The sequence below is a fragment of the Altererythrobacter sp. CAU 1644 genome (genome assembly GCF_029623755.1).
Classification (GTDB): Bacteria; Pseudomonadota; Alphaproteobacteria; order Sphingomonadales; family Sphingomonadaceae; genus Erythrobacter; species Erythrobacter arenosus.
In genome coordinates this window covers 1093735-1151405 of sequence record NZ_CP121106.1, presented here as the reverse complement: position 1 = coordinate 1151405, position 57671 = coordinate 1093735, and the positions used below count along the sequence as shown (strand labels likewise).

The window sequence follows — 57671 nt, the reverse complement described above, 5'->3', positions numbered from 1 at the left end:
GGCATTCGAAATGTCCGAGGGCGCGCATCGCCTGATCGTCAACTGTGGCGGCTCGGCGCTCGCGGGTGGACAGGTTCCGGCGCGAATCGAGCAGGGGCTGCGTGCGACTGCGGCGCATTCGACGCTGGTACTCGACAATGTGAATTCGACCGCCGTGCTGCTCCATGGGCAGCTCGGCAAGGGGGTTGAGCAGGTCGAGGTCGAGCGCCGGGTGATGAAGCAGCAGGGCGGCGAGGCGACGCGGGTCGAAGCGAGCCACGATGGCTATGCGGCGCGCTTTGGCCTCACCCATAACCGCATTCTGATGCTGCGCGCCGATGGCGAGGAGCTTCGCGGCGAGGACCTGCTGGTGCCGAAGAACCAGAAGGGTAAGCGCGGCAAGATCGACTTCGCGATCCGTTTCCATCTCGGCCCGCGCGTCGAGGCGCGGTTGGCGGAAGATCGCCGGGGCGCGAGCCTGTTGCTACCCAATGGCAGCCTGTGGCAGTTCCGCATGGGCGGCGATGACGGCACGGCGCGCGTCGCACTAGAAGAAAGCCTGTGGGTCGATGGTGAAGGGAGGCCGCACCCCATCCAGCAGGTGGTAATCCAGGGCATGGCGCAACGCAGCGGGGGGCAATTCTCCTGGCTGCTCAAGAAAATGGGATAGTTTCCATCGATGACTGACGTGACGATCAAGCGGGCACTGCTGTCGGTGTCCGACAAGAGCGGAATGGTTGAGCTGGGCAAGGCGCTCGCCGCGCGTAATGTCGAACTGGTTTCGACCGGCGGTACCGCCAAGGCGCTGCGCGATGTGGGGCTGGCGGTGAAGGATATCTCCGAGCTTACCGGCTTCCCCGAGATGATGGACGGGCGGGTCAAGACGCTCCACCCCAAGGTGCATGGTGGGCTGCTCGCGGTGCGCGACAATGCCGAGCATGCGCAGGCGATGACAGATCACGCCATCGGCGCGATCGACCTCGTGGTGGTCAATCTCTACCCCTTTGAGGCAACCGTCATGCGCGGAGCCGAGCGCGACGAGATCATCGAGAACATCGACATTGGCGGACCCAGTATGGTCCGTTCATCAGCAAAGAATCACCAATATGTCACCATCGTGACCGATCCTGCCGACTACGAGACGTTGCTCGGCGAGCTCGACAGAGGCAACGGTGCAACCACGCTCGATTTCCGCAAGAAGATGGCCGCCAAGGCGTTTGCGGCGACCGCCGCCTATGACTCGATGATCAGCCAGTGGTTCGCCTTTGCCGACCAGGGCCAGATGTTTCCCGGCATGCTGGCGGTCAACGGCAAGGCCCCGACCGTACTGCGCTATGGCGAAAACCCGCACCAGCAGGCCGCACTCTACACGCCGGTCGGTCCGCACGGACGGGGCATTGCGCAAGCCGAGCAACTCCAGGGCAAGGAGCTCAGCTACAACAATTACAACGATGCCGATGCCGCGCTCGAGCTGTGCGCCGAATTCCGTGTCGGCGATCCGGCGGTCGTTATCGTCAAGCACGCCAATCCGTGCGGTGTGGCGCAGGCCGGCTCGATGCGCGAGGCGTGGGAAGCCGCGCTGCAATGCGACAGCGTTTCGGCCTTTGGCGGGATAGTTGCGGTCAATCGCGAGCTGGACGGTGCGACGGCAGAAGCAATCGCGCAGATCTTCACCGAAGTCGTGATCGCACCTTCGGTGTCTGACGAAGCGCGCGAGGTGTTTGCTGCCAAGAAGAACCTGCGCCTGCTCACAGTCGGCGAACTGCCCGACCCGCGCCGCGGCGGGCTTGCGGTCAAACCAATCACCGGCGGGCTGCTGGTGCAGACGCGCGACAACGGTGCAATCTCCGAAGCCGACCTCAAGGTCGTCACCGAGCGCGCGCCGACCGAACAGGAGCTCAAGGACTGCTTCTTCGCCTGGGCCGTGGCGCGCCATGTCAAATCGAACGCGATCGTCTATGCCAAGGATGGGGCGACGGCAGGGATCGGTGCAGGCCAGATGAACCGGCGCGACTCTTCGCGCATCGCGGCGATGAAGGCGGCAGAGGCGGCGGAGAAATACGAGTGGGCCCAGCCCAAGACGGTCGGCAGTGCGGTCGCCTCCGATGCCTTCTTCCCCTTCGCCGACGGGTTGCTCGCCGCCGCCGAGGCTGGCGCAACCGCGGTGATCCAGCCGGGCGGCTCGATCCGCGATGACGAGGTGATCGAAGCGGCCAACAAGGCCGGGCTTGCCATGGTCTTCACCGGGATGCGCCACTTCAGGCATTGATCGGTGTGTGCGATAGCTCGCTAGCGCGGTCGCCCTTGCGGCGCGATGCGCCGGAATTGCGATCAGACGAATTGAATTGGCTGCGATGTAACCAATCTCTCTCGTCAGCCGAATGAACATCCGACAACCGCCGCGTTCACCAAACGCTAAGTGCTCGTTCCTATAAGGGCCGGCACAGCACAACGAACGCAGAGACAAGAGACATCCGCCATGGGCCTGTTCAAACCCGACCTCTATCGCAATTTCGCCATCGGTTTTCTGGTGGGGGCGCTCGCGGTCGGTGCGACATCGGCACAGGACTGGAGCGCCGAACTCGCCAGCCCTGCGCATGCCACCACGGCGGAGGCTGACCGCGCTGCCGAATGAGGCGCGCGCTCCCCATCATCGCAGCCATCGGGCTGGCTCTCGCCGGATGCCAGCAACCGGCGGTCGCTTCCGAAAAGATCGTTGAAGCTCCCGCAGCCACTCGGGTCGCCAAGGAAGCCCCCGGCCTCAAGGTCGCGGTCTTTGCCGGAGGTTGCTTCTGGGGCGTCGAGGGCGTGTTCAGCCATGTGAAGGGCGTGAAGAGCGCCGTCTCTGGCTATCACGGCGGCAATGCCGCGACCGCCACCTATCGCCAGACGAATACCGGCGTGACCGGCCATGCCGAAGCGGTGCGGATTACCTACGATCCAGAGATTGTCCGCTACGACCAGTTGCTGCAGATCTTCTTTTCGGTGGTCGCCGATCCCACGCTCAGGAACCGCCAGGGCCCGGATGTCGGGCCGCAATATCGCGCGGCGCTGGTGCCGCTCGGGAAAGAGCAGCGCGCCGTCGCCTCGGCCTATCTCAAGCAGATGCAGGCGAGCGGCGCATGGAAAAAGCCGATCGTGACCGAGATCGAAAGTTACCGCAAATTCTACCCGGCCGAGGACTATCACCAGGACTTCATGGCTCGCAATCCGCGCCACGGCTATATCGTGCGCTGGGATAAGCCCAAGGTCGCCGGGCTCAAGTCGCTCTACCCCGAGCACTTCCGGTCCAGCTTCCTGCGCGATCACAAGTAGCGCAATCGCGTCACAGCGCCTATATCGGGGCGCATGGCACAAGCACAAACCAAGGCGCATGACCACGCCCACCACGAGCATTCCGGACGCAAGCTGATCGATGCTGCGCGCGACGCGCTGACCAAGGCGGGCGAGCAATGGACCGGCATGCGCGAATCCGTTTTCGCCGAACTGGCCCAGCACGAGCGGCCGGTGTCCGCCTACGATATCGCCGACAACCTGTCGCGTAGCCGCGGCAAGCGCGTGGCGCCCAACAGCGTCTACCGCATCCTCGACCTGTTCGTGACCAATAATCTCGCACTGAGGGTCGAGAGCGCCAACGCTTTCCTCGCCAACACCCACCCGGGCTGCGAGCACGACTGCATCTTTCTCGTCTGCGACGAATGCGGCGAGGCGACCCACGTCGATGACGACGAGGTCAGCCAGACCGTACGTCGAATTGCAGGCGACCACAGCTTCAAGGCTGAGCGCCCCGTGATCGAAATCCGCGGGCTGTGCAGGGCATGCGCAGAATGATCTTGGCGCCGAACCGTGCATTTTCGTCGATAAGCCGTTCATCGACAGTATGGGTTTTGGAGTGTAAGGCGCTGATCCCATGAGCACTCCCCCAAAGACACCGCTGCTCGATACGGTCGACACACCCGCCGATCTGCGCAAGCTCGACCGGAGCCAGTTGCGGCAATTGGCCGATGAACTGCGCGCCGAGATGATCGATGCCGTCGGCCAGACTGGCGGCCACCTGGGCTCGGGTCTGGGCGTGGTCGAACTGACCACCGCGATCCACTATGTGTTCGATACGCCCGATGACAAGCTGGTCTGGGACGTCGGGCATCAATGCTATCCGCACAAGATACTGACCGGACGACGTGACCGGATTCGTACGCTGCGACAGGGCGGTGGCCTCTCAGGCTTCACCAAGCGGAGCGAAAGCGAGTACGACCCCTTCGGCGCGGCCCACAGTTCGACTTCGATCTCCGCCGCGCTCGGCTTCGCCATGGCGAACAAGATGCAGGGCAAGCCCGGCCGCGGGATCGCGGTGATCGGCGATGGCGCCATGAGCGCCGGCATGGCCTATGAGGCGATGAACAATGCCGAACAGGCCGGCAACAGGCTGGTGGTCATCCTCAATGACAACGACATGTCGATTGCCCCGCCGGTCGGTGGGCTTTCGGCCTATCTCGCGCGTACTGTGTCCTCGAGCGAGTATCTGCACCTGCGCCACCTCGCCTCGCGCATTTCGAAGAAGCTCAGCCGCCGCGTGTGGAGCGGGCTCGAGAAGGCCGAGGAATACGCCCGCGGCATGGTCACGGGCGGTACCTTGTTCGAGGAGTTGGGGTTCTACTACGTCGGCCCGATCGACGGTCACAATCTCGACCATTTGATCCCGGTGCTCGAAAACGTGCGCGACAGCGAGGATGGCCCGGTGCTGATCCATGTTGTGACCAAGAAGGGCAAGGGTTACGCTCCTGCCGAGAACAGCGCGGACAAGTATCACGGCGTCGCGAAGTTCGATGTCATTACCGGCGAACAGAAGAAGTCGAGCGGCGGCCCGCCCGCCTACCAGAACGTGTTCGGCGATACGCTGGCGAAACTCGCCGACACCGACCCGCGCATCTGCGCCATCACCGCAGCCATGCCGAGCGGCACTGGCGTCGACCGGTTTGCCAAGGCGCACCCGGATCGCGCCTTCGATGTTGGCATTGCCGAACAGCATGGTGTCACCTTTGCTGCGGGTCTTGCCGCGCAAGGCATGCGCCCGTTTGCGGCAATCTATTCGACTTTCTTGCAGCGCGCCTACGACCAGGTGGTCCACGACGTGGCGATCCAGAACCTGCCGGTGCGCTTTGCGATCGACCGCGCCGGTCTGGTCGGCGCTGACGGCTGCACCCATGCCGGCAGCTTCGACATCACCTATCTTGCCACGCTGCCCAACATGGTGGTGATGGCGGCAGCGGACGAAGCCGAACTGGTCCATATGACCTATACCGCGGCCGAGTATGACGATGGCCCGATCGCCTTCCGCTATCCGCGTGGAGCGGGGATTGGGTTGGATCTTCCCGAGACTCCGCAGAAGCTCGAGATCGGCAAGGGCCGGATTGTCCGAGAAGGCACCAAGGTAGCGATCCTGTCGCTTGGTGCGCGTCTCGAGGAGGCGCGGAAGGCTGCCGACTTGCTAGAGGCCAAGGGGCTGTCGACAACGGTCGCCGATTTGCGCTTCGCCAAGCCGCTCGACACCGACTTGATCGAGAAGCTCTTGCGCAGTCACGAGGTGGTGGTGACGGTCGAGGAAGGCGCCGTGGGCGGCCTCGGCGCGCATGTGCTTACCTTCGCGAGCGACGAGGGCCTGACCGATGCCGGGCTCAAGATCCGCACCATGCGCTTGCCTGACATCTACCAGGACCATGACGATCCGATGAAGCAATATGACGAGGCCGGTCTCAATGCGCCGCATATCGTCGACACCGTGCTCAAGGCACTGCGGCACAATTCGGCCAGCGAAAACGAACGCGTGGAAGAGGTGCGGGCCTGAGCGACGGGCACGTGCACAGGGCTGGGCGTTTGCTCCAGACAGTTATCGGCACGGTCGCGGTCGCCTATATCGCGATCCTGCTGACGCTTACGGTCTTCCAGCGGTTCTTCATCTATCCCGCCCTCAAGGGCGAGGGGCGCGATGTCCCCGGATTCGAACAGGTGCTCTACCCCACTGCTGACGGGCTTGACCTCATGGCGGGCTACAAGCCTGCTGGCGACGGCAAGCCGACCATTGTCTACTTTCATGGCAACGGTGCCGACTGGCAAAGTTCGGTCGTCGCAACCGACCGATTGACGCCCGCAGGCTATGGTGTGTTCGCGGCTGAGTATCGCGGCTATCGCGGCAATCCAGGGAGCCCCAGCGAAGATGGCCTCTACGCCGATGGCCGGGCAGCGCTGACATGGCTCAAGCAGCGCGGCGTAGCCGGAGGCGACATCGTATTGGTCGGAAACTCGATCGGCAGCGGCGTCGCTTCGCAACTCGCCACGGAATTCGATCCGCGCGCGCTGGTGTTGATCTCTCCCTTTGCCAGCCTGCCGCAGATCGCGGGCGAGAAGCTATGGTGGCTGCCGGTCCGTGCGGTCTTGCGCGACCAGTTCGACAACAAGGCGAAGATCGGCGAGATAGCAGCGCCGATCCTGCTCCTCCATGGCGATGCCGATACGCTGATCCCCGATCATCATTCACGCGAACTCGCCGCGATGAACTCGGCTGCGCGACTGGTCATTTTCCCCAATGCGGGACATGAACTGGCGTGGCATGATGCCGCTGAGCGCGAAATGCTCGCATTCCTGGAGGAACTCGATGCTCAAGATCGAAACCGCTGATCACGTCACCACGCTCACTCTCAATCGTCCCGACACGATGAATCCCCTTGGCGCCAAGGGCGATGGCGATGCCTTTGCCGCGGCCTGCGATGCGATCAACCTTGACCTGGACGTGCGCTGCGTGATCCTCACCGGCGCCGGTCGCGCCTTCAGCGCAGGCGGCGATATCAAGGCAATGAAGGAGCGGAGCGGGACCTTCGGCGGCAACGCGCCCGAGATCTCCGACGGTTATCGCAACAATATCCACAAGGTGTTGCGCTCTCTCTATGGCCTGCGCGTTCCGCTGATCGCGGCGGTCAACGGGCCGGCGATCGGGCTGGGTTGTGACATTGCCTGCCTCGGCGACATTCGCATATCCAGCGACAAGGCGAAGTTCGGCGTCACCTTCCTCAAGCTCGGCATCATCCCGGGCGATGGCGGGACCTGGATCCTGCCGCGCATCATCGGCGAGGCGCGCGCGGCGGAGCTATTCTACACCGGCGATGTGATCGACGCCGCGACCGCGCTGGACTGGGGTCTGGTCAGCCGCGTGGTCGAACACGACCGCCTGATGGATGAGGCGCGCGCGCTTGCAACCAAGGTCGCTGCCATGCCTCCGCACGCGCTCCGCCATGCCAAGAATTTGATGCGACAGGGCCGCTCGGTCACCTATGACACAGCGCTTGAGATGGCCGCCAACACCCAGGCGCTGATGCACCTAACAGGAGACCACATGGAGGGCATCGACGCCCTGCTCGAGAAGCGCGCAGCCGTTTTCAAGGGTGATTGACGAAGCCGGTTCTGTCTCGACGACCGGGGCTTCGGCGGGCGCAGCTGGCTCGACATTCGTGGCAGGCGGGATTTCGAAAACTTGGACAGGCGCGCTTTCTGCGGGGTTGGCCTCTCCATCCGATACGACCGGGGCGTTTTCCTCGACCGGCGCACCGGCCTGGAACGGGGTGGTTGCCGTGGCAGACGGCGCCAGCCCATATTCGTCAGGGAACAGCGCCTCGAGGCTGCAATCGCGCGGCGGCGGGCGGTTCTTGAGCGCGGCAATTTCCGCTTCGCGCTGGCACAGATAGGTTTCGCGCATCGAGGAATAGGGATCGACGCTGTCGTTGATCTTCTGCAGTTTTTCGTCGAACTCGATCCGGAATTCGAGCGAGTTCACCGTGTAAGCCGGAATCCCGTAATATGGCGTGTTGAACGGCGCACCGACCGCGAAAGGGAGGACCGCCTGGTCGATCCCGCTGCCAAGGACATCGCGTAGCGTCGTCGCCCCGACCAGCGGGAGGACGAGGAAGGGGCCAGGACCGACGCCGTAATAACCAAGCGTGTTGGCAAAGCCGTTGCGACGATAGGGCAGGTTGAACGGCTCCTTCTTCGCCACATCGATCAGGCCCGCGACGCCGATGGTCGAGTTGATGGTGAACCGGCCGAGCGTCTCGGCAGCCTTGCCGGGCTTCAGCTGGAGCATGTAATTGAGAAAATTCACCGGCTCGAGCAGATTGCGCAGGAAGTTCCTCAGGCCCCGGCGGAGGGGTTTGGGCAGTTCTTCCTCATAGGCATCGGCAAGCGGCGCGACGAGCGCCTGGTCGACGTTCTGGGTGAGCTCGAAGCTCTTGAGATTGATGTCCTCGAGCGGGTCGCCCGGCGGAGGCGGAGCGTCGCCTGTAACCACGATTGCGCCCTCGACCGGTGCTTCGGCCTGCGTGCCAGCCGGCGGGTCTCCGGTGCCGTACTCTTCGCCTCCCTGGGTATCAGCCGCTGTTTCGTCCGACTGATAGAAGATCGGCTGTTCGACCGGGAATTCCGGCGCTGTCGGGAGGGGGGAAGACAACAAGACAATGGAGGCAAGCGGCAGGCCCATTTCAACTCCTTACACCCCCACTGGCTTCATGCCCTTTCAAACTCCCCTATACAATCAGTTAGTTGGAAATTTACCCAAGCCATCGCCAGATGCCTGCCGGGACCCCTGCAGCATGAATATGTGCGAAGGTAAACAGCAGCCAAACGACGATTCCCGCAGCACACCATTTCATGCCGACCGTAAAAAGCTTGCCCCAGCGTGGCCAGTAACTGGTCTTCGATTCCCATTCGGCCCAGGCTTCGCCCATCAAGGCTTCCTTCTTGCGGTCCTGCAGATGCGCACCGACCAGCGCGAGGATTCTCATCGCCACCGCGGTGATGACGCTCCGCAGGCTCCAGAACAGGATGACATGCGTCAGTGCCCACAGGCCGAAGCCCCACATCATCGGATGGCGGGTGACGAGGAAGACCCCGCGAGGCTCCTTGCGCGCCTGCGCCTCCGCCCCCGGGGCGGGCATGGCGGGATTGCCCGCGAATGATCCTGCGAAGAGGACCATCGCCGGCAACGTCAGGATCGTGGCGGCCATCCATCCCGCCTCGCCCGATCCGCCGAGATCCACTGCGGGCGCAGCCTTGTAGGCGAGATAGACCCACGCCAGCGCGGCAAAGCTGACGAGCGAGTAGAGCGCGGGGAACAACTTCTCGCCCACGACGCCGACAAGCGGAGCGCGCAAGGGATGCGACATCGCGAAATGCAGCCCGACAAACGTGATATTTGCCGCGACGAGTTCGATCAACGCGTTATTCATGGCCCCACCTCCCGTTGCGGCAAGTTGGCCACAAGATCGGGCTTATCGCAAGACCCTACCAGTCGTACGCCTTGGGCAGTTCGCTTTCGTCCAGATCTCGATAGCGCTCGCGCAGCCGCGTCTGATGATTGTCGAGCGGTTGTTCGATCCCCTCGATGAAGACCCGCACCGGCGCGGTCGAGACCTCGAGCGGATCGCCATCCCACACCACCAGGTCCCCTACAGCCCCGGGCTTGAGCACGCCGAACTTGCCGCGCTGGCCGGCGATTTCCGCGGGGATGGAAGTGATCGCAGCCAGTGCCTGCCCCCAGCTCAAACCGCTGGCCCCTGGAACCTTGGTCAAAGCCACGAGATTGCCTGCGAACTGCGCGAGGCTGCGCGGCTGCGAATTGGTCGAGCCGGAGAGGCGCCCGATCGCAACCTTGACGCCGGCCCTTGTCATGCGACCGACATTGCTCTGGGTAGCGGCGAGTTCTTCGAAAGTGACGGGCAGGTCGTCGAGAGCATCGGCGATTACCGGGACGCCGGCGGCCGCAATCTCGTCGGCGGCGAGCCAGCCCTCGCTGGCGCCAACGAGGACCATGTCGAGCTGCGGAAACTCGCGCTTGAAATCGAGCATCGCGCGAATGTCGAGCGCGCTTTCAACTTCGACGAACATCTTCTGCCGCCCGGTGACAAGCGGCCCCAGCGCCTCGGCGTCGGCGGCAGTGAGCAGGTTGTCCTCGCCGCTCCACCTGCCGGCGAGGAAGTCGCGCGCCTCGCGCAGGGCATTACGCAATTCGACATAGGCAGCGGCGCGTCCGCCGCCCGCGCTCTTGGCCCCGCCTTCGCCCATCTCCACCAATTGCAGCACACGCGCCTGCTGGACCGGATCGGGATCGGCGCCGAGATCGATCACCGCACCCTGGCCCGCGAACAGTGACCCGCCATGGCTGGGGACGACGATGGCCCGCGTCAGTCCCGCGGCGCGGCTCACCATGACATGCTGCGAAGCCGAATTGACGGCGGGCGCGATGTCGAGCGCAGCGTTGAAACGCGATTTGCTGGCCGACTTGTCGTTGCTCTCGCTGACCGCCCCAACGTCGTAAAGCCCGAGGTCGGTAGCGGCCGCGACGAGACCCGGCGTGACCCAGGCGCCACTGCCGTCGATCACGATGCCGGACGGGACGGCGGGCATGTCCCGTGCGGGCCCGGCAAAGACCACTTTGCCGGAACGGATGACGACCGCGCCCTGCGCGATCGGCTCGGAGCCGTCTCCCGTCGCCACAGTAACGCCGGTAATGGCAACATCCTGCGCGGCGGCTGGGGCGGCGAATGCCAGCGCCGAGGTTGCGGCGAGAATCAGGGCGCGCTTCATTTCACGTCTCCTTCGCCGGGCTGGCCGAGCTCGAAATCGCTGACCGGCCGCCGCTTTCGATCAAGCGCATCATACATCAAGGCGCCATCGATCCAGACCTTCTCGGGGCGCGAGTAGACCGACAGCGGGTCGCCATTCCACAGCACCACATCGGCCATCTTGCCCTGCTCGAGGCTGCCGGTCATCTCGGCGATACCCATCGCCTTGGCGGCGTTGAGGGTGATCCAGGCGATCACATCGCCGTCAGCGATGTCGATCCCCATCCGCCTGCCTGCAGCCTGTGCCTTTGCGGCCTCCTGGTTGAGGCGCTGGATGCCGTTTTCGTCGTCCGAGTGGATTACGACGCAGGCCCCCTGGTTGTGGATCAGAGCGGCGTTCTCGGGAATGCCGTCGTAACTTTCCATCTTGAAGCCGTACCAGTCGGCCCACACTGCGCTGCAGGCGCCGTGTCCGCGCAGCAGATCGCCGATCTTGTAGCTCTCGATGGCGTGGTGAAAGGCTGAAACCCGGTATCCCATCTCCTTCGCCATATCCATCACGAGCGCCATCTCGTCGGCGCGATAGCAATGGTTGTGGACGAGGATCTCTCCATCGAGGACTCCGGCCAGCGTTTCCTTGCCGAGGTCGCGCTTGCGATCATCGTCTTGGGCATAAGCTTTCGCCTCGAGCCAGGTCTGCCGGTTGACCGCGAAGTTGCCCATGCGGGTCGACGGCTTGCGCCCCTTGCCGCCGTAGACGCGCTTCGGATTCTCGCCGCAGGCCATCTTGAATCCATGCGGCGCGCCGGGAAACTTCATCCCCTGGACAGTACGGCTCGGCACGTTCTTGAGCGTCACCGTGCGGCCGCCCATCAGGTTGGCCGAGCCCGGCAGGATCTGGAGCGAAGTGATGCCGCCATTGGCAAGCGCCCGGCTGAAGCCCGGGTCCTGCGGCCAGACCGAATGCTCTGCCCAGACATCGGGCGTGGTCGGCGCGGTCGCCTCATTGCCATCGGAATGCGCATCGACCGATGGTGTCGGGTAGTCCCCCAGGTGCGAATGGATGTCGATGATGCCGGGGGTGACGAACTTTCCCGTCCCGTCGAAGACTGCGATGTCGGCAGGGATCGGCGTGTCCGGCCCGCCGATCGACTGGATCGTTCCGCCGCTGAAGAACACCACGCCATTGTCGATCCGCCTGCCGGTGCCATCGTAGATCGTCGCACCGACCAGTGCAGTCGGTTGACCCGGATAGGGCTTGTAGGTCGATGGAAACGGCGCCTCGCCTTCTGACGCGGGCTGCGCATTTGCCGAGGCGCTCTTGACCTCGGCGTCAACGCCTTTGCCGGTCGAACATGCCGCGAGCGCGATTGCCAGCGCTGCGATGGGAAGGGATCGGATGGGGAGGGACATGCGTGCTCCGGTCTGTGGTGCTGAAAAGAAAAGGGCGCGGGGATCAACCCGCGCCCTTCGCTAGCCTTGGATCAGCCTTGTGGCTTGGTGGCCGGATGGATCCCCCCGGCCTGTGGTTCGCCCAACTCGGCGTGGCCGAGCAGTTCATGATCGATGTCTTCATCCTTGAGCGTGTCGAGGTGCATCAGCTTCTTGATCAGCGGGCTGATCACGATGACGCCGACGCCGACGCCAACCGCGATCCAGCCGATCTGGTTGTAGACCGCCAAGACGGTTTCCTTCGACGCGCCTTCGCCCGAAGCCGCCTCCGAACCGGTCGCGGCGGCGATCAGGCCGGCAACGAAATTGCCGGTTGCCGAAGCGAAGAACCAGGTACCCATGATGAGCGAGGCCATATGGGCCGGAGCGAGCCGGTTCATCGCCGAAAGGCCGACCGGGCTGAGGCACAGCTCGCCGGTGGTGTGGAGCAGGTAGATCAGAAACACGAAGATGACCGGGGTCATGTTCGCCATCCCGACCGAATTGGCCCCGATCACCAGAACCAGGAAACCTGCGCCGAGCTGGATCATCGCCAGGCCAAACTTGGCGGGCGTGGACGGTTCCAGCCCCTTCTTGCCCAGCCAGGTCCACAGACCGGCAAACAGGGGCGCCAGCGCGATGATGTAGATCGGGTTGATCGACTGGAAGATCGAAGCCGACACGCCCTGGCGGTCGACATAGCGATCGGTGAAGAGGTTGAGCGAGGAGCCCGCCTGTTCGAACAGCGCCCAGAACAGGATTGAACCGATGATCAGGAACATCGCGGCGAAGATCCGGTCGCGGTCGTGCCCGCCGATCTTGATCGCCTCCCAGATCACATAGGCCACCAGCGCAAGGCCGAAGACGCCGAGGATCGATCCGACCACGGCCTGGTTCTGCACCAGCCACCAGGTCACGGCGACTGCGGCGAAGCCGACGATGTAGAGAAACCACTCGAACTTCATGCCCATATAGGGTGCTTCGAGCTTCTCGGGCACCGAGCTTTCGCCCTTGCCCATCAACAGCGGCTTGAACACGATAAATACGACCAGGCCGAGCAGCATGCCGATACCGGCAGCACCGAAGCCGTAGGCCCAGCCATAGGTCTGGCCGAGGTAGCCGGCGATGATCGTGCCGACTGCGGCGCCGACGTTAATTCCCATATAGAAAATGGTATAGGCACCGTCGCGGCGCACATCGGTGCGCGGGTAGAGCTGGCCGACGATGACCGAGATGTTCGCCTTGAGGAAGCCCGAGCCGACGATGATGAAGGCAAGGGCGGCCCAGAAGACATTGATCATCGGGTTGGCCGTGTGGCCGGCACCCGCATCGCCTTCGAAGGCCATCAGGAAGTGGCCGATGGTCAGGAGCACTGCACCGAACAGCACCGCCTTGCGCTGGCCGAGGTATTTGTCGGCCAGATAGCCGCCCAGCACCGGAGCAATATAGACCAGCGCGGTATAGGCGCCGTAGATGACCGAGGCCTTCTCGTCATTGTAGAGCCAGTGCTGCGTCAGGTAGAAGATCAGCAGCGCGCGCATGCCGTAATATGAGAAGCGCTCCCACATTTCGGCGAAGAATAGGACGAACAACCCCTTCGGATGTCCGGCGAATTCGGCTTTGGACGAGGTTACGATCGTCGCGCCGCCGATCAGCAGCAGCACGAGGAAGGATGCCGCGCAGGCGACAATGATCTCTTCAAGGGTCACGAGTGGACTCTCCCTGGTAGTTTCTTTGTGCGGGAGGCGACCGCCCGCTTATCGACGCGCACCCTAGCGCCTCTTTCGCCTAAGTGAAGCCTTAGTTTCAGTCGTAACCTGTTGCATTTGCCGCAAGGGGAACTTGACGCGCACTGGTGTATTATGGCACTGATGCACCTTGAGCGAGGGAAGACAATGAGCAGACCGGTCTATTTGAAGCTGCGCGACCAGATTGCAGCGTCAATCATCGAGGGTATCTATCCCGAAGGCGAAATGCTGCCGTCGGTTCGCGCCCTGGCAGCTGAGCAGGGTGCCAATCCGCTGACAGTGGCGAAAGCCTACCAGCAATTCCAAAACGATGGGCTGGTCGAAGTGCAGCGCGGAGTCGGCATGTACGTGGTCAAGGGCGCTGCCGAACAGCTCAGGGCGCGCGAGCGCGAGCATTTCCTCAAGCGGGAATGGCCTGAAGTCCGCGCGCGGATGGACCGGTTGGGAATCGATCTCTCGCAACTCGTTGAAAAAACGATTTAATCCCCGAAACTGGAGCGTAATTACAATTTTACGCAGATTCGGGCCGTCGAATATTGCGATCTTCGGGCTGCTCTGGCACCATGCACTTTCTGAATTGGGCGGCTAACGGGTCGGGCAGCTCAATGTAACCCGCGGGCGTTGCTCGCGAAATCGGTCGAGCTGAGGTGGTGGCCGGCCGGGAGAGTGGCATGATCAGATCCGAATTGCTTCAGGCACTTCACAAGGACAATCCCGAATTACGCGCGGAAGAAGTCGAACAGGTGGTCGACATCTTCTTCGAGGAAATCGCCCAGCGACTGGCCGAGGGTGGTCGCGTGGAACTGCGCGGTTTCGGCGCCTTCTCCACGCGTGAGCGCGAGGCGCGCTCGGGCCGAAATCCTCGCACCGGGGAAACGGTCGATGTCCCGGCCAAGCGGGTACCATATTTCAAGGCGGGCAAGGAAATGCGCCGCCGCCTCAACGAGAACTAGGCCACGCCTGCAGGCAGGCGTCGAATTCAGGCTAGGACGGTCAGCCGCGATTGCGGAGCGCGTGTCGGCCCGCTAGAGGCTCGGCCCGAGCGGGTGTGGCGGAATGGTAGACGCCGGGGACTTAAAATCCCCTGATCCTATAGATCGTGTGGGTTCGAGTCCCACCACCCGCACCATCGCAGCGGAACGATCCTCGGCGGAGTTCCACCAAACCCGCATCCCTATGCCAGTATAGATCAGCGCGATTACTTGCCGCGCTGCGCCCTATTACAACAATAAGGCGCCCGTTATCTCCGCCTTAACCCCTAGGTCTATAGAGCGAGCTAGTTAAGTATCGCAGCGTAAACAAAATGGGTCGGCTGCAATGAGCCGCGCTGCCAGGGGATTGCAGGAATGGACTACGCGGCGGCTCGCCCGAATAGTGCAAGCGATGATCCGGATGTGGCGGAAGAACGCGGCTCCCCGCGCTTCACCCTCCTGATCCGCGCTGCCAAGCTGGTCTGCACCAAAGGCGAATTCATCTGTGTCATAAGGGATGTATCGGCGACCGGCGTCAGCCTCCGCCTGTTCCACGACCTGCCCGATTGCGAGCATGTCAGCCTGGAACTGCAGAGCGGGCAGACCTATGAGATGCGGCGCGTGTGGTCGCGGACCCGCGAGGCGGGCTTCGAGTTCGAGTTCGCGGTCGATGTCGACAAGCTGGTGGCCGAAGTCGGGCAATACCCTAAACGGCCCGTACGTCTGATGATCGAGTTTCCGATCACCATTTCCGCAGGACTGACGCGCCAACTGGCGACGATCAGGAATGTTTCGCAACAGGGCGCCCGGATCGAGTGCGACGCTCTTTTCGCCATCGACCAGAGCGTCCGTATCGGCGGCGACGCCCTGCCCGAAGTGCGCGCCAAGGTCCGCTGGCGCAAGCTGCGCGAGTATGGCGTGGTGTTCGACGATACCTTCAGCCTGGCCGATCTTGCCCGGCTGGCAGCGCATCTCCAATACCCAAGCCTGCTATCGGAAAAGCCTGCTGCACGCGCCTAAACGACGCATTTTCAGGCGATTCAGCGCGGATGTTTACGATCCGCTAACCAATTTCCTTCACTCCCGGACAGGTAATTCCAAACGGGGGGCCGGATGGCACAGGAAAAGGGCGATTTCGGCGGAGTCATCGACGTTGATGTCGCGATCATCGGCGCGGGACCGGCAGGGCTTACGGCCGGTTATTTGCTGACCAAGCAAGGCAAGTCGGTCGCCATCATCGAGAAGGATGAGACTTATGTCGGCGGTATAAGCCGCACGGTCGAGCACGAGGGCTATCGCTTCGACATCGGCGGCCATCGGTTCTTCTCAAAGTCGCAGCAGGTCGTCGACCTGTGGAACGAGATCCTGCCCGACGACTTCATCCAGCGCCCGCGCATGAGCCGCATCTATTACGAGGGCAAGTTCTACAGCTATCCGCTGCGCGCCTTCGAAGCGCTGTGGAACCTGGGCGTCTGGCGCTCGGCGCTCTGCATGCTTTCCTACCTGCGCTACAAACTGTTCCCGATTGGCGAGGTGAAGAGCTTCGAGGACTGGACCACCAACCAGTTCGGCGAGAAGCTCTATTCGATCTTCTTCAAGACTTACACCGAGAAGGTGTGGGGCATGCCCTGCAACGAGATGAGCGCCGACTGGGCGGCGCAGCGGATCAAGGGGCTGAGCCTGTGGGGCGCGGTCACCGACGGTCTCAAGCGCAGCCTCGGCCTCAACAAGAAGCCGAATGACGGGCAGGCCGTTAAGACGCTGCTCGAAACCTTCCGCTACCCGCGGCTTGGTCCGGGCATGATGTGGGAAGCCGCGCGCGACAACATTCTCGCGACCGGCAGGGGCCGGCTGCTGATGGGCCATGCCCTCGGTCAACTCGCTCATGTCGATTCCGGCGATGGCCAAGGTAGCTGGTCGATGACTACCGAAAGTGTCGCTGGCGCGGCGCAGATCCGCGCGCGCGATGTAATCAGTTCGGCCCCCATGCGGCAATTGGCGCGGCGGCTTCACCCGCTGCCGCAATCGACGCTGCAGGCCAACGACCTCAAGTATCGCGACTTCTTGACCGTTGCACTGATCATCCGTTCGGAAGACCTGTTCCCCGACAACTGGATCTACATCCACGACAGCAAGGTGAAGGTCGGCCGCGTGCAGAACTTTCGCAGCTGGTCACCCGAGATGGTCCCCGACCCTGATGTCGCCTGCGTCGGGCTGGAATATTTCTGCTTCGAGGGTGACGGGTTGTGGTCGATGGCCGATGATGACCTTGTCGATCTTGCCAAGCGCGAGATGGCAATTCTCGGGTTGGTCGATCCGGGCAAGGTCGTGGGCGGCGCGGTGGTACGCCAGGAAAAGGCCTACCCGGTCTATGACGAACATTATGCCGCCAATGTCGACGCGATGCGGCGCGAGCTTGAGGCCAAGCACCCGAGCCTCCACCTCGTCGGGCGCAATGGCATGCACCGCTACAATAACCAGGACCATGCGATGATGACCGCCATGCTGACGGTCGAGAACATCCTTGCCGGCGAACGAGTCTACGACACCTGGTGCGTCAATGAGGACGCCGAGTACCATGAAGCGGGCGACGAGGGTGCCGAAAGCGCCCTGCCGCAACGCGACGAAGATACAGCGACCCGCCCGGTTTCCGACGATCAGGCGGCCGCCCTGGGCTCGCTCCGCGAGGTGCCGGAGCGGTTGCGGAAGTCGGCCTGAGGCGAGGGGGATTGGTTGGCAAATCCTTAACTCGGATCTGCCATGATTTTACAAGCGATCCCAAGGGATCGCGCGCCCGGTGCGGGCATTGGGGGATTGGCGTGACGGCATTGCTGGCAAGACTGCGCGACATACGCTTCCTGCGCTACATTCTGGCGAGTGTCGGCGCGCTGGCGGTGGACGTCGGCACCTTCCTTGCGCTGATCGGCTTCGGAATGGCGGCAGCTCCCGCCTCCGCGGTTGGCTATTCCATCGGTATCGTCACCCACTGGTTGCTGTCGAGCCGGACGGTGTTCCAGGATAGCGTGGCCGAGCGGGGGTCGGGCGTCCGCGCGCGACAGAAGGCGCTGTTCGTGATTTCCGCGCTGATCGGTCTCGGCCTCACGACCGCCATTGTTGCGGTGGGGGTGTGGTCGGGCGTCGATCCGAGGCTTGCAAAGCTCGTTGCGATCGGCGCGAGCTTCATGGTGACATGGCTGCTGCGCAGCCGGATCGTGTTCAAACAGGGGGCGAGTGGCTGACGATGCTGGTCGAGCGCCGCCGCTCCGCCTTCACCGGCGACCTGCTGATCCGGATCGGCTTGGCGTGGATTGCCGTATCGGCCCTGCTGCTGGTGACGAAGCTCGGTGCCATTCGCGGCCTCGCGCTACCCGATCCCGATGACGTCATGCGCTTGGTCCAGGTGCGCGATCTCTATGCCGGGCAAGGATGGTTTGACGTCACGCAGCACCGCGTCGATGCGGTTTCCGGCGGCGTCGGTATGCACTGGTCGCGGCTGGTCGATCTTCCGATCCTCGCAGTGATTGCGGCGCTTACCCCTGTCTTGGGCCAGACCTGGGCCGAAGGGGTAGCGCTGGTTACAGTGCCGCTCGTGACGCTCGGTTGCGCCATGCTGCTGGCAGGGCGGATCGCCTGGCGCCTGCTGGGCGAGGAAGAGACCACCATGACCGTCGTCGTGATGGCGCTGTCGGTCCCGCTGCTGTTCCAGATGTCGCCTCTCAGGATCGACCATCACGGCTGGCAAGTCGTGCTGGCCCTCGCCGCCGTCAACGGAATGATGGCGCGTAACGCCCGGGCCGGTGCCTGGGTGGCTGGACTGTCCGTGGCAGCCTGGCTCACGATCTCGATCGAGGGGCTGCCGCTGGCCGCGGCCCTGTTCGCCATCGCGGCCCTGCGCTGGTGGCGCAATCGGTGCGACAAGCTGTGGCTCGCCCACATGATGAAGGCGCTGGCGACAGGATCGATCGCGCTTTTCGCCGCCACGCGCGGGCTTGGCGACCTCGTCACCTATTGCGACGCGATCGGACCGGTCCATATCGGCATGTTCTGCTGGGGCGCACTCGTCCTGAGCGCCACTGCCGCGTCCGAGCCGCTGCCCCGCGCGGGTTTGCTGCTCGGTTTCCTGATTGCCGGCGCGGGCGCCGTGGCTTTCTATGTCGTGAGCGTACCGCAATGCGCGGCGGGCGGCGGCTTTGCCGGAATGGACCCGCTGCTCGAACAATATTGGCACGGCCAGGTGGCCGAAGGCCTGCCGATCTGGCGCCAGTCGATCGATGTGGCGCTGCAGATCGCGGCGCTGCCCCTGCTCGGCCTGTTCGCTTCGCTTCGCCTGGCGCTGCGTTCGCACGATTGGCTGCGGCGCTGGTGGATCGAATACACGATGATCCTGCTCGCCGCCTTCGCTGTCTCGCTCCTCGTCGCGCGCGCTGGAGCGGTTGCGGGAGCCCTGGCTGCCGTGCCAGTCGGTTGGCAGTTGCGCGAATGGCTGCGTTCGATCCGCAACATGAAACGAACCGAAGTGCGGGTGCTGGCGCTTGCGGGCGTTGCCTGCGCGCTGCTCCCGGCGTTGCCGCTGATGCTGCTTACCACCGCCATGCCGGTGCAGGCGTCGAGTGCGCCAATCGCCGCAGCGCCCAAGCTCCAGCGTTCGGCTGCTTGCGATGTGCGGGCCAGCGCCGATGCCTTGCGCACCCTGCCAGTCGGCGAGTTCTATGCCCCGCTCGACCTCGGGCCGCAGTTACTGCTCCACACCAAGCACGAGGTGATTGCAACCGGACACCACCGCGGACAGGGCGGCATGGTTCTCGTCGTCGAGACGGCGCTCGGCTCGTCCGAAGCTGCACGGCAGGCGCTGCGCGCGCGAGGCACGGAGTATGTCGCGATTTGTCCGGGTCTCAATGAGGCGGAAATCTATGCCAATGCCGCGCCCCACGGCTTTGTCGCGCAACTGAGCCAATCCGACGCACCAGACTGGCTCGAGCCAGTACCGCTCGACAGCAAGAGTGGTCTCTCCGTTTGGCGCGTCCGGCGCAATTGAGCGCGATCAGGCTGGACGAAAATCGAGCGCCACGCCGTTGATGCAGTGCCGCTTGCCGGTCGGTTTGGGCCCGTCTCCGAAAATATGGCCGAGATGCCCGCCGCAGGTCGCGCAATGCACTTCGGTCCGTGGGTAACCCAGCTTGAAATCGGTTGAAGTGGCGATCGCCTTCTTGCTGATCGGTGCCCAGAAGCTGGGCCAGCCGGTCTTGCTGTCGTACTTGGTCTTCGACGAATAGAGCGGTGTGCCGCAGCCCGCGCAGACGAAGGTTCCCGAGCGCTTCTCGTCATTAAGCGGCGAGGTATAGGGGCGCTCGGTCCCGGCTTCGCGCAGGATGCGGAATTCTTCCTTGCTCAGTTTCTTGCGCCATTGCGCCTCGGTCAGTTGGACCGGGAAGTCCCTGGCCTCGGCCGACGACGAGCCGCAAGCGGTAAGGACGACCAGCGACGCGCCAGCGCCCAGGGTGCCGAGCATCATTCGGCGGTCGATTGCAAAGTCGTTCATCGCGTAGTTTCCCAGGTTTCCACCTCTAGATACGCGGCGAACGACCGAAAGGTTTCACCCGAGCAACTCGACCACAGGTCAGAATTCGGTGATCTCCACCTCGAGCTTGCGGAATCCATGTACAAAATTCGCGCGCACGCGCTCGACATCGCCCGCCACATGCACGCGCATGCGACGCTTGTGCATTTCCTCGAGCAGGACGCGCAATTGCAACTCGGCGAGACGTGCGCCGACGCAGCGGTGGATGCCGTAGCCGAAGGCGATGTGGCGACGGGCGTTCTCGCGCGTGATGTCGAGCTTGTCGGGGTCCTCGAACACTTCCTCGTCGCGGTTAGCCGAGATGTACCACAACACCAGCTTGTCACCCTTCTTGATCTGCTGGCCGAAGACTTCGGTATCCTCGGTGCAGGTCCGGCGCATATGTGCCAGCGGGGTCTGGTAGCGGATGCATTCCTGCACCGCGTTGGGGATCAGTTCCGGTTGCTCTTCGAACAGCTTGCGCTGGTCGGGGAACTTGTCGAAGGCATGAATGATGCCGCTCATCGTGTTGCGGGTAGTATCGTTGCCCCCGACGATCAGCAGGATCAGATTGCCCATGAATTCTTCCGGGCTCATCTGGTTCATCGCATCCGAATGGATCATCATCGAGATGAGATCATCGGCCGGTTCGGTCTGGTGCGTGCGCTCGATCCACAGCGACTGGAAATAGGCCGCCATCTCGTTGAGGATGCCCCAGCGCAGTTCGTCCAATTCGCGGACCGTTGCGAGTTCGGTATCGCCCGACCAGTCGGACCAGAAGGTAAGCAGGCGCCGGTCCTCCCAGGGGAAGCCGAACAGGATCGCAAGCATGCCGGTGGTGAGCTCTATCGAGACTGTATCGACCCAGTCGAATACCTCGCCACGCGGCAGGGTATCGAGCAATTCGCCGGTCCGTTGGCGGATTTCAGTCTCCATGTCGGTCATGGCAGATGGCGTGAACTTGGGCGCGACCGTGCGGCGCTGCCCGGTGTGCTGCGGGCGGTCCATGGCAATGAACATCGGCAGTTCGCGCCGTTCGACCCCGCGTGCGGCCAGCTCTTCTTCGCTTAGCCGATTGAGAATGGTAATCCCGCCATGCTCCCAGCTAGACGAGAACAGCTCGGGCAGGGCCTCGATATGCTGGATCGCCTTGTGCTGGACCACCGCCCAATAGGGTCCGAACGGGCTTTCCTCGATATAGTGGAGCGGGCCGGCTTCGCGCATCTCCTTGAAGATCGGTTGCCAGCGGTCCTCGAAATAGATGTCGCTGCGGCTGACGTCCCACTTGTGCGGATGGCTCAGGCGTTCGTCCGGATGTTCCTTGAGATACTCACGCAGCGCTTCATGCGCCTTGGGCGAACTACGAACTTGGGGTCTTTCGGGGGCGACAGTCGCCATTCCACTCTCCTGCATAATGCATGCGACTCTGGCGGTCGCTCCTTGACTGCCATCCTGCGACTATTGACAGCGATGTCAATAGTGGGTTGCAAAAAGCGACCTAATTTACCGCACGGGCGCGCCTGAACAGGCGGCGGCGCGACTTCTCCCGCCCGGCGCCTCCCGACTTCATCACCCGCTTGCGGAACAAGGTCGAGCCGCCCTTGACGATGAGCATGACCGCAATTGCCTGCCACACCACCGCCAGCAGATGCGGCAGCAGGCTTTCCTGCAGCGCGGCGCGGGCCAGCATGGCGAAGGGCGACGACAAGGGGAATGCGATGGCCGCCAGTTCGAGCGAGGTTCCCGGCTGGGTGATCGTGTAGGCAGCGAGGAAGAACACCATCAGCTGCATCATGGTGACTGGCATGGACAGCGTCTGCACTTCCCTGACCGTGGCCGCCATCGCCCCGATCGTCAGGAACAGCGCGCCAAGCAGCAGATAGGCCATGGCGAAGTAGATCACGCCCAGCGCCAGGAACATCGGCCAGCCTACCGCGGGCGACGGCAGGTTGCCTGGATTGAACCCGGTCACCTGGGTCACGCCCTCGCCCGCCAGACTCCAGATACCCAATCCGATCAGGCCCCAGACAGTTATCCCGACGATCGATACCGCCAGCATGGCGAAGAGCTTGCCGAGGAAAACCGCGTCCATCGGGATGGCGGCGGCGAGGATCTCGATAATCTTGTTGGCCTTCTCCTCGACGAGGTTCGAAAGCACCATGCCCGCCAACAGCATGGTCAGCAGGAACAGCAGCATCTGCGCCGCCTGCGCAGTGCGGATCCGGTCACCCCGCTGGGCAGAGGCGCTGGTTGCCACCACTTCCCGTTCAACAGTGGGGAAAAGGGTCGGCGCCGTCCGCGCGGCTGCCGCGGCAATCAGTCGGACCGGGCCTTCCCAGCGCTTGATCTGCCCTTCCGTACCGACGATGACCGGGGCCTCGAGCGTTCCACTGACGATTGCCGCGAAGCTGCGTCGTTTCTGCTGGAGGTAGGACTTGGCGTCGAATTCGGGGTCCTGCGCCTCCTCGCCGATCGGCACGAGCTTGGGGAGCTGGCCGCCAACCTGGCTGACGAGTTCGTTCTGCGCTGCGATCATCGCCGCGCTGTCGGCTTCATCCATCGCAAGGCCGATTTCAAAGACGAAGGTCTCTTTCTGGACCTGGCTGCCGATGCCCCCGGCAAGCCCGCCCACGAACACCGGGAACAGCGGGCCGAGCAGGAAGAAGAAAAAGGCGCGGCTAAACAGCACCGCGACGAAATCGCGCCGAGCCACAACCCAGGCGGCTTGCAGCGCGGAAAGGCGGGCGTTGTCGGTCCAGGCGTCGGTCATTGGTTCAACTCCGCCTGTGTGTCGGCCTCGAGCGCGCGAGCCGCAGCTTCGCCCGCGATATGGACGAAGGCGTCATGCAGTCCGGCGCGCTCGATCGACAGCGAGAGAATTCCCGCATCGCCCTCGATAAGTTGTCGCAACAGCGGCTCGATCCCGGTTTCGGGCAATGAGAAATAGAAGAAATCACCTTCGCGGCGCGCGTCGTCGGGCAGCGCTGCCATCCACGCTCCTTCGCGTGCACGGGTCTCGAGCCTGACCTGCGCCGGGATGCGGTCGCGCGCAGCTTCGACCGATCCGGCATAGGGCACCTTGCCCCCGGCAATGATCGCTACGCCTTCGCACAGCCGCTCTGCGTGATGGATGACATGGGTCGAGAAGATCACCGTTGTACCATCGTCGGCGAGCGTGCGGATCATCCGCTCCAGCTTGCCCTGGTTGATCGCATCGAGGCCGCTGAAGGGCTCGTCGAGCACGACCAGCTTCGGACGGTGAACCAGCGTGCCAAGGAGCTGGACCGTCTGCGCCATGCCCTTGGAAAGTTGGCGGATCGTGCGGTCGGCGGCGTGGGAAAGATCGTGCCGTGCGAGCAGTTCGAGGCCGCGCTGGCGCCCTTCGGCGAGCGGCAGCCCGCGCAATGCCCCCATGAAGGCGATCGCCTCGATCGCTTTCATCGCGGGATAAAGGCCGCGTTCCTCGGGCAGATAACCGATCAGGCGGGCGATATCGTGCGGACGGTCGTGGCCGAACACGCGGCGGACACCTTCGTCGGGATCGATAATGCCCAGCAGCATGCGCAGCGTGGTGGTCTTGCCTGCACCATTGGGGCCGAGGATGCCATAGATCGCGCCCTCGGGCACCGAGATATCAACGCCATCGACCGCCAGCGTGCCGTCGAAACGTTTGACGAGGCCGCGGGCCTCGATGGCGAGGCTGCGACTGTCCCGATGCAGCCGATTGCTAGCCCCTGTCTGATCGCCTACCGCCATATCCATTCCGCCCAGTTAACTTTGAGGACTAAACGGGAGCAACCCCAAGCGTGGTTAACATGGAGGCAATTTCTGATCTGCGCGAGGAGCTTGTCGCCGAGGCAAGGCGCCAGGGCTTCGTTGCCATCGGCTTTGCTCCCGCTTCGGAAGACTCGCTGCGGGCACAGCGGCTGGAGGAATGGCTGGGGGAAGGCAGCCACGGTTCCATGGAATGGATGGAGGCGCGCGCGGCGCAGCGCCGCTCGCCGCAGGGTCTATGGCCCGAGGCGAAATCCGTCATCGCCCTAGGCATGAGCTATGCGCCCGAAAAGGACCCGCTGGCGCTCGAGCGGCACCCGGATCGCGCGCGGATCTCGGTCTATGCGCAGGGGAAGGACTATCACGACACGGTCAAGAAACGGCTCAAGGTGCTGGCGCGCTGGCTGATCGAGCGCGCGCCTGACAGCGAGCTCAAGGTTTTCGTCGATACCGCGCCGGTGATGGAAAAGCCGCTCGGCGAGGCGGCCGGAATTGGGTGGCAGGGGAAGCACACCAATCTCGTCAGCCGCGAGCACGGCAGCTGGCTGTTCCTGGGGGCGATCTACACCACCATCGGGTTCGAGGTCGACCGGCCGCATAGTGACCGTTGCGGTTCCTGCAATGCTTGCCAGCGCGCCTGCCCGACGGATGCCTTTCCCGCACCCTATCGGCTCGATGCGCGGCGCTGCATTTCCTATCTCACGATCGAGCACAAGGGACCGATCCCAGAGGAGTTCCGGGCGGCCCTCGGCAACCGGATCTACGGCTGTGACGATTGCCTGGCGGTCTGCCCGTGGAACAAGTTTGCCGCAGCGGCGCATAGGCACCGCGATTTCCTGCCGCGCGCGGAGCTCGTCGCGCCGCGGCTCGAAGACCTGCTTGTGCTCGACGACGCGGGGTTCAGGGCGCTGTTCTCGGGCTCGCCGATCAAGCGGATCGGGCGTGATCGCTTCGTCCGCAATTGCCTCTATGCCGCCGGAAACAGCGGCGATCCGCAGTTGAAGGAACCAGTTGCCTTATTGCTGGACGATTCAGACCCGGTCGTGGCCGACGCGGCCAGCTGGGCGATCGCCCGCCTCTAGACCATTTCCTTCAGCGGGATCTCGGTATTGGCGAGCAGTTCGGGATCGATCGCGCCGACGCCGCTCTCGAGCAGCTTGCGCCCTTGGACATAGTCCTTGATCGTGTTGACACAGTCGAAGGCGATGGGCCGCCCTTCCTTGAGGTACACCACGGTAAATTTGCGCTCGGCGGGATCCCCCCGCAGCACTGTCTGGTCGTAGTCGAGGTTCAGGCCTGCCGTCTGCAGCTTGAGGTCGTATTGGTTCGACCAGAACCACGGGAGCGCGTGATAGGGCTCCTTCTCCCCCGTGATCGCGCGCGCGACAGTGTTCGCCATGTCGTTGGCATTCTGGACTGATTCAAGCCGGATCACCGCCTGGTCGGCAAAGGGGTTCACATGCGCCGCGCAGTCGCCGATCGCGTAGATATCGTCGAGCGTCGTGCGGCAGTAGAAATCGACGTCGACGCCGTTGGAGCCTGCCGCGCCCGCCGCGATCAGCGGGGCGACTGCGGGCACGATCCCGATCCCGACGATCACGAAATCGCAGGCAATCGTTTCGCCATTCTCGATCTTGACCCCGGTTACCCGACCATCGTCGCCCTCGATCGCCTCGACGAGGGTTTCGAGCCGCAGGTCGACGCCGTGATTGCGATGCTCCTGCTGGTAGAACTCGGACAGCTCCTCGCCGGCGACGCGGGCCAGGACGCGGGGCAATGCTTCGAGCAGGGTCACGTCGCAATCGAGCTTGCGCAGCACCGCCGCCGCCTCGAGCCCGATATAGCCGCCGCCGATCACGACGGCCTTGTTCGCCCCGCCTTCGAGCGCAGCCATGATCGCGTCGACGTCACGCTTGTCGCGCACCGCATGGACGCCCTTGAGGGTGGCGCCCGGACACGAGAGCCGGCGCGGATCGCCGCCGCCGGCCCAGATCAGCTTGCGATAACCGATACGGTCGCCGCCGGAGAGCACGACTTCGTGTGCCTCGGGATCGACTTCGACCACCGCTTCGCCCAGGCGCAGATCGATATTCTTATCGGCCCAGAATTGCGGCGGGCGGATCATGATCCGCTCGAATGGCTTGTCGCCTGCGAGGTATTCCTTGGAGAGCGGCGGGCGCTCGTACGGCGGCTCGCTGTCGCGTCCCACCATCAGGATCGACTCCTCGTGGCCTTGCTGGCGCAGGGCGATTGCCGCCTGCGCGCCGCCATGGCCGGTCCCCACGATCACGACATCTGCATTCGTCATGGCGCGGAGGGGTTGCCGCAAAATCGCGCCACGTCAAGCGTGGCGCGATTTGCAACAGGATAAGGAAACCTATCGTTCGAGCAGGTTGCGCGCCTGGCTGGCGATCTGCGCGAGCATGGCTGGAGCGACCGGCGTGTGCGCCTGCGCCCGCGCAATCATGGCGCGGAATTGCCGCACCGCGACCTGGTTGGCTTCGGCCCATTCGGCAACCGCATTTTGCGGATCGGCGCGACCTTCCTTGCGGCGCAGAACGCGGCGCAGGAATTCCAGTCGCATGTGCTGGAAGTCGCGCGCCAGCCCGTCGACCAGCAGTCGCTCCCAGACGTCCGAGGGGCTCATCAGTGCCGCGGTTCCCTGCGCCCAGTCGAGGCCGAGCGTCTCGCCGACATGGGTAAATGCCTTGGTCAACTCGGCCGGATCGATCTCGGCTTCGCGCGCCAGGCTGGCCAGACCAACCGAACCGTCGACGTCGAACATGTGAACGACCTGTCCGGCGAGTTTTTCGGGCGCTCCCTTGCCGATGAAGCTGTCGCGCAAGTCGCCCGACTGCCTGCGCGACTGGCCGCCGAGCAAGTCGTCGGTCTTCTGGATCAGGCAAGTCACGCCCTTGCCCAGCCGCTCGACCATCGCACTCGGTTGGACCTGTCCGGAGGAGGTGCGCAGCACATCGGACATCAGATTGCCGACCGCAGCGGACAGGCGATCGAACAGCACCAGGCGGACGCTCTCGTCCATCTTGGCCCGGTCGAGTTCCGCCCACAGGTCGCCCAACCCGAACAGCCGGTCGGCGGCGACAAAAGCCGCGGCGACCTGTGCCAGTTCGACGCCCTCTTCCTCGACCAGTTCGAACGGATGCACCATGCCGATCCGGTTGACGATCCGGTTGGCGAGCTCGGTCGCGATGATTTCGCGACGCAGGCGATGATCCTTGATCTGCGCGGCGAATTTCTTCTGCATCGGTTCGGGGAAGGCGCCGAGCAACGCCTGCTCCATGCAGGGGTCATCGGGCAGGTCGCTTGACTCGATCGCATCCTGCAGCACCAGCTTGGCAGACGACAACAGCACGGCCAGCTCGGGCCGGGTCAGACCGTGACCGTCGCCAGCACGGCGCGACAGGGTGTCGTGATCCGCCAGCCCCTCGGTCCGCCGGTCGAGCGCGTTCATTTCCTCGAGCCGTTCGATCAACCGCATGTGCGAGGCGAGCGAATCGGGGCCGCCGGCTTCGGCGATCGACAGCGCGAGCGCCTGGAGCCGGTTGTCCTCCAGCACGATGGTGGCGACTTCGTCGGTCATTTCCTCGAGCAGCTTGATCCGCTTCGGCTCGCTCAGCTTGCCTTCGCGGCGTGCGGCGGCGAGCGCGATCTTGATGTTGACCTCGTTGTCCGAACAGTCGACGCCCGCAGAGTTGTCGATAAAGTCGGTGTTGATCCGGCCTCCGCGCAGCGCAAAGCCGATGCGCCCAGCCTGGGTCACGCCCAGGTTGGCGCCTTCGCCGATCACCTTGGCGCGGACCTCGTTGGCGTTGACGCGGATCGCATCATTGGCCGGGTCGCCGACCTGGACGTTATTCTCGGCTTCGGCCTTGATGTAGGTGCCGATGCCGCCGAACCAGATCAGATCGACCGAACTCTTGAGGATCGCGCTGATCAGCGCCTCCGGCTCGATCGTCTTGGCCTCGATGCCCAGCGCATCCTGCGCCGCCTTGGACAGCTTGATCGACTTGGCATCGCGCGGATAGACCCCGCCGCCCTTGCTGATCAAAGCCGCGTCATAATCCTCCCAGCTCGAGCGGGGCAGATCGTAGAGCCGCTTGCGCTCCTTCCAGCTGGTTGCCGGGTCGGGATCGGGGTCGATGAAGATATGGCGGTGATCGAAGGCCGCAATCAGCTTGATCGCCTTAGACAGGAGCATGCCATTGCCGAACACGTCGCCCGACATGTCGCCGCAGCCGACCACGCGAACCGGGTCGCTCTGCACATCGACGCCCATCTCGAGGAAATGGCGCTGGACCGAAACCCAGGCGCCCTTGGCAGTAATGCCCATCGCCTTGTGGTCGTAGCCATTGGAGCCGCCGCTGGCGAAGGCATCGTCGAGCCAGAAATCGCGCGATTCGGCGATGCCGTTGGCGACGTCCGAGAATTTCGCCGTGCCTTTGTCGGCTGCGACCACGAAATAGGGGTCTTCGCCATCGTGAACGACGACCTGTTCAGGATGAACGACCTTGCCCTCGACGATGTTGTCGGTGACCGACAGGAGCGTGCGGATGAAGACTTCGTAGCTGGCCTGACCTTCGGCCGCCCAGCCATCGCGATCCTTGGCCGGATTGGGCAGCTGCTTGGGATAGAACCCGCCTTTCGCGCCGGTCGGTACGATCACCGCGTTCTTGACCCGCTGCGCCTTCATTAGCCCGAGAATTTCAGTGCGGAAGTCGTCGCGCCGGTCGGACCAGCGCAGACCGCCACGCGCCACCGGGCCGGCGCGCAGGTGAATACCCTCGACCCGGCGCGAATAGACGAAGATCTCGCGCCACGGGATCGGCTTGGGCAGGATCGGCACCTTGCTCGAATCGATCTTGAAGGCGAGCGCTTCCTCGGCCGCCGGAGCAAAGACATTGGTACGCAAGATCGCGCCGACCAGAGACTGGTAGAGCCGCAGCAGCCGGTCGTCATTGATCGCGGCAACCTTGGACAGACCGCGCCGGATCGCGTCGCGCGCGGACTTGGCGGCCTCCTTGCGATCACCCTTGAAGGCCGGGTCGTGCTTGGCGGTGAACAGCTCGACCAACGGCTTCGTCACCTGCGGGGCACCGCGGAGCGCGTCGACCACGGTGTAGATGGTGAAACCCATCCCCGCCTGGCGAAGATAGCGGTAGAAGGCCCGCATCCAGTCGGCCTCGCGCGCCGACAGGCCGGTGCCGACCACCAAGCGATTGAAGGCATCGTCCTCGGCATGGCCGTTGAGCACGGCCGCGATCGCCGATTCGATTGCCGTCGCCCGCTCGAGCAAGGGCTGGGCGCTGTCGCCCTCGGCCAGTTCGAGCACGCAATCGTGAATCGTGCCCAGCGCTCCCCCGTCGAGCGGGGTCGGCACTTCTGTCAGCACGCGGAAGCCGAAATTCTCGAGCGCGGGGACCGCGTCGGACAGGGGCAGCGAGCCCTCGTGCTGGTAGATCTTGAGCCGCAGGCGGTCTTCTGCGTCGCCATCGAGGTGATAGAGCCGCGCATCGCGCTCGACCCCATGCTCACCGCCCAGCGCGCGCAGTCTGCGAATGTCGACCGCGGCCTCGGCTGCCCCATAATGCGAACGATATGATGCCGGGAAGGCACTGGCGTAGCGGGCCGAGATCGCGGCCGCGCGGCCTGCGTCCTCATGTTCCGACAGGTGCTTCTCGACCGCCTCGCTCCAGCCGCGCAAGAGATCCTGCAGGCGGCTGTCGAGCTCGCCTTCGTCAGGGAGGTTCTTGGCATCGCGGATATCAAGCACGAAGCGAAGCATGGCGAGGTTGCCGCCCTCAACTTCGAGGCTCCAGTCGAGAATTGCCGCACCCTCGGCCTCGGTCAGGACGTCCTGGATCTGGTTGCGCAATTCGGTCGCGACCATGTCGCGCGGCATCCACACGAACACGAACATGTGGCGGGCGAGCGGCGCCTCGATTAGCGCAAGCCGTGGGCGGGGCCGGTCGACGAGGCTCATCATGGCGGTGGCGACGCGTTCGATATCGCTGCTCTCGAAGCCGATCAGCAGGTCATGGGGCAGGGCCGTAAGCGCGTGAACGAGCGACTTGCCCGCATGGCTGACGGGATCGTAGCCGAGCTTCTTGGACAGCGAGGATAGCGCCGCTCGCAGGCGCGGAACGCGGTCGGGCGGGCTGGCGAGTGCGGCACTGGTCCAGACCCCGGCGTGGATCGAGATCGCCTCGACCTTGCCGCCCGGCTTCCCGTCCTTGCGGATCGGCACGATAAAGAGATCGAGCGGGACGTGGCGATGGACCTTGGAGACCCGGTTGGCCTTGACCACCAGCAGGTCGCGATTGTCGGAATTTCCGATCTTGCCCTCGAACCATTCGAAAGCTCGGTCATAGGAGCTGTCGGCCAGCAATTGCCGTGCGCTCTTGCGGCAGATGCCGTGCAGCTCCGAATGGCTCCCGTCGCGGTTGCGCGTAATATGGCCAAGCTGCGTCAGCATGCCCGAATTGAGCCAGTCGAGCAGCGCGACGTTCTCGTCCTGCTGGAGCAACTCGGCGTCGGCGCGCATGCGTTCCTGCATTTTGGGCCAATCGGTCACCGCCGCGCGGACGTCACCCAGGGTCAGGCGCAACGCCTGTTCGAGTTCGCGCCGCTGCTTGGCATCGACGCGCTCGGTCTCGAGGTAGATCATCGATTCGAGCTGTACGCCGTCACCGCACTTGGCCTGCAGATCGGTCAGCTTGCCCTTGGCGTTGCGTTTCACAGGCACGATCGGGTGGATCAGACGATCGATAGATAGTCCCTGCGCGGAAATGGCCGCCGCAATCGAATCGACCAAGAACGGCATGTCGTCGTTGATGATCGCGATGCGGGTGAGGCGCCGCTCGTCGCTGGCGGTCTCGATGGCCATCGCGGACCGGTCCGCTTCGCGCTGGCCGGCGGTGTCGAGCATGAAGCCTGCAGCGGCTTCGAGGGCCTTGCCGGTGAGCGGGGTATCTCCAGGGAGAATCGATTTGCGCATGTGCTGCGCGAGTTGCTTGAGCATGGGTTCCTGCGGGTTATTGTTTGTCGATTGCCTGGATTTTGCAGCCATCGTCCTGCTCGCTCCGTTGGGCCTTGCGAAATCGTATGCACATTCGCGGCAGGCCTGCGCCGATAGGGCCGTGACGCCGCAACCGCAAGCGCCGATTTCCGTAGCGGCGCCCGCCGCCAGCGCCTTCTCTCTATAAAGTCGGAGGTGGCGGCGAACTCGGCCCCTTTCCCAACCGGATTGGGTTCGTCGCCACCGGTCCCCTGGGACGCGTACCCCGACCCGTTCCGGGTCCGGTCGTTCAGTTGGCGATAGCACCCATCGTCAGCTCGAGCGACCGGATCCGGGCATCGGGATCATGGGTCGCGCCGCAGCTGATGATCTCGTCGACCCCGGTGCGCGCGACGAAAGCGGCGATGGCCGCGCGAACTTCCTCCGGCGTACCCACTGCAGCCGCCTGGCCGAGATGGTCGAGCATTGCGCGTGCCGGCGCCGGCAGCGTCTCGGTGTACCCGGCGATCGGGGGCGGCAGCTTGCCGGGGCTGCCGCTGCGCAGCCGGACAAAGCTTTGCTGCTGGCTCGAGGCGAGCAAGCGGGCTTCCTCGCTGGTATCCGCGGTGAAGATATTCATCGCCACCATCACGTGCGGGCGATCGAGCGCTGCGGATGGCTGGAAGTCGCGGCGATAGACCTCCAGCGCCGTGTCGAGGTGGTCGGGCGCGAAATGCGCCGCGAAAGCGTAGGGCATGCCCAACTGCGCTGCGAGCTGCGCCCCGAACAGGCTCGACCCCAGCATCCAGAATTCTATCCCTGCACCCAGCACTGGGGTGGCCTTGATCGGCAGGGCAGGGTCGCCAGTGACCAGCGCGCGGAGTTCAACCACGTCCTGCGGAAACATTTCGGCGGCGCGGTGAAGATCTTTGCGCAGCGCGCGCTGAAGCTCCGGCCCTGCCCCCGGGGCTCGCCCGAGGCCGAGGTCCACCCGCCCCGGAAACAGCGCATCGAGCGTGCCGAACTGCTCGGCAATTTGGAACGGGGTGTGATTGGGGAGCATGATCCCGCCCGATCCGATGCGGATGGTAGAGGTTGCATTGCCGAGGTGCGCCAGCACGACCGAGGTCGCGCCGCCCGCAATGCCCTCCATCGCGTGATGCTCGGCCACCCAGAAGCGCCGGTAGCCGAAGTCTTCCGCCTTGCGGGCGAGTTCGGTTGCAGCCGAAAGGGCCTCGCCCACGGTCCCGCCCTCGCGCACCGGCACGAGGTCGAGCACGGAAAGGGCTGGCATGCCGTTCAAGATTCGGGCGTCGCGTCGAGCTGGCCGATATAGGAGCTCGCCGTTGCCGCGGTTTCGGTGCCGGGAGCGAGATCAATCGCCGACTGCCAGCTTTGGCGGGCAGCCGCCTCGCGTCCGCCAAGCACGGCGATCACGCCTGCTTCGAGCGCCACCTCCGCCATTCCGGGCGCAAGCGTCGCCGCCGCCTCGATCTCCGACTGCGCGGGGCCGAGATTGCCGGTGCGGCGCAGCAAGGTGGCCAGCAGCAGGCGGATCTCGGCGTCATCCGGGCGGGCATCGCGCGCGGCGATCAGTTCGGCGGTTGCATCTTCCATGCGGTCGAGCTGGACCAGCGCACGCCCGCGATCGAGCGCGATCAGGCCAAGAAGTTCGCGCGCATTGCCGCTCACCGCATCGACCCGCGCGGCGGCAAGCAGCGCGAGGGCACTATCCGCGTCGTTGCCGCCGAGCGCAGCATTGCCCGCCATGGCGCCGAAACGCGCGCGCATGGCAGCTTCGTTCGCGGGCGTCTCGTCGCGGGCTGCGGTAAAGGCGGATTGCGCCTCGCTCCACCGCCCCAGCCGCGTCGCTGCGAGACCCAGGCAATGGTTCGCGAGCACGCGATCGGTGCCTGCGGTTTCGGTGCGACGGATCTGGGCCTGGCTATGCGCCCGCGCCGCATCCTCCTCGAGCATCTCGAGGCAATCGATCAGCCAGGGCGATTTGTTGGCGGTTATCGCCGCGGGGGCTTCGCGCGCCGGGCGATTGGCCAGCTCATCGGGAACATCGGGGATGGCACCGCCCGAGGGATTGGGGCCGACCTGCAGCAGCAGCGGAAGGATGAGAGTGGAAAGCGTCATAATGCGTTATCCCGTCAGCCGAGCTCGGCGATTGTACGTAGCAACAGCGCGATGTCTTCCTCGCGCGACAAGCGGTGGTCGCCGTCCTTGACCAGCGTCACCTGTACCGCGTCCGAACGCAAGGCCTGCGCGAGCTTCAGGCTAATGTCCCAAGGCACGTCGGCGTCGCGCTGGCCGTGGAGCAGGCGAACGGGGCAGGTGATTGCGATCGCGCGATTGAGCTGCCGCTGGGCCTCCGCGTCCTGCCAGAAGCGCGCATGAGTGGGGGTCGGATCGGGCCCATAGGGATTGTCCTCGAATATCGTTTCCCCGGCGCCAAGAGCCGCCTTCTGGGAATCGTCATAGCCCCAATCCGAAAAGTCGGGCGCTGCGGCGATGCCGACCACTCCGGCGAGACGCACCCCGAGCGCTTCGCCCACCAACAGCATCAGCCAGCCGCCCATCGACGAGCCGATAATCACCACCTCGCCCTCGACCTGGGCTTCGATCAGCGCCAGCACTTCCTCGCGCCAGCGCGATAGCGTGCCATCGGCGAACTCGCCCTCGCTCGCACCGCAACCCGAATAGTCGAGCAGCAGGCAGGCGCGGCCATTCTGGCGCGCCCAGTCGAACACGGAGGTCGCCTTGCCGCCCTCCATATCGGACATGTAGCCGGGCAGGAACACCAGCGTCGGGCCGCGACCTGCGAGGTAGCGGTAGGCGATCCGGCGTCCGGCGGGCATGGAATGAAAGGCAATATCGCTCATCTCGGGTCTCATGCCCGTGCTGGCCGCCGGAAGGCAAGTAGGGCGCGACCATTTGCCTTGTCATTTCCTCGACATGGGGGCAGCCTAGGTCGCAATCATGATCGCATCCGAACCGCCCGCTCGCCCGACCGCCGCACTCACCCGCCGCGGCCTGTTCCAACTTGGTGCCGCGGGAGCTGCGCTGGCAGCAACTCCGCTCGCGGCGCAGAGTTTCGGGACCGGTTTCACCCATGGCGTAGCGAGCGGCGAGCCGTCGCAGGCAAGCGTCCTCCTGTGGACGCGCTTCGTCGGATCGGGCGAGAGCGTACTCACGTGGGAAGTGTCCGATTCGATGGAGTTCTTAAGCGTTGTCGCCTCGGGCAATGCCGCCGCTTCAGCCGAGAGTGACTGGTGTGCGAAGGGGATCGCCAGCGGATTGGCGCCGAACCGGTGGTACTACTACCGCTTCGTTGCCCCCGATGGCTCCATGTCCGATGTCGGGCGAACCCGCACCTTGCCGGCCGGCGGAACCGATCCCTTTCGCATGGCGATCTTCTCGTGCTCGAATTTCGGCTTCGGCTATTTCAACGCCTATGCCCATGCGGCAGAGACGAACGATGCCGACTTCGCCGTCCATCTCGGCGATTACATCTACGAATACAATCGCGGGCGATATCCTTCGGCGGGAGACACCGCGCCGGGCCGCGTGCTCTATCCCGAGAACGAGATCGTCGCGCTGGCCGACTATCGCCTGCGTTACGCGACCTATCGTGCGGACCCGGACCTGCGGCGCATCCACCAGCTGCTGCCGATGATCACGATCTGGGACGATCACGAGAGCGCCAACGACAGCTGGAAGGACGGGGCGGAAAACCACCAGAGCGACAGCGAAGGCGAGTGGGAAGTGCGAAAGGCCGTGGCCCTGCGCGCCTATCGCGAATGGATGCCGGTATCGGACGAGGTCTATGCCAGCTACGAGATCGGCGACCTCGCGACGCTGTTCCGCCTCGACACGCGGCTCGAGGGCCGCGAGCAACCGTTCAATCTTGCGCGGGTGCTGGCGGGTGCGGACAGCCCGGAAAAAGCCGTCGCCGCGCTCACCGCCTTCCGGACGGGTGAGTGGGCCAGCCCCGGGCGGACATTGCTGGGCATGGCGCAGGAAGGCTGGTTGGCCCAGGGGCTGAAGAATTCGCGCGGTTCGGGCAAGGTATGGCAAGTGCTGGCGCAGCAAGTGGTGATGGGCCAGTTGATGACGCCGCCCTCGCTGGTCGAGGCGGTCGGCGACAATGTGCCGGACTTCGCCCGCCGCAGGGTCATGGCGGCCGCGATGGCCGGACGTGCGGGACTGCCTTCGAACATGGATGCATGGGACGGCTATCCGGCGGCGCGGGAGCGCCTGCTTGGCGCGGCGCGCGAAGCCGATGCCAATCTCGTCGTGCTTGCAGGCGATTCGCACAATGCCTGGTCGTTCGAGCTGAGCCATGCGGGCGAGAAGGCGGGGGTGGAGTTCGCCGTGCAGTCGGTCAGTTCGCCCGGACTCGAGGCCTATCTCGGCAGCGCCGACCCCGCCGGGCTGGCGCGGTCGCTGGTTTCGCACAATGAGGGGCTGAAATTCGCGGACACATCGCAGCGCGGCTATTCGCTGCTCGAATTGACGCAGGAGAAGGCGGTGAACGAGTACCGCTTTACTGGCGGTACGCGCACGCGCTCCTCACAGGTCATCGCGACTCGGCGCCTGGAGAGCATCGCAGGCTCGCACAGCATCGCGATTTGAGTTGGGGCCTAGTCGCGGCTGAAGATTTCCTCGATCGTCAGCCCGAAGATATCGGCGATCTTGAAGGCGAGCGGCAGCGAGGGATCGTAGCGTCCCGTTTCGATGGCATTGACGCTCTGTCGGCTGACCTCGAGCCGCTCCGCCAGATCCTGCTGGCTCCAGTCTCGCTCGGCTCGCAGCACCTTGAGGCGGTTCTTCATCGGATCTCTCCGTAAGTCCCGTATTTGAGCTTGTTGAAGATTGCGCCGATGCCCAGTCCGAAGCACCAGATCGTTGGCCACCAGAATGCGGCGACCGGATTGACGATATTATATGTTTCGAGAAAGCCCCAGATCGCCGCGAGCGTGAAGGAGATGCCGGTCGCGATGAGGCCCTGCCGCACATAGAGCATCCGGTAGAATTCATCCTGCTCCTCGACGATGAGGCCGCCAAAGATCCAGATCACACCTGCGAAGGAAAGTCCCGGCAGGAAAGCGAGTAGGGCTGCCAGCCAACCTGTTACCCCGCGATCTTCGATGAAGTGTTCGGCCGCGAGTAGCGTAACAAGGTAGAACGCCATGGTCAGCGCCATGCGCAACAGGTAGCGATGCGCAGCGCGCGCATTGTCTTTCGTGAGCGAAAGCCCCCTGACGAAAGCGAACACCATCAGGCCGACAGGAATGGTTGCGAGTAGGTAGGCGGTGGTGGCGTTCAGCGCGCCGGTTTTCCAGAGAAACAGCAAGGCGAGCGCCCCGATTACCGATGCACCAGCAGCGCCGAGGCACAACCTGACAGATGCAGATCCTGTGTCCGTCATTGCCCGATAGCCTTGATGCAGCCGCCGACCCGGCTGCGCAGCGATCCGACTGCGGCGCCCGAAAGACCTGCGACAATGCCGAAGCTCGCTGCGTCGCTCAGCCCCTGCGCCTTGGCCAGCAGGGCCGCCCCGATGATGAGCGCTGCCCAAGCGAGCGCTTTCCAGTTGCCAGTCATAAGTAAAGCTCCCTTGATTCAATGGAAAGCACACTTGTCACCGATTCATCGGAAAGTCAAGGATGCTTTCCATAATGGAGTGCTTGCTTTCCAGCTTCCAGGGTAATGACATCGCAAGATAGCGTCGCTATATGGCCGGCATGGCTTTGGCTCTGACCACTACGACGACCACTACCACCTCGGATATCCGGGGGCGGGTGATCGCGGCTTAGCGGCAGTCACCAGCCACCCGGTTTCGGGTGGCGCTGGTGTCGGCCTCCCGAAAAATCGAAGTTTGATCGACACCGCCCTTCCGGTGCGCCCGCGCTTGTGCCAAGGCGCCCGGCAAAGAGACGTTTAGAGAGTGCGATGACGGAACTGCTCAAGATCAGCCTGCCCGACGGTTCGGTGCGCGAGATGGAACGCGGCAGCACGCCTGCGGACGTCGCCGCGGCGATCGGCCCGGGCCTTGCCAAAGCGGCCATCGCGGCGCGCGTGGACGGCGAGTTGCGCGACATCAACCGGCCCTTCGAGGGTGATGCCGAGCTGGCACTGGTCACCAGTCGCGACGAGGAAGAGGCGCTCGAGCTTGCCCGGCATGACTATGCCCATGTGCTCGCCGAGGCAGTACAGGCGCTGTGGCCCGGCACGCAGATCACCTTCGGCCCGGCTACGGACGATGGGTTCTATTACGACGTCAAGGCGCCCGACAGTCGCGACCCCTTCAGCATGGACGATCTTCCCGCGATCGAGGAGAAGATGCGCGAGATCATCCGCGCCGACAAACCGTTGACGCGCGAGATCTGGTCGCGCCAGCAACTGATCGACAAGTGGGAAGCCGAAGGCGAGACCTTCAAGGCCGAATGGGCCAGGGAATTGCCCGAGGGCGAAGAGCTGACGGTGTATCGCAGCGGTGAGGACTGGCTCGACATGTGCCGCGGCCCGCACCTCGCCTCGACCGGCAAGCTCGATCCCGATGCCTTCAAGCTGATGCGCGTCGCCGGGGCCTATTGGCGCGGCGATCAGAAGAATGCGCAGCTCACGCGCATCTACGGCACCGGCTGGCTCAACAAGAAGCAGCTCAACGCACATCTGATGCGGCTGGAGGAGGCCGCCAAGCGCGACCACCGCAAGCTCGGCCGCGAGATGGACCTGTTCCACCTCCAGGAGGAGGCACATGGCTCGGTCTTCTGGCACCCCAATGGCTACAAGATCTGGCGCGAGCTGGAGGCCTATATGCGCCGCAAGATGGACGGCGCGGGCTACCAGGAGATCAAGACGCCGCAGGTAATGGATGCGCGCCAGTGGGAGCAATCCGGCCACTGGGGCAAGTATCGCGAGAACATGTTCGTCATTCCCGACGAGGTGCCCAATACCGAGGACGAAGGCGAGATCATCAGCGGCGATGCCGACTGGATGGCATTGAAGCCGATGAACTGTCCCGCCCATGTCCTCGTCTTCAAGCAGGGCATCACTTCCTACCGCGAACTGCCGATTCGGCTGGGCGAGATGGGTTGTTGCCACCGCAACGAGCCGCATGGTGCGCTCCACGGGCTGATGCGCGTGCGCCAGTTCACGCAGGACGATGCGCATATCTTCTGCACAGAGGCGCAGATCGTCGATGAAGTGCGCGCATTCTGCGAACTCGCCGACACCGTCTACAAGGATTTCGGCTTCAGCTATCACATCAAGCTGGCGCTGAGGCCCGAACAGCGCTTCGGTTCGGACGAGGGCTGGGACAAGGCCGAGCAGGAGCTGCGCGATGCCGTGGTCGAGGCGGGCATGGCGACCGACGAGTATGGCTGGGAGGAACTGCCCGGCGAAGGGGCCTTCTATGCGCCCAAGCTCGAATGGCACCTGACCGACGCGATCGGGCGGACCTGGCAGGTCGGGACGATTCAGTCCGATCGTGTGCTGCCCGAACGGCTCGATGCGACCTATATCGGCGAGGACGGCGAGAAGCATCGCCCAGTCATGCTCCATCGCGCTATCTTCGGCTCATACGAGCGCTTCATCGGGATATTGATCGAGCACTTCGCCGGGCGGCTGCCCGTGTGGCTTGCGCCGGTGCAGGCGGTGGTCGCAACGATCGTTTCGGACGCCGATGGCTACGGTGAGCAAGTGGTCGAGAAGCTCGAGGCGGCTGGGATCCGCGTCGAGAGCGACTTCCGCAACGAGAAGATCAACTACAAGGTGCGCGAGCACTCGGTCGCCAAGGTGCCGCACCTGCTGGTGGTCGGCATGCGCGAGGCGGAAGAAGGCACCGTCGCAATCCGTACGCTGGGCGAACAGCACCAGAAGGTGATGCCGCTCGACGAAGCCATTGCGATGTTGACGGAAGCAGCGACCCCGCCGGACTTGCGGAGCGCCTAGTCCGAAACCCTATAAAGGTAGCGCGCGGTCGGCGACGATGAGTGCGACGGCGCAGGTGCTGACCAGCGTAAAGCGGATCACCTCGAGCCGTGCCTCTGCGACTTTATCCGCCAACCGGACCGCGCGCGAAAGGGTAATGACTTTGGACATGCGGGCGATTGTCGCGCGCAAATCCTAATGCGGCGTTAAATTCCGGTTAGCTGCGGCATCTGCTGGCTGGCGCAATGGAAGCCGCCGCCGCCAGCGAGCACCGCATCGCCGGCGAGACCGAGCGTTTCGCGGTCGGGGAACAACGCGGCAATTGCCGCCACGCCGTCCTTGTCATGGGGCGAACCAAAGGTCGGGACCACCACCAGATGGGTGGTAATCGCAAAGTTGACGTAGCTCGCCGGCTCGACCCGTCCATCCCGCTCGATCCGGCCCGGCGAGGGAATCTCGTGCAGCTTGAGCTCGGCGTCGAGGATGTGCGCCCTGGCAGCCGCATAGATCTCCGCATTGGGATCGTCCGCGCCGGTCGCGCGCGGCAAGACGACCTCGCCCGGGGCGACGAACCGCGCAAGGTTGTCGACATGGCCGTCGGTATGGTCGTTGATCAGGCCATCGCCCAGCCACACGGTCCGGGTGAAGCCGAGGTCGCGCGCCAGCCGCGCCTCGATGTCCTCGCGCGACAGTTCGGGATTGCGGTTGGGATTGAGCAGGCATTGCTCGGTGGTCAGCACCGTCCCGGTGCCGTCGCCATCGATGGCACCGCCTTCGAGGATCCAGTCGCTGTCGATCACGGGCAGCCCCGCATCGCGCGCAATCTCCGCCCCGATGGTCTGGTCTCCCTCCATTAGGTATTTCTCGCCCCAGCCGTTGAAGCGGCAGCGCAGCGCGTTGCCATCTCCTCGCACGAGCGGTCCGGTATCGCGCAGCCAGATATCGCCATAGGCGCGGCGCTCGAGCGAAACCCTGGCCGACACCAGCGCGCGTGCCCGCGCCTCGTTGGCCTCGTCGCGGACCAGCAGGCGAACTGCCTGCCCGCTATCGGCAACAGCGCTGGCGAAGGCGGCGATCTGCTCCTGCGCCGGCTCAAGGAAGCCCGGCCATTCCTCGGCCAGATGCGGAAAGCCGATCCACAACCATTCCTGCGGCGCCCATTCGGGCGGCATCACGATATTGGTCATGAACCGGCTTTCTTTCCTTTTCGGTGCGCGTTCAGCAGCCGGTATCGGCCGCAGCACAGCTTTCGTCGCGGTTGGCCCTGAACTCGTCACCTTCGACCCAGTTAGGCCAGCTGGCGCTTTCCGCCATCATCCTGCCGAGACGATAGTAGAGCTGCAGATCGGCCATCACGCCCGACCAGTCCCAGTCCTCGCTGAACTCGTCCTTAGGGCCGTGATAGCGATTGGCGCGATATTCGGTGTAGATGGCCGAGCCAGCCTCGACGCCGCCATCGACCAGGTCCTCGCCGCCCTTGACGTAAAGCATAGGCACGCCGCGCTTGGCGAAGCCGAAGTGGTCGGACCGATAGTAATAGCCCGCTTCGGGATGCGGGTCGGACTTGACCGTGCGGCCGTCGGCCTTGAGCGAGGCTTCGAGGAACTTGTCGAGCTCTGACTTGCCCGGCCCGATCGCGACCACGTCATTCGACGGTCCGGCCACGATGAAGGCGTCCATATTGACCCCGCCGACAGTCTGGTCGAGCGGATAGACGGGGTTGGCGGCATAGTAATCGGAGCCGAGCAGGCCCTGCTCCTCCGCCGTCACTGCCAGGAAGACCAGGCTGCGCTTGGGTGCGCCGGCCTTGGCATGGGCTTCCGCGAGCGCCACGAGCGCGGCGGTGCCGGTGGCATTGTCGACCGCGCCATTGCAGATGTCGTCTCCGTCCGGCGCGGGCGTGCAGCGACCGAGATGGTCCCAATGCGCGGTGTAGATGACGTATTCGTCGGGCTTCTCGCTCCCTTCGAGGACGCCGATGACGTTCTTCGAATTGTAGTTGCGGATGTCGTTGGAGAAGCTGGTCGAGGCGTTGAGACCTAGCGGGACCGGTTTGAAGCCCTTCTGCTTGGCCGCAGCGCTGAGCGCGTCGAGATCCTGCCCTGCGGCCTTGAACATCTGGCGCGCAGCTGAATTGCTGATCCAGCCGTTCATCACGGTCAACGGGGGCGGGTTTTCGCCCCGCTGGGCATAGGCTTGCGGCCCCGACCACGAGCTTTCGACCACGTTCCAGCCATAGCTAGCCGGTTCAGTATCGTGAACGATGATCGCGGCGGCTGCGCCCTGCCGTGCGGCTTCCTCGTATTTGTAGGTCCAGCGCCCGTAATAGGTCATCGCCCGGCCGTTGAAGGTGCCCTCGAGCCCGGCGGTCTGATAGTCCGGGTCGTTGACCAGAATGACCACGGTCTTGCCCTTGACGTCGACGCCCTCGTAGTCGTTCCAGCCGCGTTCGGGCGCGTTGATGCCGTATCCGACGAACACCATCTCGCTGTTCTCGATGCTGGTCGTGGCAGCCTCGCGGTAGCTCACGCCCACCCAATCGCTGCCGTAACGCAACACCAGATCGTCCTCGTGACCCTCGCCAACGGTGATGGTGAGGGGGGCGTAATCCTTGCCGGTGATCTCCACCAACGGGACGTCCTGCACCCAGCTGCCATTGTTGCCGGGCTTGAGCCCCGCGGCTTCGAAGCGCTCGGTCAGCAGGGCAACGGTCTTTTCCTCGCCGATCGTGCCGGGCATCCGCCCCTCGAACTCGTCGGACGCGAGCATGCGCGTAACGTCCTTCATCGTGTCTTCGGAAAGTTCGCCATTGGCGACTTCGGGGATGTCGAGCACCATCGCCGCGTCGCTGCCAGACATGTTGCATGCAGCGAGGGCAAGCGAAGCGGCTGCGACAACTGCAGTCCTGATCATTTGGGGGAATCCTCTCTCATCTTGCTGGCGCTTCCTTTGCAGAGGCTCGGCGCCGGGGCAAGGCACTCGCGCTTGCGAATAAAGCGGCAGGCGGGCAGGACGCGCAGATGGCGAGCGAATGGCAGGATGCATTGGCAAGGGCGCGGGCGGAGGCGCCGTTCCTGCGCCGCGCGCTCGAGCGCCAGCCCGAACTTGCCGACCTGCTGGAGCGGGGCGAAGGCGACGCCGCGCTCGAATGGGCGCGGCAGGCTGGCGACAATGCCGGTTCGGTCGGCTCGGCACTACGGCGCGAGCGGCTAGCCTATGCGACAGCGCTGGCGGTGGGCGATCTGGCGGGCGACTTCCCGCTCGACCAGGTCATGGTCGAACTGTCGGACCTGGCCGACCGCGCGCTCGACTTCGCGATCAGCGAAGCGATCACGCGGCGGGTCGAAAGCGGCGATCCCAACGGCATGATCGCGCTGGCGCTGGGCAAGCATGGCGCGCACGAGCTCAACTACTCCTCGGATATCGACCCGATCCTGCTCTACGATCCGCAGACCCTGCCGCGGCGCGAACGCGACGAGCCGGGCGAGGCGGCGCAGCGATACGCGCGCGAAGTGGTCAAGCTGCTGTCCGACGTGACCGAGGAAGGCTACGTGTTCCGCGTCGACCTGCGCTTGCGCCCGGCCTCGGAAGTGAGCCCGCTGGCGATCTCGTGCAATGCCGCGCTGACCCATTACGAAAGCTCGGCACTGGCGTGGGAGCGCGCCGCCTTCATCCGCGCGCGTGCGGCGGCGGGCGATGTAGAGGCGGGCGAGAACTTCCTCGCGGCGATCCGCCCCTTCGTCTGGCGCAGCAGCCTCGATTATGGCGCGATCGAGGAAATTCGCCGCCTGACGACGCGTATCCGCGCCAATTACAAGGGCCCGGTCGAGGTCGGCCCCGGTTTCAACCTCAAGCATGGGCGCGGCGGCATTCGCGAAGTCGAATTCTTCGCCCAGACGCACCAGCTGATCCATGGCGGGCGCGACCATTCGCTGCGGCTCAGGGGCACGCGTGCGGCGCTCGATGCGCTGGCAGCCGCCGGCCGGATCGCGGAGGAAGAGGCGCGGGTGCTGGGCGACGCCTACGACCGGCTGCGCGTGGTCGAGCACCGGTTGCAGATGGTGAACGATCGCCAGACGCACGCCCTGTCCGAGGGCGAAGCGCTCGATGGCGTGGCGCGTCTCGACGGACTCGAGGACGGCGCGGCGCTGGTTGCCGAGCTGACCGAGCTGACCGATCGCGTCGCGCGCATCTACGACACGCTTATCGCCGAAGAGGATGCCTCGCGCCCGGTCCCCGTGCGCGCCGAGCCACTGGCAGCGCGGCTCGATGAGCTCGGCTTCGACGATCCCGCGCGGCTGGCGGAGCGCATCACCGGTTGGCGCGACGGCCGCTATCGCACCTTGCGCTCGTCGGCGGCGCTGAGCGCGTTCGACGCCATGCTGCCCAACCTGATCGAGGCGCTGGCCGAAGCGGACGATCCCGATCGCGCGATCATGCGGTGGGAGAACGTGCTGGCGAGCGCATCCTCCGCCATCAACCTCTTCCGCCTGATCGAGGCGCGCCCGGCGCTGCTCGACCAGCTGGTCGCGATCCTCACGCTCGCCCCGACGCTGGCCGACGAGCTGGGGCGACGGCCCGAACTGCTCGACACGCTGATCGATCGCACCGCGCTCGACCTGCCGGGCACGGTCGAACAGCTCGCGGCGCGGATGCGCGGAGGCGATGCGGGGGGCGATTACGAGCGCCAGCTCGACCGGATCCGCGTGATCACCGGCGAGGTGCGCTTCGCCATCGGGCTGCAGATGATCGAGGCGGTGCACGATCCCCTCGCCATCGCCGCGGCACTCTCGCGTACGGCCGAGGCGGCGCTGCAAGTCGCGCATGATGCGGCCGAGGCGGAATTCGCGCGCCAGCATGGCCGGATCGTCGGCAGCGAACTGCTCGTGTTGGGCCTGGGAAGGCTGGGCGGCGGCGCGCTGACCCATGCCTCCGACCTCGACATCATCCATATCTTCACCGGGGATTCGAGCGCTGAATCGGATGGCCCGCGCCCGCTCGGGGGCACGCTCTACTACAACCGCCTGGCGCAGCGCGTGGGCGCGGCGCTTTCGGTGCCGACCGCGCATGGCGCGCTATACGAGGTCGATACGCGATTGCGGCCGCAGGGTGCGCAGGGGCCGCTGGCCGCTTCGCTCGAAAGCTTTGCCAAGTACCAGCGCGAGGCGGCGTGGACCTGGGAGCATATGGCGCTGACGCGCGCCCGCGTGCTGGTCGCGAGCGACGCTGCCCGCGTCGAGCTGCAGTCGATCATCGACGAGGTCTTGCGGCAGGAACGCGATCCGGTGGAGCTGCGCGCCGATGTGCTCAAGATGCGCGCCGAGATGGCGCAACACAAGCCGGCGCAGGGGCCGCTCGACGCCAAGCTCGCGCGCGGAGCGCTCGTCGATCTCGAGTTCTTGATCCACTTCCTGCAATTGCGCGAGCGGACCGCGTTCACGCCCGATCTGGGCGAGGCGATCGCGCAACTTGGCCGGAAAGGCTTCCTGCCCGAGAGCCTGGTCGAAGCGCACGCGCTGATGACGCGGCTGCTGGTTGCCGGGCGATTGCTGGCGCCGGATCTGCAGCGCCCCTCACCGGCGGCGGCGCTGGCGCTGGCGCGCGCCTGCCAGGTCGAAAGTTTCGATGACCTCTTGCAATTTTTCGGCGAGGCACGCCAAGGGGTCGCTGCAACCTGGGCCGACACCTTCGGCGAAGCACTGGAGATCGAAAGATGAGCAGCAAGCTCGCAGCGGGCGACGCCATGCCCGATGTCGCGATGGAAACGCCCGATGGGGGCACTGTGAAAGTGTCCGACTTCAAGGGACAGAAGCTGGTGCTGTTCTTCTACCCCAAGGACAACACGCCCGGCTGCACCACCGAGGCGAAAGACTTTACCGCGCTCAAGCCGCAATTCGACAAGGCGGGCGTGGCGCTGCTGGGCGTGAGCAAGGATTCGCCCAAGAAGCACCAGAACTTCATCGCCAAGCACGATCTCACGACGCCGCTCGCCACCGATGCAGAAACGGGCGGACTGTCGGATGCGATCGGGATCTGGACCGAGAAGCAGAATTACGGCCGCACCTATATGGGCATGGTCCGCACGACCTATTTGATCGACGCCAAAGGCAAGATCGCGCAGGTGTGGAACAAGGTGCGGGTGAAGGGTCACGCCGAAGAGGTGCTCGCGGCCGCGCAGGCCTTGTGACTTCTGCCTGACGCCAACCCGTCGCCAGCCATGACCTCCCTGGCCTCCGCCATCCGTGCCGCATTGCTGACCGCCGATCCGCGCGCAAAGTGCTTTGCTGCGCGCAAGCTGGCGCGCGACTGGCGCCTGGGCAGGCTCGAGTGGCAGTTTGACGTCACCATGCCCGACCAGCCGGCCCGTCCGGAGCGGCCCGAACTGTTGCCTCCCGGCCAAATGCCCAAGCGCGGCAAGGGCGGTTCGGAGCGCGGCCGGATCGCGCTATGGCATGCGCTGGCGCATATCGAATTCGTCGCCATCGACCTCGCGCTCGATATCGTGGGGCGCTTCGGCGCAGAGATGGGGCGCGAGTTTGCCGACGATTTCCTCGCGGTCGCGGCGGACGAGGCGATGCATTTCGCATTGCTCGCCCGCAAGCTCGAATCGCTCGGGAGCCATTACGGCGCGCTCCCCGCCCATGCCGGACTATGGGAGGCGGCCTACGAGACACGCCACGATGTCGCGGCCCGGCTGGCGGTGGTGCCGATGGTGCTTGAGGCGCGCGGGCTTGATGTCACGCCGGCAACGATAGAGCGCGTCCGGGCGCAGGGTGACGTGGGCGGTGGAAAAATACTCGCGCGAATCCTTGACGACGAAATCCGCCACGTCGGTTACGGCGCCAAGCACTTTGTCGCATGGGCTGAGGCGCGCGGCGAATCCCCTCAGAAAGCTTGGAAAAAACTGGTTGAGCGGCACTTTCGCGGGCAGCTGAAGCCGCCATTCAACGACTCGGCGCGTCTCGCAGCCGGTCTATCGCGCGACTATTACGCGGGTATTGCTTCGTAAAGATTTCGCCCGATAACTCGCAAACACACGAGGCGCTGAAAGGTTCCAACGGACTTTTTGGCAGAAAATGAGGCTTCCACTTCAGCCGCTAGGGGGTGGTCACGGGAGCCTCGATAAAACGGATCGCGAGGCGCGAAAGCGCCCACAACAAGGACGGGTCATTGTTTCTAACGCAAACCATGCGAAAGGGCTTGCAGGTCGTTGCCATCGTCGCAGCAGGCTTCGCCTCAATCGCAGCAACCCCCGCAATCGCCAATTCATCTGCCGCTGCAGTCGACGTGACTGAGCCCGTGCGCGAAGCGCAGGCAGGCAATGGCGTCGCGGGCGATGTTCGTTTCCAGCAGCTATTCGCCAAGTGGGAAGCGCTCGACAGGAACGGTCCCAATGGACCGGCCAACACTTCCACCGTGTCGATCCCTTCGCGCATGCCGCTCGAGGGTTCGAAGCTGACCAGCGACTATGGCATGCGCACCCATCCGGTGCTTGGCGGCCGTCGCAATCACAAGGGCGTCGACCTTGCCGCACCGACCGGCACGCCGGTCTATGCGACCGCTGACGGCATCGTTGGCCGCGCCGACTGGTTCTCGAGCTATGGCCTTTACGTCCAGATCGAACATGGCGCGGATCTCGAAACCCGCTATGCCCACATGTCGCGGCTCGCGGTTTCGGCCGGCGAGCGCGTCAAGAAGGGCGACATTATCGGCTACGTCGGTTCGACTGGACGTTCGACCGGCCCGCACCTGCACTACGAAGTTCGCATCGACGGCGCTGCGGTGAACCCGATTCCCTACATGGTCGAATCGGAAGCGCAGCAGGCCTTCGCTCTCGCCACCGGTCAGGGTGGCCAGGGCGGCGACTGATCGCCGATCACAAGTTCCCGCCTGGAAGCGGGTACGGACATAGGAGAGGATGTCCGGTTACGGCGGCGGGGGTTTCCCCGCCGCCTTTTTTCTTGTCCCGCTTTTTCCTTGTTCTGGCCTCGATCCTGTTTAGGTTTCTCTCCAAAACCAGTCGCGAAAACCGGCGACAATCGAGAGAGGCCGAATGCATCCGATCCAGCACGCGCAGACCCGCCCCGACCACCCCGCCGTCATCATGGCAGGGTCGGGCGCCATAATGACCTATGGCGAGATGGACGAGGCGGCCAACCGTTTCGCCCATCTCCTGCGCGCACGGGGCATTGGGCGTGATGGCGCCTTTGCGGTGCTGCTCGAAAACCGCATCGAATTCTTCACCCTGATCTGGGGCTCCCAGCGCGCCGGCACCATGCTGGTGCCCATCTCGACACGCCTGACCGCGCCCGAGATTGCCTATATCTTGCGCGACAGCGGCGCAAAGCTGCTCATCACCTCGCCCAAGTTTGCCGAAGTGTTGCTGGGTATCAGGGAGGAATGCCCCGATCTCGACGTGCTGGTGATGGATCAGGGCGGGGCGGAGGATTTCGCCGCCGCGCTCGACGCCCAGCCGGGCGAGCCTATTGCTGACCAGACCGCTGGCGCTGTCATGCTTTATTCCTCCGGCACCACCGGCAGGCCCAAGGGCATTCGGCCCAAGCCGCAGGCGGATCCCGATCCGCAGGCAGTCGTTCCGCTGATGGCGGTGGCGACGATGGGCGCGGGCATGCCGGCCGACGGGTCGATGGTCTATCTCTCGCCTGCGCCGCTCTATCATGCGGCGCCGATCGGCTGGTGCGGCCTCGTCCAGCGGCTCGGCGGGACGGTGGTGATGATGGAGAAATTCGATCCCGAACTCGCGCTGTCGACGATCGAGAAATACAAAGTGACCGACAGCCAGTGGGTGCCGACCCATTTCGTCCGCATGCTTCGCCTCGATGACGCGATCCGCACGAAATACGACCTCTCGACCCACAAGCGTGCGATCCACGCTGCCGCGCCGTGCCCGATCCCGGTCAAGCAGGCGATGATCGAATGGTGGGGGCCGATCATCATCGAATATTACGCCGGGTCCGAGAGTATCGGCATGACCATGGTGCACAGCCCCGACTGGCTTACTCATCCCGGTACAGTGGGCAAGGCGATCTATGGCAAGCTGCATGTCTGCGGACCCGACGGCGAGGAGCTGGCCCCGGGCGAGGACGGTCTGATCTATTACGAGAACGACATCCTGCCGACCTATCTCAACGATCCCGAGAAGACGCGCGAGGCTATGCATGACAACGGCTGGATGACGCTGGGCGACATCGGCCATCTCGACGAGGACGGGTTCCTCTACCTGACCGACCGCAAGAGCCACATGATCATCTCGGGCGGCGTCAACATCTACCCGCAGGAAGTCGAGAACCTGCTCGTCAGCCATGAAAAGGTGATGGATGCCGCGGTGATCGGCGCGCCCGATCCCGACCTGGGCGAGAAAGTCGTCGCGGTCGTCCAGCCGGTCGACATGGCTATCGCTGGCGAAGCGCTCGAACAGGAACTGCGCGACTATCTCAGCCCGCAGCTGGCCCGGATAAAGATGCCCAAGCTGTTCGATTTCCGTCCCGATCTTCCGCGCGAGGCCAATGGCAAGCTCTACAAGCGCGAACTGCGCGACGAGTTCGCCGCGAAAGCCCAGGAGCAGGCCTAGTGCCGGGCGACGCCGTCCTCCCGCCTGAAACCGCGCGCGAGGTGATCGACCCGCACGCCTATGCCCAGTGGGACGATTTGCTCGACACCTTCGACCGGCTGCGGGCAGAAAGCCCCGTCGCCAAGGTCGTGGCGGAAGATGGCGAGCTGTTTGATCCCTTCTGGCTGGTCACCCGCTACGACGACGTGATGCGGATTTCGAAGGACAACACGACCTTCCTCAACAACCCGCGCCCGGTGGTGTTCAGTTTCCGCAAGGCGATCGAGTTCTCGCGCGCCGCCACCGGCAGCGACATCCTGGTCGATTCATTGGTGGTTTTCGACGCTCCGATCCACCCCAAGTACCGCCGGCTGACGCAGGACTGGTTCATGCCGCGCAACCTCGCGCGGATGGAGGAGGAGATCCGCGGCATCGCCAATGCAACGGTGGACCGACTGGTTGCGGCCTGCGCCGCGGGTGAAATCGTCGATTTCTGCAAGCTCGTCTCCGCGCCCTATCCGCTCCATGTGGTAATGCAGATCCTCGGCGTGCCCGAGGAGGACGAGCCGCGCATGCTGATGCTGACGCAGCAGATGTTCGGGGGGCAAGATGCCGATCTGTCCGGCTCGGGCATGGAGAACATGACCCAGGAACAGGTCATCCAGCTCGTCGCTGGCGCGGTGAAGAGCTTCGAGGACTATTTTGCCGGGATCGCCGCCGATCGCCGGGCCCATCCGACCGACGATGTCGCCAGCGTCATCGCCAACGCCACGGTCGACGGCAAGTCGCTGCCCGAACGTGACATGGCGGGCTATTACATCATCGTCGCGACCGCCGGCCACGACACCACTTCGGCGAGCACCGCCGGCGCAATGCTCGCATTGGCGCAGGACCCGGAGCAATGGGCGCGGGTCAAGGCCGATCGCTCGCTGTTGCCGGGGATCGTCGAGGAAGCGATCCGCTGGACCACACCGGTCCAGCATTTCATGCGTACGGCGGCGGAAGACGTTGAGCTGGGTGGGCAGCAGGTGAAGAAGGGCGACTGGCTGATGATCAACTATGTCGCCGCCAATCACGACCCGGCGCAGTTCGACAACCCGCGCAAGTTCGACGCCTCGCGTTCGCCCAACCGCCATCTCGCCTTCGGCGCCGGGGCGCACCAGTGTCTCGGCCTCCATCTGGCGCGGATGGAGATGAAAATCCTGTTCGAGACCCTGCTCGACCGGATCGACAGCATCGAACTGGCGGGCGAACCGCGGCGGGCGACCTCGACCTTTGTCGGCGGGCTCAAGACCTTACCTGTGCGCATCCAAGCCCGCTGATCCGCGCTGCCTGCGACCGGATCGCGCGGCAGGTCGGAAAATCATTCGCTTGCAGGGGCTTGGCCGTTCGCTAGAACCGGCTCGAAGGGGAAACGCCGGATGAGACTTGGCTGGGATGAAATCGCGCGCCGCGCCAAGGCATTCAGCGAGGAATGGCAAGGCGCCCATTATGAAAAGGGCGAAACCCAAAGCTTCTACAATGACTTTTTCGAGATATTCGGGATCAAGCGCCGCACGGTCGCGGTATACGAACAGCGGGTAAAGCTGCTCGACAACAAACAGGGTTTCATCGACCTGTTCTGGCCGCGAACACTCCTGATCGAACAGAAGAGTGCCGGGTTGAAACTGGGGCGCGCGCAGGGCCAGGCGCTCGATTACCTGCACGGCGTCCATCCTACCGAACAACCTCGCTGGATTCTGACGTGCGATTTCCAGAGGTGGGACCTGCTCGATCTGGAAACCGGCAAAGAGCTCAAGTTCGCCCTTGCCGACCTTTACAAGCACGTGACCGCCTTCGATTTCATGCTTGGGCGGCGCGTCAGCTTCGAGCGGCAGGAAGCGGTCACGATCAAGGCCGCCGAGCTGATGGGCAAGATCCACGATGCGCTGGAGGAAAACGGCTATGTCGGCCACGACCTCGAACGCTTCCTCGTCCGCCTACTGTTCTGCATGTTCGCCGACGACACCGGCATCTTCCAGCCCAAGGACATCTTCCTCCAGCTGGTCGAGAACGACACCTTCGAGGACGGCAGCAATGTCGGCCGCGTCATCAACGAACTGTTCGAGGTGCTCGACACGCCCGAGGACAGGCGGCAGTCTAGCCTGTCGGGCGAACTGAGCCAGTTTCCTTACGTCAACGGCCGGCTGTTCCGCGAAAACCTACGCACGCCGATCTTCGATGCGAGAATGCGCGAACACCTGCTCGATGCATGCCGTCACGACTGGTCTGCCGTCAGCCCGGCGATCTTCGGCAGCCTGTTCCAGAGCGTGATGGACGCGAAGGAACGCCGCGCGAAGGGGGCGCACTACACCAGCGAGGAAAATATCCTCAAGGTGATCGGGCCGCTGTTCCTCGACGATCTGCGCGAGGAATTGGAAGGTCTGAAGGCGCGCAAAACCGCCAAGGATAAGCTACTGCTCGAATTCCAGGCGCGTCTGTCGCGGATGCGCTTCCTTGATCCGGCGTGCGGTTGCGGCAATTTCCTCGTCATCGCCTATCGCGAAGTGCGGCGGCTCGAACTGGAATGCCTGCAGGAGCTTTACGGCGACCAGCGGATCGATGCCGAACTGATGACCCGCGTCACGGTCGACCAGTTCTACGGCATCGAGTACGAGGAATTCCCGGCGATGATCGCCGAGGTCGCGATGTGGATGGCCGACCATATCGCCAACAACGAGATCAACGAGGCTTTCCGCCTCAACTACGCGCGCATTCCGCTGACCGGCGGTGCGACGATTCGCCACGGCGATGCGCTGGAGGTGGATTGGAACGAGGTGCTGCCCGCTGGCCAGTGCAGCTACGTGATGGGTAATCCGCCCTTCATTGGGCAAAGTTATCAGTCCAAGGTTCAGCGAGAGCAGATGTCCCGGGTAATCGATGCTGACTCGGGTCGTGCGGGTTCGCTCGATTATGTGAGTGCATGGTTTCTCACCGCTGGTGCCTATATTCAAAACAATCATCGAATTCGCATCGCCTTCGTAGCGACCAATTCGATCACTCAGGGCGAACAGGTGGCGCAGCTATGGCCGTTGCTGTTCGACCGCTACGGGCTGGAAATCGCCTTTGCCCACCGCACCTTCAGCTGGGGCAGCGAAGCGCGCGGCAAGGCCCAGGTGCATGTGGTGATAATCGGGCTGACGCACCGTGATTTTGAACCGAGTGAAAAGCGGTTGTTCAGCTATCCCGATATCAAGCGCGATCCTGTCGAAAGCCGCCACGGCGCACTGACCGCCTATCTGTTCGATGCGATGCGGGCTAATCAGCATTTGGTTGTGCGGGATACGCGCAAACCGATATCGGCTCCCAAGGCTATGAGAATGGGGAGCAAGATCGTCGATGGCGGACACTTGATTTTTGAGCCAGGCGAACGGGAGGATTTTCTGCAAGCCGAGCCAGAAGCGAGGCAGCATATGGTCCCGCTCGTGGGCTCTTACGAATATATCAATGGAACCATCCGGTGGATTCTTTCGCTTGATAGCGTCCCACCTAGCAAGCTCAGGTCCATGTCGCACGTCGTCGAGCGGTTGAAGAAAGTTACCGAATTTCGCAAATCGAGCAAGAAGGCGGCGACACGGAAGCTAGGTGATTTCCCGACGCGTTTTGAAGTTGCGACGATCCCCGGCGATAGCTTTCTCGTTTTTCCTGAAGTGAGTTCCGAACGACGTGATTACGTCCCTATTGGCTGGCTTGAGCCGCCGACAATACCATCAAACCTAGTTCAGACGTTCGTCGATGCCACTCTCTACGATTTCGCCATCCTTACGAGCCGCGCGCATATGGCGTGGCTCAGCCATATCGGGGGTCGGCTTAAAAGCGATTATCGTTACTCAATCGGTCTCGTCTACAACACCTTCCCCTGGCCCGAATCCTCCGACGTGCAGCGCGAAAAGATCGAGCAACTGGCGCAGGCCGTGCTCGATGCCCGTGCGACGCATCCGACCTCCAGCCTCGCCGATCTCTACGATCCCGACACGATGCCTGCGAATCTGCGCAAGGCGCACAAGGCGCTCGATGCCGCTGTCGATAGCCTCTATCGCCGCGCTCCGTTCAACAGCGATCGCGACCGGGTGGAGCACCTGTTCGGTCTCTACGAAAAGCTGGTGAACCCGCTCTCCGGCGCTGCCAAGGCGAACCAGCGCACTCGCCGCCGCGTCGCCCGCAAGGTACGGAAGTAAGAGACGCTCCGCTTTTGGCGGGGCTGTAGCATCCGCGCTACTTCAGCAAACGCTCGGCGATCCTGCGTACCTCGGTCCCCATGTCCTCACGTTCGAGCGCCAGCGCCAGCGTCGCCTCGACGAAGCCGGTCTTGCTGCCGCAGTCGTAACGACGCCCGTCGAAAGTCACCGCGTGGAACGCCTGCTGGCCAATCATCTTGGCCATGGCGTCGGTCAGCTGGATTTCGCCGCCGGCACCCTTCTCCTGGTCCTCGAGCACTCTCATCACTTCCGGTTGCAGGATGTAGCGGCCCGAGATGATCTTGTTGGAGGGGGCCTGCTCGACCGGCGGTTTCTCGACCAGTCCCGTCACCTCCGTCAGCGCGCCCTCCACCTTGCCAGGTGCGATCACGCCGTAGCTCGATACCTCTTCGCGCGGGACCTCCAGCACGCTGATCAGATTGCCTCCGACCTTCTCGTAAGCGTCGACCATCTGTTTCATGCAGCCGGGCTTGCCGATCATGAGCTCGTCGGGGAGGAAGATGGCGAAGGGTTCATCGCCGACGATGGCGCGGGCGCACCAGATGGCGTGGCCGAGGCCCAGCGGCACCTGCTGGCGCACGGTGATGATATCGCCGGGGGTGGCGCGGGTTGGTTCGAGGACGCCCATGTCCTTGCCGCGATCGCTCATCGTGGCTTCGAGTTCGAATGCCATGTCGAAATGCTCGACGATCGCGGTCTTGCCGCGCCCGGTCACGAAGATCATCTGCTCGATCCCCGCCTCGCGCGCTTCGTCGACGGCATATTGGATCAGCGGGCGATCGACCACCGCCAGCATTTCCTTGGGAATGGCCTTGGTCGCCGGCAGAAATCGCGTCCCCAGCCCGGCGACGGGGAAGACGGCTTTACGGATAGGTTTGTGTGCGTTCATGGGAACTTGCGATAAGGCCGCGCGATTGGTTCGGCAACAGGGATGGACCGGTTGGCGCCGAGTTGCAGTTGCCAGCCGGTGTAGATGGGGTAAGGGCAATCCATGGATAAACTTGTAATTCGCGGTGGCAATCGGCTGGAAGGGACGATTCCCATTTCGGGCGCCAAGAACGCTGCCCTGACGCTGATCCCCTGTGCCTTGCTGACCGAGGAACCGGTCACTCTCAGGAACCTGCCGCGGCTGGCCGATATCGACGGCTTCCAGCACCTGATGAACCAGTTCGGCGTGACGACAGTGATCCAGGGAACGCGGCCGGAGGATTTCGGCCGGGTGATGTCGCTCGAGGCAACGCGGATCACCTCGACCGTCGCGCCCTACGACCTGGTGCGCAAGATGCGCGCCTCGATCCTCGTGCTCGGCCCGATGCTGGCGCGGATGGGCGAAGCGACCGTCTCGATGCCCGGGGGGTGCGCGATCGGAAACCGCCCGATCGACTTGCATCTGAAAGCGCTGGAGGCGTTCGGCGCCGAGATCGAGCTGGCGCAAGGCTATGTGAAGGCCATGGCACCCGACGGCGGCCTGCCAGGCGGGGAATTCGATTTTCCCGTGGTCTCGGTTGGGGCGACCGAGAACGCCTTGATGGCCGCCGTGCTTGCGAACGGGACCTGCCGCCTGTTCAACGCGGCGCGCGAACCGGAAATAGTCGACCTCTGCAATCTGCTGGTGGCGATGGGGGCCGAGATCGAGGGCATCGGCACCTCCGATCTGATCGTCCACGGGGTCAAGCGGCTTCACGGCGCGACCTACAAGGTCATGGCCGACCGGATCGAGGCCGGCTCCTACGCCTGTGCCGCCGCGATCACCGGTGGCGCCATCCGCCTCGAGGGCGCCAAGGGCGACGAGATGGCAGCGACGATCCACGCGCTGCGCAATATCGGGGTCAATATCGAGGAAGACGCCAAGGGGATTACCGTAAGCTCCAATGGCGCTACCCGAGCGACCAATCTGACTACCGCGCCCTATCCCGGGCTGGCCACCGACATGCAGGCGCAGCTGATGGCGCTGCTGTGCAAGGCCGAGGGCACCAGCGTGCTCAAGGAGACGATTTTCGAGAATCGCTACATGCACGTGCCCGAACTGCGGCGCATGGGTGCGGATATCGAAACAGAAGGTCGCACGGCTATCGTCAAGGGCGTCGAGCGCCTAACCGGTGCCGAAGTGATGGCGACCGACCTGCGCGCTTCCTTCAGCCTTGTGCTGGCAGGGCTCGCGGCCGAAGGCGAGACAACGGTGCGTCGCCTCTATCACCTCGACCGCGGTTACGAGCGGCTCGAGGAGAAGCTGCAGCTGGTCGGCGCGGATATCGAACGGGTCGGCGACGACTAGGCATTCGCTTTCGGACCTTTCGGCAGCCTCGTCCGTTGAAGGGGCAAGAAAGGAATTTTCCGATGCTTATCAAGATGCTCGGCCTGGGAGCCCTCGGCTATCTCGGCTATCGCTATTACGAGAAGAACAAGGGCGGCCATGCCGCTTTTGCCGGCAACCAGCCTCAAGGAAGCCACACCGACGTTCGCGATGCCGGGCCTGAAGCCATGCGCGACAAGCCCGCGGGCGAATGGGACAAGACCGACGAGGAAAGCGACGAGAGCTTTCCCGCCAGCGATCCGCCAGCCAACTACTAAGCGATTAAAGCGCTAATCCAGGGGCGGCTCCTTCGCGGGGCCGCCCTTGGCGTATCTGTCGACCAGCCAGATGCGGATCGCGCCCGCCAATCCCGGCGGAGTGTCCGATGCGATGCGTTCCTCGTCGATTGCGGCGACTAGGGCGTTGATCGGGAGGCCCTGTTCCTCCGCAGCCTCGCGCAGCATATCCCAGAAGATCGGCTCAAGGCTGATCGAGGTCTTGTGCCCGGCGATCTCGACCGAACGCTTGACAGGAGGGTGGTAGGGCGGCGGCATCTGCCAGGCATTCTAGCCGGAAAGTGCAGACTGCACATCGCTTACCCGCAGGATTCCGGGAAAAATTCGCACTCGGCCTACTTTATGGTCAGTTTCGTTAACTTGCAGGCCAACCTGATGGTAGGGACGCCAGACGGCGGCGCCCCTTGCCTCAATACATGTGCTGGCCGCCGTTGATGCTCATGGTCGAGCCGGTGACGAACCCACCTTCTTCGGCGCAGAGGAAACTGACCCCGCGGGCGATTTCTTCGGCATGACCCAGCCGGCCCACCGGGATCTTGGCGACGATCTTTTCGAGAACCGGCTCGGGCACGGCGGCAACCATGTCGGTATCGATATAGCCCGGCGCGATCGCGTTGACGGTCACGCCGAACTTCGCGCCTTCCTGCGCCAGCGCCTTGGTAAAGCCGTGAATGCCGGATTTGGCTGCGGCGTAGTTGACCTGGCCATATTGGCCGGCCTGCCCGTTGATCGAGCCGATATTGACGATCCGGCCCCAGCCCCGCTCGCGCATGCCCGGGAAGCAGGCCTTGGCCATGTTGAAGCAACCGCCGAGGTTGATGCGCATGACCTCGTGCCAGTCGTCGTAGGACATTTTGTGCAGCGTGCCGTCGCGCGTGATCCCGGCGTTGTTCACGACCACATCGATCGGGCCAACCTCTTCTTCGATCTTCTTGCAGCCTTCAAGGCACGCCTGATGGTCGCCCACGTCCCATTTGTAGCTAGCGATTCCGGTGTCGGCCTTCAGCTGGTTGGCGGCAGCATCATTGCCGGCGTAATTGGCCACGACGGTAAACCCGTCCGCCTGCAGCCGTTCGCAAATCGCGCGGCCGATCCCGCGAGTCCCACCCGTAACAACTGCAACACGCGCCATAAGTCACTCTCCATACATAGGCTTTTCCCATGGACTAGCGGTGCCGTAGCGTAAATGGAATGAAAAACCCCGCCGAAGCGGGGTGGGGCATACGAATGTATGAGGCGATCAGACGGAAACCGCTCTAGAATCGAATTTGCGTGCCGACATAGACAGCCTGATTGTCGGCCTTGGCATCGGTGAGCGGAGCGAGGCGATCGCGCTCTTGCGACAGGCGGACACCAGCCGTCACGTTGAGGTTGCCGACCACGCGATAGGAACCGCCAAGATCGACGGTGGAGGTGCCGAGCCCCTCGAGCGTCCCGGCCGTACGACCAGTCTGCCCTTTTTCTTCCAGCGCGATGCGCGGTTGGAAGCGGCTTGGCTTGTCGGGAGCGGTCGGACCGGCAGGCTCGAACTTGGAAAGATCGGGCATATCGATCTTGCGCACGGTATCGGGCAGGGCAACAGGCCGCGCGAAGCTCTGGTAACCGCGAGCCAGCCCGAGGTTATACCGCGCCGGAGTAATCGCGGCGATGCCCTTGGCCGCGCCGGGCGCAGATTCAATCGACTGACGGACCGAGATCGCCTGGGCTACGTCGCTATCGACGCGCACCGCGACGGTTACCGTGCGATCGCGCCTGGTCGCAGTCCCAGCAGGAGTGAACCGCAGCTTAGGGTCACCGATCTTGGCTGCCACGCGGCGCGCGAGCTGGGGATCGACCGAGGCCGGCGTGAAAATTCCGAAGTCGGCCCGCGCCGTAGTCTCGCCATTTGCCAGCGCCAGCGCGGCAAGTCCGGCCGAAGGAATTGCAAAGGCGATACCGACGCCGGCCAGCAGCAAGGGCAGCCGGAGCGCCTTTCCTGCCTTGGATGCCTTGCGTGCCATCACGTTTCGTCCATTCCCACTACGGCGAATCATCGCCACTTCCTATGCGGACTCTGGCTGAACTGTGCCTGACCGTTGTGCAGTTGGCGCAGGACACCTGAGTCGATAATTTCAAACAATAGAATCGCTTGCGCCAGCCGCGCAATCAATTCTCGCATTTATTAGGCCTTGCGCAAGAATCTGTTGCACAGGCTCAACAGAATCGATTCGGGCCGGCACGATTCGAATGCTTCAGCAGATCTTCCCG

50 protein-coding genes and 1 tRNA gene (1 of these 51 running past the window's edge) are annotated in these 57671 nt (G+C 64.0%); 27 read left to right on the top strand and 24 right to left on the bottom strand.

The annotated features are described in order from the left end of the window. From P7228_RS05635 to P7228_RS05600, 8 genes are all read left to right on the top strand, one after another. On the top strand, positions 1 to 649 hold the 3' end of the coding sequence (locus P7228_RS05635; protein ID WP_278017236.1) for a heparinase II/III family protein. It extends 1220 nt beyond the left edge of the window; 649 of the gene's 1869 nt are visible here — the last part of the coding sequence; its start codon lies beyond the left edge, outside the window; the stop codon is at positions 647 to 649. Between the two features lie 9 nt (positions 650 to 658). After that, on the top strand, positions 659 to 2248 hold the full coding sequence (gene purH, locus P7228_RS05630) for a bifunctional phosphoribosylaminoimidazolecarboxamide formyltransferase/IMP cyclohydrolase (RefSeq protein WP_278017235.1): 1590 nt from the start codon (positions 659 to 661) through the stop codon (positions 2246 to 2248). Between the two features lie 210 nt (positions 2249 to 2458). After that, a complete protein-coding gene (locus P7228_RS05625) occupies positions 2459 to 2614 on the top strand; it encodes a hypothetical protein (RefSeq protein WP_278017234.1) in 156 nt (51 codons plus the stop codon). Next, complete coding sequence (msrA, locus tag P7228_RS05620; protein WP_278017233.1) at positions 2611 to 3294, top strand: peptide-methionine (S)-S-oxide reductase MsrA; 684 nt, start codon at positions 2611 to 2613, stop codon at positions 3292 to 3294. Before P7228_RS05625 ends, msrA begins: the two co-directional genes overlap by 4 nt. 33 nt (positions 3295 to 3327) lie before the next feature. Further along, positions 3328 to 3810 (top strand): Fur family transcriptional regulator, encoded by a 483-nt coding sequence (locus P7228_RS05615; RefSeq protein ID WP_278017232.1) that lies wholly within the window; start codon positions 3328 to 3330, stop codon positions 3808 to 3810. Positions 3811 to 3889: 79 nt separating this feature from the next. Then, positions 3890 to 5824, top strand: coding sequence for a 1-deoxy-D-xylulose-5-phosphate synthase (gene dxs, locus P7228_RS05610; RefSeq protein ID WP_278017231.1), 1935 nt, complete (start codon positions 3890 to 3892; stop codon positions 5822 to 5824). A gap of 29 nt (positions 5825 to 5853) precedes the next feature. After that, complete coding sequence (locus P7228_RS05605) at positions 5854 to 6654, top strand: alpha/beta hydrolase (protein WP_278017230.1); 801 nt, start codon at positions 5854 to 5856, stop codon at positions 6652 to 6654. After that, the gene (locus P7228_RS05600; protein WP_278017229.1) at positions 6632 to 7423 is read left to right on the top strand and encodes a crotonase/enoyl-CoA hydratase family protein; all 792 of its coding nucleotides are present in this window, start codon (positions 6632 to 6634) and stop codon (positions 7421 to 7423) included. The genes P7228_RS05605 and P7228_RS05600 overlap by 23 nt, the downstream gene beginning before the upstream one ends. Here the strand turns inward: P7228_RS05600 and P7228_RS05595 are convergent. The 5 genes from P7228_RS05595 to P7228_RS05575 form a co-directional block, all read right to left on the bottom strand. Continuing rightward, on the bottom strand, positions 7352 to 8503 hold the full coding sequence (locus P7228_RS05595; RefSeq protein ID WP_278017228.1) for an MlaA family lipoprotein: 1152 nt from the start codon (positions 8501 to 8503) through the stop codon (positions 7352 to 7354). The genes P7228_RS05600 and P7228_RS05595 overlap by 72 nt on opposite strands. Before the next feature lie 70 nt (positions 8504 to 8573). Continuing rightward, on the bottom strand, positions 8574 to 9251 hold the full coding sequence (locus P7228_RS05590; RefSeq protein ID WP_278017227.1) for an NnrU family protein: 678 nt from the start codon (positions 9249 to 9251) through the stop codon (positions 8574 to 8576). A gap of 55 nt (positions 9252 to 9306) precedes the next feature. After that, the gene (locus P7228_RS05585; RefSeq protein ID WP_278017226.1) at positions 9307 to 10608 is read right to left on the bottom strand and encodes an amidohydrolase family protein; all 1302 of its coding nucleotides are present in this window, start codon (positions 10606 to 10608) and stop codon (positions 9307 to 9309) included. Beyond that, positions 10605 to 11999, bottom strand: a complete 1395-nt coding sequence (locus P7228_RS05580; protein ID WP_278017225.1) for an amidohydrolase — start codon at positions 11997 to 11999, stop codon at positions 10605 to 10607. The genes P7228_RS05585 and P7228_RS05580 overlap by 4 nt, the downstream gene beginning before the upstream one ends. Positions 12000 to 12070: 71 nt before the next feature. Further along, positions 12071 to 13585, bottom strand: coding sequence for a peptide MFS transporter (locus P7228_RS05575; protein WP_430732512.1), 1515 nt, complete (start codon positions 13583 to 13585; stop codon positions 12071 to 12073). A gap of 327 nt (positions 13586 to 13912) precedes the next feature. Between P7228_RS05575 and P7228_RS05570 the strand changes: the two genes are divergently transcribed. The 7 genes from P7228_RS05570 (at position 13913) to P7228_RS05540 (ending at position 19771) form a co-directional block, all read left to right on the top strand. Next, entirely contained in the window at positions 13913 to 14248 is a 336-nt protein-coding gene (locus tag P7228_RS05570) for a GntR family transcriptional regulator (protein ID WP_278017224.1), read from the top strand. Between the two features lie 188 nt (positions 14249 to 14436). Beyond that, a complete protein-coding gene (locus P7228_RS05565) occupies positions 14437 to 14718 on the top strand; it encodes an integration host factor subunit beta (protein WP_278017223.1) in 282 nt (93 codons plus the stop codon). 89 nt (positions 14719 to 14807) lie between these two features. Then, positions 14808 to 14894: transfer RNA gene (locus P7228_RS05560), tRNA-Leu, on the top strand. A gap of 217 nt (positions 14895 to 15111) precedes the next feature. Next, a complete protein-coding gene (locus P7228_RS05555) occupies positions 15112 to 15756 on the top strand; it encodes a PilZ domain-containing protein (protein ID WP_278017222.1) in 645 nt (214 codons plus the stop codon). 93 nt (positions 15757 to 15849) lie between these two features. Then, entirely contained in the window at positions 15850 to 17454 is a 1605-nt protein-coding gene (locus tag P7228_RS05550; protein ID WP_278017221.1) for an NAD(P)/FAD-dependent oxidoreductase, read from the top strand. Between the two features lie 101 nt (positions 17455 to 17555). After that, positions 17556 to 17975 carry a GtrA family protein gene (locus tag P7228_RS05545; RefSeq protein WP_278017220.1) on the top strand — a complete coding sequence of 140 codons (420 nt, stop codon included), beginning with the start codon at positions 17556 to 17558 and terminating at the stop codon, positions 17973 to 17975. Continuing rightward, positions 17927 to 19771 carry a hypothetical protein gene (locus P7228_RS05540; protein WP_278017219.1) on the top strand — a complete coding sequence of 615 codons (1845 nt, stop codon included), beginning with the start codon at positions 17927 to 17929 and terminating at the stop codon, positions 19769 to 19771. The genes P7228_RS05545 and P7228_RS05540 overlap by 49 nt, the downstream gene beginning before the upstream one ends. A gap of 6 nt (positions 19772 to 19777) precedes the next feature. On the opposite strand, the gene msrB is transcribed toward P7228_RS05540, so the two are convergent. The 4 genes from msrB to P7228_RS05520 form a co-directional block, all read right to left on the bottom strand. Beyond that, complete coding sequence (gene msrB / locus P7228_RS05535) at positions 19778 to 20275, bottom strand: peptide-methionine (R)-S-oxide reductase MsrB (protein ID WP_278017218.1); 498 nt, start codon at positions 20273 to 20275, stop codon at positions 19778 to 19780. 78 nt (positions 20276 to 20353) lie between these two features. Next, a complete protein-coding gene (locus P7228_RS05530) occupies positions 20354 to 21691 on the bottom strand; it encodes a cytochrome P450 (protein ID WP_278017217.1) in 1338 nt (445 codons plus the stop codon). A 100-nt stretch (positions 21692 to 21791) separates the two neighbouring features. Continuing rightward, a complete protein-coding gene (locus tag P7228_RS05525) occupies positions 21792 to 23063 on the bottom strand; it encodes an ABC transporter permease (RefSeq protein WP_278017216.1) in 1272 nt (423 codons plus the stop codon). Further along, complete coding sequence (locus P7228_RS05520) at positions 23060 to 24055, bottom strand: ABC transporter ATP-binding protein (protein ID WP_430732502.1); 996 nt, start codon at positions 24053 to 24055, stop codon at positions 23060 to 23062. Before P7228_RS05520 ends, P7228_RS05525 begins: the two co-directional genes overlap by 4 nt. A 53-nt stretch (positions 24056 to 24108) precedes the next feature. On the opposite strand from P7228_RS05520, the gene queG reads away from it, so the two are divergent. Continuing rightward, positions 24109 to 25149, top strand: a complete 1041-nt coding sequence (gene queG, locus P7228_RS05515; protein WP_278017215.1) for a tRNA epoxyqueuosine(34) reductase QueG — start codon at positions 24109 to 24111, stop codon at positions 25147 to 25149. On the opposite strand, the gene P7228_RS05510 is transcribed toward queG, so the two are convergent. The 5 genes from P7228_RS05510 to P7228_RS05490 form a co-directional block, all read right to left on the bottom strand. Next, the gene (locus tag P7228_RS05510; protein ID WP_278017214.1) at positions 25146 to 26375 is read right to left on the bottom strand and encodes an NAD(P)/FAD-dependent oxidoreductase; all 1230 of its coding nucleotides are present in this window, start codon (positions 26373 to 26375) and stop codon (positions 25146 to 25148) included. The two genes, queG and P7228_RS05510, sit on opposite strands and share 4 nt — an antisense overlap. A 69-nt stretch (positions 26376 to 26444) precedes the next feature. Next, a complete protein-coding gene (locus P7228_RS05505) occupies positions 26445 to 31154 on the bottom strand; it encodes an NAD-glutamate dehydrogenase (RefSeq protein ID WP_430732501.1) in 4710 nt (1569 codons plus the stop codon). A gap of 238 nt (positions 31155 to 31392) precedes the next feature. Next, the gene (locus P7228_RS05500; RefSeq protein ID WP_278017212.1) at positions 31393 to 32376 is read right to left on the bottom strand and encodes an LLM class flavin-dependent oxidoreductase; all 984 of its coding nucleotides are present in this window, start codon (positions 32374 to 32376) and stop codon (positions 31393 to 31395) included. A gap of 5 nt (positions 32377 to 32381) precedes the next feature. Further along, complete coding sequence (locus tag P7228_RS05495) at positions 32382 to 33224, bottom strand: tetratricopeptide repeat protein (protein ID WP_278017211.1); 843 nt, start codon at positions 33222 to 33224, stop codon at positions 32382 to 32384. Between the two features lie 14 nt (positions 33225 to 33238). Continuing rightward, positions 33239 to 33970 (bottom strand): alpha/beta hydrolase, encoded by a 732-nt coding sequence (locus tag P7228_RS05490; protein ID WP_278017210.1) that lies wholly within the window; start codon positions 33968 to 33970, stop codon positions 33239 to 33241. 97 nt (positions 33971 to 34067) lie between these two features. On the opposite strand from P7228_RS05490, the gene P7228_RS05485 reads away from it, so the two are divergent. After that, positions 34068 to 35723 (top strand): alkaline phosphatase D family protein, encoded by a 1656-nt coding sequence (locus tag P7228_RS05485; RefSeq protein WP_278017209.1) that lies wholly within the window; start codon positions 34068 to 34070, stop codon positions 35721 to 35723. Positions 35724 to 35731: 8 nt separating this feature from the next. Here the strand turns inward: P7228_RS05485 and P7228_RS05480 are convergent, their stop codons facing one another. The 3 genes from P7228_RS05480 to P7228_RS05470 are packed head-to-tail and all read right to left on the bottom strand — an operon-like array spanning position 35732 to position 36695. Next, positions 35732 to 35923 (bottom strand): helix-turn-helix transcriptional regulator, encoded by a 192-nt coding sequence (locus P7228_RS05480; protein ID WP_278017208.1) that lies wholly within the window; start codon positions 35921 to 35923, stop codon positions 35732 to 35734. Further along, positions 35920 to 36519: a hypothetical protein gene (locus tag P7228_RS05475; RefSeq protein WP_278017207.1), complete on the bottom strand. Its 600-nt coding sequence runs from the start codon at positions 36517 to 36519 to the stop codon at positions 35920 to 35922. The genes P7228_RS05480 and P7228_RS05475 overlap by 4 nt, the downstream gene beginning before the upstream one ends. Continuing rightward, a complete protein-coding gene (locus P7228_RS05470) occupies positions 36516 to 36695 on the bottom strand; it encodes a hypothetical protein (protein WP_278017206.1) in 180 nt (59 codons plus the stop codon). Before P7228_RS05470 ends, P7228_RS05475 begins: the two co-directional genes overlap by 4 nt. A gap of 348 nt (positions 36696 to 37043) precedes the next feature. Here P7228_RS05470 and thrS point away from each other — a divergent pair, with 348 nt between their 5' ends. Next, a complete protein-coding gene (thrS, locus tag P7228_RS05465) occupies positions 37044 to 39047 on the top strand; it encodes a threonine--tRNA ligase (RefSeq protein ID WP_278017205.1) in 2004 nt (667 codons plus the stop codon). Positions 39048 to 39056: 9 nt separating this feature from the next. On the opposite strand, the gene P7228_RS05460 is transcribed toward thrS, so the two are convergent. The 3 genes from P7228_RS05460 to P7228_RS05450 are packed head-to-tail and all read right to left on the bottom strand — an operon-like array spanning position 39057 to position 41939. Continuing rightward, on the bottom strand, positions 39057 to 39197 hold the full coding sequence (locus P7228_RS05460; protein ID WP_278017204.1) for a hypothetical protein: 141 nt from the start codon (positions 39195 to 39197) through the stop codon (positions 39057 to 39059). A gap of 35 nt (positions 39198 to 39232) precedes the next feature. After that, positions 39233 to 40213, bottom strand: a complete 981-nt coding sequence (locus P7228_RS05455; RefSeq protein WP_278017203.1) for an agmatine deiminase family protein — start codon at positions 40211 to 40213, stop codon at positions 39233 to 39235. A gap of 31 nt (positions 40214 to 40244) precedes the next feature. Further along, the gene (locus tag P7228_RS05450; protein WP_278017202.1) at positions 40245 to 41939 is read right to left on the bottom strand and encodes a M28 family metallopeptidase; all 1695 of its coding nucleotides are present in this window, start codon (positions 41937 to 41939) and stop codon (positions 40245 to 40247) included. Between the two features lie 107 nt (positions 41940 to 42046). On the opposite strand from P7228_RS05450, the gene glnE reads away from it, so the two are divergent. The 7 genes from glnE (at position 42047) to P7228_RS05415 (ending at position 52814) form a co-directional block, all read left to right on the top strand. Then, positions 42047 to 44743: a bifunctional [glutamate--ammonia ligase]-adenylyl-L-tyrosine phosphorylase/[glutamate--ammonia-ligase] adenylyltransferase gene (gene glnE, locus P7228_RS05445; protein ID WP_278017201.1), complete on the top strand. Its 2697-nt coding sequence runs from the start codon at positions 42047 to 42049 to the stop codon at positions 44741 to 44743. Then, the gene (locus P7228_RS05440) at positions 44740 to 45213 is read left to right on the top strand and encodes a peroxiredoxin (protein WP_278017200.1); all 474 of its coding nucleotides are present in this window, start codon (positions 44740 to 44742) and stop codon (positions 45211 to 45213) included. Before glnE ends, P7228_RS05440 begins: the two co-directional genes overlap by 4 nt. Positions 45214 to 45243: 30 nt before the next feature. Then, positions 45244 to 46035: a ferritin-like domain-containing protein gene (locus P7228_RS05435; protein WP_278017199.1), complete on the top strand. Its 792-nt coding sequence runs from the start codon at positions 45244 to 45246 to the stop codon at positions 46033 to 46035. A 179-nt stretch (positions 46036 to 46214) separates the two neighbouring features. Beyond that, a complete protein-coding gene (locus tag P7228_RS05430; RefSeq protein ID WP_278017198.1) occupies positions 46215 to 46895 on the top strand; it encodes a M23 family metallopeptidase in 681 nt (226 codons plus the stop codon). Between the two features lie 184 nt (positions 46896 to 47079). Beyond that, entirely contained in the window at positions 47080 to 48618 is a 1539-nt protein-coding gene (locus P7228_RS05425) for an acyl-CoA synthetase (protein WP_278017197.1), read from the top strand. After that, on the top strand, positions 48618 to 49919 hold the full coding sequence (locus P7228_RS05420; RefSeq protein WP_278017196.1) for a cytochrome P450: 1302 nt from the start codon (positions 48618 to 48620) through the stop codon (positions 49917 to 49919). Before P7228_RS05425 ends, P7228_RS05420 begins: the two co-directional genes overlap by 1 nt. A 99-nt stretch (positions 49920 to 50018) precedes the next feature. After that, positions 50019 to 52814, top strand: coding sequence for a DNA methyltransferase (locus P7228_RS05415; protein ID WP_278017195.1), 2796 nt, complete (start codon positions 50019 to 50021; stop codon positions 52812 to 52814). Between the two features lie 37 nt (positions 52815 to 52851). Here P7228_RS05415 and galU read toward each other — a convergent pair whose 3' ends face one another. Further along, positions 52852 to 53724 (bottom strand): UTP--glucose-1-phosphate uridylyltransferase GalU, encoded by an 873-nt coding sequence (gene galU / locus P7228_RS05410; protein ID WP_278017194.1) that lies wholly within the window; start codon positions 53722 to 53724, stop codon positions 52852 to 52854. 102 nt (positions 53725 to 53826) lie between these two features. On the opposite strand from galU, the gene murA reads away from it, so the two are divergent. Further along, positions 53827 to 55110, top strand: coding sequence for a UDP-N-acetylglucosamine 1-carboxyvinyltransferase (murA, locus tag P7228_RS05405; protein ID WP_278017193.1), 1284 nt, complete (start codon positions 53827 to 53829; stop codon positions 55108 to 55110). A 62-nt stretch (positions 55111 to 55172) separates the two neighbouring features. After that, complete coding sequence (locus P7228_RS05400; protein WP_278017192.1) at positions 55173 to 55406, top strand: hypothetical protein; 234 nt, start codon at positions 55173 to 55175, stop codon at positions 55404 to 55406. A gap of 12 nt (positions 55407 to 55418) precedes the next feature. Here the strand turns inward: P7228_RS05400 and P7228_RS05395 are convergent, their stop codons facing one another. The 3 genes from P7228_RS05395 to P7228_RS05385 form a co-directional block, all read right to left on the bottom strand. Next, positions 55419 to 55682, bottom strand: coding sequence for a ribbon-helix-helix domain-containing protein (locus P7228_RS05395; RefSeq protein WP_278017191.1), 264 nt, complete (start codon positions 55680 to 55682; stop codon positions 55419 to 55421). A 151-nt stretch (positions 55683 to 55833) separates the two neighbouring features. Next, positions 55834 to 56556 carry an acetoacetyl-CoA reductase gene (gene phbB, locus P7228_RS05390; protein WP_278017190.1) on the bottom strand — a complete coding sequence of 241 codons (723 nt, stop codon included), beginning with the start codon at positions 56554 to 56556 and terminating at the stop codon, positions 55834 to 55836. A gap of 124 nt (positions 56557 to 56680) precedes the next feature. Further along, a complete protein-coding gene (locus tag P7228_RS05385; RefSeq protein WP_278017189.1) occupies positions 56681 to 57424 on the bottom strand; it encodes a hypothetical protein in 744 nt (247 codons plus the stop codon). Between the last annotated feature and the right edge of the window lie 247 nt (positions 57425 to 57671).

Coding starts and splice junctions, on each gene's coding strand:
- P7228_RS05525 (WP_278017216.1), bottom strand. CDS start 23,063: ATGACCGACGCCTGGACCGACAACGCCCGCCTTTCCGCGCTGCAAGCC.
- glnE (WP_278017201.1), top strand. CDS start 42,047: ATGGCGAGCGAATGGCAGGATGCATTGGCAAGGGCGCGGGCGGAGGCG.
- P7228_RS05415 (WP_278017195.1), top strand. CDS start 50,019: ATGAGACTTGGCTGGGATGAAATCGCGCGCCGCGCCAAGGCATTCAGC.
- P7228_RS05485 (WP_278017209.1), top strand. CDS start 34,068: ATGATCGCATCCGAACCGCCCGCTCGCCCGACCGCCGCACTCACCCGC.
- P7228_RS05495 (WP_278017211.1), bottom strand. CDS start 33,224: ATGACGCTTTCCACTCTCATCCTTCCGCTGCTGCTGCAGGTCGGCCCC.
- dxs (WP_278017231.1), top strand. CDS start 3,890: ATGAGCACTCCCCCAAAGACACCGCTGCTCGATACGGTCGACACACCC.
- P7228_RS05575 (WP_430732512.1), bottom strand. CDS start 13,585: ATGTGGGAGCGCTTCTCATATTACGGCATGCGCGCGCTGCTGATCTTC.
- P7228_RS05460 (WP_278017204.1), bottom strand. CDS start 39,197: ATGTCCAAAGTCATTACCCTTTCGCGCGCGGTCCGGTTGGCGGATAAA.
- thrS (WP_278017205.1), top strand. CDS start 37,044: ATGACGGAACTGCTCAAGATCAGCCTGCCCGACGGTTCGGTGCGCGAG.
- queG (WP_278017215.1), top strand. CDS start 24,109: ATGGAGGCAATTTCTGATCTGCGCGAGGAGCTTGTCGCCGAGGCAAGG.
- P7228_RS05395 (WP_278017191.1), bottom strand. CDS start 55,682: ATGCCGCCGCCCTACCACCCTCCTGTCAAGCGTTCGGTCGAGATCGCC.
- P7228_RS05570 (WP_278017224.1), top strand. CDS start 13,913: ATGAGCAGACCGGTCTATTTGAAGCTGCGCGACCAGATTGCAGCGTCA.
- P7228_RS05580 (WP_278017225.1), bottom strand. CDS start 11,999: ATGTCCCTCCCCATCCGATCCCTTCCCATCGCAGCGCTGGCAATCGCG.
- msrB (WP_278017218.1), bottom strand. CDS start 20,275: ATGAACGACTTTGCAATCGACCGCCGAATGATGCTCGGCACCCTGGGC.
- P7228_RS05555 (WP_278017222.1), top strand. CDS start 15,112: ATGGACTACGCGGCGGCTCGCCCGAATAGTGCAAGCGATGATCCGGAT.
- P7228_RS05595 (WP_278017228.1), bottom strand. CDS start 8,503: ATGGGCCTGCCGCTTGCCTCCATTGTCTTGTTGTCTTCCCCCCTCCCG.
- P7228_RS05455 (WP_278017203.1), bottom strand. CDS start 40,213: ATGACCAATATCGTGATGCCGCCCGAATGGGCGCCGCAGGAATGGTTG.
- P7228_RS05585 (WP_278017226.1), bottom strand. CDS start 10,608: ATGAAGCGCGCCCTGATTCTCGCCGCAACCTCGGCGCTGGCATTCGCC.
- P7228_RS05530 (WP_278017217.1), bottom strand. CDS start 21,691: ATGGCGACTGTCGCCCCCGAAAGACCCCAAGTTCGTAGTTCGCCCAAG.
- P7228_RS05430 (WP_278017198.1), top strand. CDS start 46,215: ATGCGAAAGGGCTTGCAGGTCGTTGCCATCGTCGCAGCAGGCTTCGCC.
- P7228_RS05520 (WP_430732502.1), bottom strand. CDS start 24,055: ATGGATATGGCGGTAGGCGATCAGACAGGGGCTAGCAATCGGCTGCAT.
- P7228_RS05450 (WP_278017202.1), bottom strand. CDS start 41,939: ATGATCAGGACTGCAGTTGTCGCAGCCGCTTCGCTTGCCCTCGCTGCA.
- purH (WP_278017235.1), top strand. CDS start 659: ATGACTGACGTGACGATCAAGCGGGCACTGCTGTCGGTGTCCGACAAG.
- P7228_RS05540 (WP_278017219.1), top strand. CDS start 17,927: ATGGCTGCTGCGCAGCCGGATCGTGTTCAAACAGGGGGCGAGTGGCTG.
- P7228_RS05565 (WP_278017223.1), top strand. CDS start 14,437: ATGATCAGATCCGAATTGCTTCAGGCACTTCACAAGGACAATCCCGAA.
- P7228_RS05385 (WP_278017189.1), bottom strand. CDS start 57,424: ATGGCACGCAAGGCATCCAAGGCAGGAAAGGCGCTCCGGCTGCCCTTG.
- P7228_RS05435 (WP_278017199.1), top strand. CDS start 45,244: ATGACCTCCCTGGCCTCCGCCATCCGTGCCGCATTGCTGACCGCCGAT.
- P7228_RS05625 (WP_278017234.1), top strand. CDS start 2,459: ATGGGCCTGTTCAAACCCGACCTCTATCGCAATTTCGCCATCGGTTTT.
- P7228_RS05490 (WP_278017210.1), bottom strand. CDS start 33,970: ATGAGCGATATTGCCTTTCATTCCATGCCCGCCGGACGCCGGATCGCC.
- P7228_RS05470 (WP_278017206.1), bottom strand. CDS start 36,695: ATGACTGGCAACTGGAAAGCGCTCGCTTGGGCAGCGCTCATCATCGGG.
- P7228_RS05480 (WP_278017208.1), bottom strand. CDS start 35,923: ATGAAGAACCGCCTCAAGGTGCTGCGAGCCGAGCGAGACTGGAGCCAG.
- P7228_RS05425 (WP_278017197.1), top strand. CDS start 47,080: ATGCATCCGATCCAGCACGCGCAGACCCGCCCCGACCACCCCGCCGTC.
- galU (WP_278017194.1), bottom strand. CDS start 53,724: ATGAACGCACACAAACCTATCCGTAAAGCCGTCTTCCCCGTCGCCGGG.
- P7228_RS05505 (WP_430732501.1), bottom strand. CDS start 31,154: ATGGCTGCAAAATCCAGGCAATCGACAAACAATAACCCGCAGGAACCC.
- P7228_RS05400 (WP_278017192.1), top strand. CDS start 55,173: ATGCTTATCAAGATGCTCGGCCTGGGAGCCCTCGGCTATCTCGGCTAT.
- P7228_RS05510 (WP_278017214.1), bottom strand. CDS start 26,375: ATGACGAATGCAGATGTCGTGATCGTGGGGACCGGCCATGGCGGCGCG.
- msrA (WP_278017233.1), top strand. CDS start 2,611: ATGAGGCGCGCGCTCCCCATCATCGCAGCCATCGGGCTGGCTCTCGCC.
- P7228_RS05475 (WP_278017207.1), bottom strand. CDS start 36,519: ATGACGGACACAGGATCTGCATCTGTCAGGTTGTGCCTCGGCGCTGCT.
- P7228_RS05590 (WP_278017227.1), bottom strand. CDS start 9,251: ATGAATAACGCGTTGATCGAACTCGTCGCGGCAAATATCACGTTTGTC.
- P7228_RS05550 (WP_278017221.1), top strand. CDS start 15,850: ATGGCACAGGAAAAGGGCGATTTCGGCGGAGTCATCGACGTTGATGTC.
- murA (WP_278017193.1), top strand. CDS start 53,827: ATGGATAAACTTGTAATTCGCGGTGGCAATCGGCTGGAAGGGACGATT.
- P7228_RS05500 (WP_278017212.1), bottom strand. CDS start 32,376: ATGCCAGCCCTTTCCGTGCTCGACCTCGTGCCGGTGCGCGAGGGCGGG.
- phbB (WP_278017190.1), bottom strand. CDS start 56,556: ATGGCGCGTGTTGCAGTTGTTACGGGTGGGACTCGCGGGATCGGCCGC.
- P7228_RS05440 (WP_278017200.1), top strand. CDS start 44,740: ATGAGCAGCAAGCTCGCAGCGGGCGACGCCATGCCCGATGTCGCGATG.
- P7228_RS05600 (WP_278017229.1), top strand. CDS start 6,632: ATGCTCAAGATCGAAACCGCTGATCACGTCACCACGCTCACTCTCAAT.
- P7228_RS05615 (WP_278017232.1), top strand. CDS start 3,328: ATGGCACAAGCACAAACCAAGGCGCATGACCACGCCCACCACGAGCAT.